Origin of the sequence: Burkholderia sp. MS455 (genome assembly GCF_016899445.1) — a bacterium.
GTDB classification, from domain to species: Bacteria; Pseudomonadota; Gammaproteobacteria; order Burkholderiales; family Burkholderiaceae; genus Burkholderia; species Burkholderia pyrrocinia_C.
Map to the genome: position 1 here is coordinate 1,640,776 of NZ_CP041779.1, position 54,583 is coordinate 1,695,358.

The 54,583-nt window shown below is 65.9% G+C and carries 56 protein-coding genes and 5 tRNA genes (2 of these 61 running past the window's edge); 32 read left to right on the plus strand and 29 right to left on the minus strand.

Annotated elements, in window-relative coordinates; translation table 11 throughout:
* The 4 genes from FPJ27_RS26695 to FPJ27_RS26710 all read right to left on the minus strand — a co-directional run.
* A protein-coding gene (locus FPJ27_RS26695; RefSeq protein ID WP_072441644.1) for a DUF1571 domain-containing protein crosses the window boundary here: on the minus strand, nt 1-733 show its 5' portion. Its footprint begins 185 nt before the window's first position; only the first 733 of its 918 coding nucleotides appear in the window; it begins with the start codon at nt 731-733; its stop codon lies off the left edge, out of view.
* A 29-nt stretch (nt 734-762) separates the two neighbouring features.
* The gene (locus tag FPJ27_RS26700) at nt 763-2,517 is read right to left on the minus strand and encodes an AMP-binding protein (protein ID WP_204426272.1); all 1,755 of its coding nucleotides are present in this window, start codon (nt 2,515-2,517) and stop codon (nt 763-765) included.
* 157 nt (nt 2,518-2,674) lie between these two features.
* Nucleotides 2,675-3,493: a TetR/AcrR family transcriptional regulator gene (locus FPJ27_RS26705; RefSeq protein ID WP_072441638.1), complete on the minus strand. Its 819-nt coding sequence runs from the start codon at nt 3,491-3,493 to the stop codon at nt 2,675-2,677.
* A 214-nt stretch (nt 3,494-3,707) separates the two neighbouring features.
* Nucleotides 3,708-4,928 carry an MFS transporter gene (locus tag FPJ27_RS26710; RefSeq protein ID WP_072441768.1) on the minus strand — a complete coding sequence of 407 codons (1,221 nt, stop codon included), beginning with the start codon at nt 4,926-4,928 and terminating at the stop codon, nt 3,708-3,710.
* 281 nt (nt 4,929-5,209) lie between these two features.
* On the opposite strand from FPJ27_RS26710, the gene FPJ27_RS26715 reads away from it, so the two are divergent.
* The 3 genes from FPJ27_RS26715 to FPJ27_RS26725 all read left to right on the plus strand — a co-directional run bounded on the left by FPJ27_RS26715 (nt 5,210) and on the right by FPJ27_RS26725 (nt 8,264).
* Nucleotides 5,210-5,752 carry a GNAT family N-acetyltransferase gene (locus FPJ27_RS26715; protein WP_204426273.1) on the plus strand — a complete coding sequence of 181 codons (543 nt, stop codon included), beginning with the start codon at nt 5,210-5,212 and terminating at the stop codon, nt 5,750-5,752.
* Nucleotides 5,753-5,882: 130 nt separating this feature from the next.
* On the plus strand, nt 5,883-6,509 hold the full coding sequence (locus tag FPJ27_RS26720; protein ID WP_072441635.1) for a ParB-like protein: 627 nt from the start codon (nt 5,883-5,885) through the stop codon (nt 6,507-6,509).
* A 24-nt stretch (nt 6,510-6,533) separates the two neighbouring features.
* Nucleotides 6,534-8,264 (plus strand): SulP family inorganic anion transporter, encoded by a 1,731-nt coding sequence (locus FPJ27_RS26725; RefSeq protein WP_204426274.1) that lies wholly within the window; start codon nt 6,534-6,536, stop codon nt 8,262-8,264.
* 22 nt (nt 8,265-8,286) lie between these two features.
* Here FPJ27_RS26725 and FPJ27_RS26730 read toward each other — a convergent pair whose 3' ends face one another.
* The 6 genes from FPJ27_RS26730 to FPJ27_RS26755 all read right to left on the minus strand — a co-directional run bounded on the left by FPJ27_RS26730 (nt 8,287) and on the right by FPJ27_RS26755 (nt 14,791).
* Nucleotides 8,287-9,222 carry a carbohydrate kinase gene (locus tag FPJ27_RS26730; RefSeq protein WP_204426275.1) on the minus strand — a complete coding sequence of 312 codons (936 nt, stop codon included), beginning with the start codon at nt 9,220-9,222 and terminating at the stop codon, nt 8,287-8,289.
* Nucleotides 9,223-9,342: 120 nt separating this feature from the next.
* The gene (locus FPJ27_RS26735) at nt 9,343-10,287 is read right to left on the minus strand and encodes an ABC transporter substrate-binding protein (RefSeq protein ID WP_204426276.1); all 945 of its coding nucleotides are present in this window, start codon (nt 10,285-10,287) and stop codon (nt 9,343-9,345) included.
* A gap of 84 nt (nt 10,288-10,371) precedes the next feature.
* The gene (locus FPJ27_RS26740; RefSeq protein WP_034184063.1) at nt 10,372-11,409 is read right to left on the minus strand and encodes a ribose ABC transporter permease; all 1,038 of its coding nucleotides are present in this window, start codon (nt 11,407-11,409) and stop codon (nt 10,372-10,374) included.
* Between the two features lie 42 nt (nt 11,410-11,451).
* On the minus strand, nt 11,452-13,005 hold the full coding sequence (locus FPJ27_RS26745; protein WP_204426277.1) for a sugar ABC transporter ATP-binding protein: 1,554 nt from the start codon (nt 13,003-13,005) through the stop codon (nt 11,452-11,454).
* A complete protein-coding gene (locus FPJ27_RS26750) occupies nt 12,992-14,239 on the minus strand; it encodes an ROK family protein (protein ID WP_072441765.1) in 1,248 nt (415 codons plus the stop codon). The genes FPJ27_RS26745 and FPJ27_RS26750 overlap by 14 nt, the downstream gene beginning before the upstream one ends.
* A 465-nt stretch (nt 14,240-14,704) precedes the next feature.
* Nucleotides 14,705-14,791: transfer RNA gene (locus FPJ27_RS26755), tRNA-Leu, on the minus strand.
* Between the two features lie 432 nt (nt 14,792-15,223).
* Here FPJ27_RS26755 and FPJ27_RS26760 point away from each other — a divergent pair.
* Nucleotides 15,224-15,787 (plus strand): flavodoxin family protein, encoded by a 564-nt coding sequence (locus FPJ27_RS26760; protein WP_072441621.1) that lies wholly within the window; start codon nt 15,224-15,226, stop codon nt 15,785-15,787.
* A 418-nt stretch (nt 15,788-16,205) separates the two neighbouring features.
* On the opposite strand, the gene FPJ27_RS26765 is transcribed toward FPJ27_RS26760, so the two are convergent.
* From FPJ27_RS26765 to FPJ27_RS26775, 3 genes are all read right to left on the minus strand, one after another.
* Nucleotides 16,206-16,292 (minus strand) — tRNA-Leu (locus tag FPJ27_RS26765).
* 110 nt (nt 16,293-16,402) lie between these two features.
* Entirely contained in the window at nt 16,403-17,392 is a 990-nt protein-coding gene (locus FPJ27_RS26770; protein ID WP_204426278.1) for an aliphatic sulfonate ABC transporter substrate-binding protein, read from the minus strand.
* A 314-nt stretch (nt 17,393-17,706) separates the two neighbouring features.
* Nucleotides 17,707-17,793: transfer RNA gene (locus tag FPJ27_RS26775), tRNA-Leu, on the minus strand.
* Nucleotides 17,794-18,042: 249 nt separating this feature from the next.
* Here FPJ27_RS26775 and rnr point away from each other — a divergent pair.
* The 6 genes from rnr to FPJ27_RS26805 all read left to right on the plus strand — a co-directional run bounded on the left by rnr (nt 18,043) and on the right by FPJ27_RS26805 (nt 25,253).
* Entirely contained in the window at nt 18,043-20,520 is a 2,478-nt protein-coding gene (gene rnr, locus FPJ27_RS26780) for a ribonuclease R (protein ID WP_072441615.1), read from the plus strand.
* A 148-nt stretch (nt 20,521-20,668) separates the two neighbouring features.
* Nucleotides 20,669-21,412 (plus strand): 23S rRNA (guanosine(2251)-2'-O)-methyltransferase RlmB, encoded by a 744-nt coding sequence (gene rlmB / locus FPJ27_RS26785; RefSeq protein ID WP_034184068.1) that lies wholly within the window; start codon nt 20,669-20,671, stop codon nt 21,410-21,412.
* Nucleotides 21,413-21,509: 97 nt separating this feature from the next.
* On the plus strand, nt 21,510-22,382 hold the full coding sequence (locus tag FPJ27_RS26790) for an N-acetylmuramoyl-L-alanine amidase (RefSeq protein ID WP_204426279.1): 873 nt from the start codon (nt 21,510-21,512) through the stop codon (nt 22,380-22,382).
* A 91-nt stretch (nt 22,383-22,473) separates the two neighbouring features.
* Nucleotides 22,474-23,175, plus strand: a complete 702-nt coding sequence (gene rpiA / locus FPJ27_RS26795; protein ID WP_072441611.1) for a ribose-5-phosphate isomerase RpiA — start codon at nt 22,474-22,476, stop codon at nt 23,173-23,175.
* A gap of 273 nt (nt 23,176-23,448) precedes the next feature.
* On the plus strand, nt 23,449-24,165 hold the full coding sequence (locus FPJ27_RS26800) for an FCD domain-containing protein (RefSeq protein WP_034184071.1): 717 nt from the start codon (nt 23,449-23,451) through the stop codon (nt 24,163-24,165).
* Between the two features lie 101 nt (nt 24,166-24,266).
* Entirely contained in the window at nt 24,267-25,253 is a 987-nt protein-coding gene (locus FPJ27_RS26805) for a Gfo/Idh/MocA family oxidoreductase (protein ID WP_204426280.1), read from the plus strand.
* 52 nt (nt 25,254-25,305) lie between these two features.
* On the opposite strand, the gene FPJ27_RS26810 is transcribed toward FPJ27_RS26805, so the two are convergent.
* From FPJ27_RS26810 to FPJ27_RS26840, 7 genes are all read right to left on the minus strand, one after another.
* Entirely contained in the window at nt 25,306-25,998 is a 693-nt protein-coding gene (locus tag FPJ27_RS26810; protein ID WP_204426281.1) for an amino acid ABC transporter permease, read from the minus strand.
* A 122-nt stretch (nt 25,999-26,120) separates the two neighbouring features.
* Nucleotides 26,121-26,915 (minus strand): cystine ABC transporter substrate-binding protein, encoded by a 795-nt coding sequence (locus tag FPJ27_RS26815; RefSeq protein WP_204426282.1) that lies wholly within the window; start codon nt 26,913-26,915, stop codon nt 26,121-26,123.
* A gap of 105 nt (nt 26,916-27,020) precedes the next feature.
* Nucleotides 27,021-28,058 carry a quinone-dependent dihydroorotate dehydrogenase gene (locus tag FPJ27_RS26820; RefSeq protein WP_072441599.1) on the minus strand — a complete coding sequence of 346 codons (1,038 nt, stop codon included), beginning with the start codon at nt 28,056-28,058 and terminating at the stop codon, nt 27,021-27,023.
* A 97-nt stretch (nt 28,059-28,155) separates the two neighbouring features.
* Nucleotides 28,156-28,986, minus strand: coding sequence for an arginyltransferase (locus FPJ27_RS26825; protein WP_072441596.1), 831 nt, complete (start codon nt 28,984-28,986; stop codon nt 28,156-28,158).
* A 33-nt stretch (nt 28,987-29,019) separates the two neighbouring features.
* Nucleotides 29,020-29,784 carry a leucyl/phenylalanyl-tRNA--protein transferase gene (aat, locus tag FPJ27_RS26830; RefSeq protein WP_034184077.1) on the minus strand — a complete coding sequence of 255 codons (765 nt, stop codon included), beginning with the start codon at nt 29,782-29,784 and terminating at the stop codon, nt 29,020-29,022.
* Between the two features lie 10 nt (nt 29,785-29,794).
* Nucleotides 29,795-30,340, minus strand: coding sequence for an NUDIX hydrolase (locus tag FPJ27_RS26835; RefSeq protein ID WP_072441591.1), 546 nt, complete (start codon nt 30,338-30,340; stop codon nt 29,795-29,797).
* A 181-nt stretch (nt 30,341-30,521) separates the two neighbouring features.
* Nucleotides 30,522-30,598, minus strand: a tRNA-Met gene (locus FPJ27_RS26840).
* Between the two features lie 197 nt (nt 30,599-30,795).
* Between FPJ27_RS26840 and FPJ27_RS26845 the strand changes: the two genes are divergently transcribed.
* The 3 genes from FPJ27_RS26845 to FPJ27_RS26855 are packed head-to-tail and all read left to right on the plus strand — an operon-like array spanning nt 30,796 to nt 32,821.
* Entirely contained in the window at nt 30,796-31,293 is a 498-nt protein-coding gene (locus tag FPJ27_RS26845; protein ID WP_072441588.1) for a heme-degrading domain-containing protein, read from the plus strand.
* 3 nt (nt 31,294-31,296) lie between these two features.
* Nucleotides 31,297-31,635 carry a multidrug efflux SMR transporter gene (locus FPJ27_RS26850; protein WP_011656759.1) on the plus strand — a complete coding sequence of 113 codons (339 nt, stop codon included), beginning with the start codon at nt 31,297-31,299 and terminating at the stop codon, nt 31,633-31,635.
* A gap of 31 nt (nt 31,636-31,666) precedes the next feature.
* Complete coding sequence (locus tag FPJ27_RS26855; RefSeq protein WP_204426283.1) at nt 31,667-32,821, plus strand: enoyl-CoA hydratase/isomerase family protein; 1,155 nt, start codon at nt 31,667-31,669, stop codon at nt 32,819-32,821.
* 108 nt (nt 32,822-32,929) lie between these two features.
* On the opposite strand, the gene FPJ27_RS26860 is transcribed toward FPJ27_RS26855, so the two are convergent.
* Nucleotides 32,930-33,358: a hypothetical protein gene (locus FPJ27_RS26860; protein ID WP_034184081.1), complete on the minus strand. Its 429-nt coding sequence runs from the start codon at nt 33,356-33,358 to the stop codon at nt 32,930-32,932.
* 340 nt (nt 33,359-33,698) lie between these two features.
* Between FPJ27_RS26860 and ssuD the strand changes: the two genes are divergently transcribed.
* The 8 genes from ssuD (at nt 33,699) to FPJ27_RS26900 (ending at nt 38,808) form a co-directional block, all read left to right on the plus strand.
* Complete coding sequence (ssuD, locus tag FPJ27_RS26865; RefSeq protein ID WP_072441762.1) at nt 33,699-34,856, plus strand: FMNH2-dependent alkanesulfonate monooxygenase; 1,158 nt, start codon at nt 33,699-33,701, stop codon at nt 34,854-34,856.
* A 17-nt stretch (nt 34,857-34,873) separates the two neighbouring features.
* Nucleotides 34,874-35,686, plus strand: coding sequence for an aliphatic sulfonate ABC transporter permease SsuC (gene ssuC, locus FPJ27_RS26870; protein ID WP_034184083.1), 813 nt, complete (start codon nt 34,874-34,876; stop codon nt 35,684-35,686).
* Nucleotides 35,683-36,642 (plus strand): ATP-binding cassette domain-containing protein, encoded by a 960-nt coding sequence (locus tag FPJ27_RS26875; RefSeq protein WP_204426284.1) that lies wholly within the window; start codon nt 35,683-35,685, stop codon nt 36,640-36,642. The genes ssuC and FPJ27_RS26875 overlap by 4 nt, the downstream gene beginning before the upstream one ends.
* A 56-nt stretch (nt 36,643-36,698) precedes the next feature.
* Complete coding sequence (locus FPJ27_RS26880; protein WP_006400187.1) at nt 36,699-36,914, plus strand: molybdopterin-binding protein; 216 nt, start codon at nt 36,699-36,701, stop codon at nt 36,912-36,914.
* 143 nt (nt 36,915-37,057) lie between these two features.
* On the plus strand, nt 37,058-37,255 hold the full coding sequence (locus FPJ27_RS26885) for a hypothetical protein (protein ID WP_011351863.1): 198 nt from the start codon (nt 37,058-37,060) through the stop codon (nt 37,253-37,255).
* Nucleotides 37,256-37,310: 55 nt separating this feature from the next.
* On the plus strand, nt 37,311-37,559 hold the full coding sequence (locus FPJ27_RS26890) for a hypothetical protein (protein WP_072441576.1): 249 nt from the start codon (nt 37,311-37,313) through the stop codon (nt 37,557-37,559).
* A 130-nt stretch (nt 37,560-37,689) separates the two neighbouring features.
* Entirely contained in the window at nt 37,690-38,676 is a 987-nt protein-coding gene (gene dusA, locus FPJ27_RS26895) for a tRNA dihydrouridine(20/20a) synthase DusA (protein ID WP_239483395.1), read from the plus strand.
* Between the two features lie 56 nt (nt 38,677-38,732).
* A tRNA-His gene (locus FPJ27_RS26900) sits at nt 38,733-38,808 on the plus strand.
* Between the two features lie 1,006 nt (nt 38,809-39,814).
* Here the strand turns inward: FPJ27_RS26900 and FPJ27_RS36840 are convergent.
* Nucleotides 39,815-39,946: a hypothetical protein gene (locus tag FPJ27_RS36840; protein ID WP_275557407.1), complete on the minus strand. Its 132-nt coding sequence runs from the start codon at nt 39,944-39,946 to the stop codon at nt 39,815-39,817.
* A 555-nt stretch (nt 39,947-40,501) separates the two neighbouring features.
* Between FPJ27_RS36840 and FPJ27_RS26910 the strand changes: the two genes are divergently transcribed.
* Nucleotides 40,502-41,017 (plus strand): GNAT family N-acetyltransferase, encoded by a 516-nt coding sequence (locus tag FPJ27_RS26910; RefSeq protein ID WP_204426287.1) that lies wholly within the window; start codon nt 40,502-40,504, stop codon nt 41,015-41,017.
* A 75-nt stretch (nt 41,018-41,092) separates the two neighbouring features.
* On the opposite strand, the gene FPJ27_RS26915 is transcribed toward FPJ27_RS26910, so the two are convergent.
* Nucleotides 41,093-41,557 (minus strand): hypothetical protein, encoded by a 465-nt coding sequence (locus FPJ27_RS26915; RefSeq protein WP_072441565.1) that lies wholly within the window; start codon nt 41,555-41,557, stop codon nt 41,093-41,095.
* 313 nt (nt 41,558-41,870) lie between these two features.
* Between FPJ27_RS26915 and FPJ27_RS26920 the strand changes: the two genes are divergently transcribed.
* Nucleotides 41,871-42,266 (plus strand): hypothetical protein, encoded by a 396-nt coding sequence (locus FPJ27_RS26920; RefSeq protein WP_204426288.1) that lies wholly within the window; start codon nt 41,871-41,873, stop codon nt 42,264-42,266.
* 699 nt (nt 42,267-42,965) lie between these two features.
* Here FPJ27_RS26920 and FPJ27_RS26925 read toward each other — a convergent pair.
* A complete protein-coding gene (locus FPJ27_RS26925) occupies nt 42,966-43,709 on the minus strand; it encodes a DUF695 domain-containing protein (RefSeq protein WP_204426289.1) in 744 nt (247 codons plus the stop codon).
* Between the two features lie 198 nt (nt 43,710-43,907).
* Between FPJ27_RS26925 and FPJ27_RS26930 the strand changes: the two genes are divergently transcribed.
* From FPJ27_RS26930 to FPJ27_RS26940, 4 genes are all read left to right on the plus strand, one after another.
* On the plus strand, nt 43,908-44,216 hold the full coding sequence (locus FPJ27_RS26930; protein WP_072441557.1) for a phosphatidylserine/phosphatidylglycerophosphate/cardiolipin synthase: 309 nt from the start codon (nt 43,908-43,910) through the stop codon (nt 44,214-44,216).
* 204 nt (nt 44,217-44,420) lie between these two features.
* Nucleotides 44,421-44,654, plus strand: a complete 234-nt coding sequence (locus tag FPJ27_RS36940) for a hypothetical protein (protein WP_072441760.1) — start codon at nt 44,421-44,423, stop codon at nt 44,652-44,654.
* A 183-nt stretch (nt 44,655-44,837) separates the two neighbouring features.
* A complete protein-coding gene (locus FPJ27_RS26935) occupies nt 44,838-45,377 on the plus strand; it encodes an aspartyl-tRNA synthetase (RefSeq protein WP_204426290.1) in 540 nt (179 codons plus the stop codon).
* A 165-nt stretch (nt 45,378-45,542) separates the two neighbouring features.
* Nucleotides 45,543-46,016 carry a VOC family protein gene (locus tag FPJ27_RS26940; RefSeq protein WP_175961508.1) on the plus strand — a complete coding sequence of 158 codons (474 nt, stop codon included), beginning with the start codon at nt 45,543-45,545 and terminating at the stop codon, nt 46,014-46,016.
* A gap of 64 nt (nt 46,017-46,080) precedes the next feature.
* Here the strand turns inward: FPJ27_RS26940 and FPJ27_RS26945 are convergent, their stop codons facing one another.
* On the minus strand, nt 46,081-46,332 hold the full coding sequence (locus tag FPJ27_RS26945; RefSeq protein ID WP_239483385.1) for a hypothetical protein: 252 nt from the start codon (nt 46,330-46,332) through the stop codon (nt 46,081-46,083).
* A gap of 214 nt (nt 46,333-46,546) precedes the next feature.
* Between FPJ27_RS26945 and FPJ27_RS26950 the strand changes: the two genes are divergently transcribed.
* Nucleotides 46,547-46,774 carry a hypothetical protein gene (locus FPJ27_RS26950; RefSeq protein ID WP_034184098.1) on the plus strand — a complete coding sequence of 76 codons (228 nt, stop codon included), beginning with the start codon at nt 46,547-46,549 and terminating at the stop codon, nt 46,772-46,774.
* 156 nt (nt 46,775-46,930) lie between these two features.
* Here the strand turns inward: FPJ27_RS26950 and FPJ27_RS26955 are convergent, their stop codons facing one another.
* Entirely contained in the window at nt 46,931-47,554 is a 624-nt protein-coding gene (locus FPJ27_RS26955; RefSeq protein ID WP_072441550.1) for a phospholipase D family protein, read from the minus strand.
* 330 nt (nt 47,555-47,884) lie between these two features.
* Nucleotides 47,885-48,373: a helix-turn-helix domain-containing protein gene (locus tag FPJ27_RS26960; protein WP_072441546.1), complete on the minus strand. Its 489-nt coding sequence runs from the start codon at nt 48,371-48,373 to the stop codon at nt 47,885-47,887.
* A 176-nt stretch (nt 48,374-48,549) separates the two neighbouring features.
* Here FPJ27_RS26960 and FPJ27_RS26965 point away from each other — a divergent pair, with 176 nt between their 5' ends.
* A complete protein-coding gene (locus tag FPJ27_RS26965) occupies nt 48,550-48,987 on the plus strand; it encodes a PaaI family thioesterase (RefSeq protein WP_204426291.1) in 438 nt (145 codons plus the stop codon).
* 184 nt (nt 48,988-49,171) lie between these two features.
* Entirely contained in the window at nt 49,172-50,224 is a 1,053-nt protein-coding gene (locus tag FPJ27_RS26970; protein WP_204426292.1) for an NADP(H)-dependent aldo-keto reductase, read from the plus strand.
* A 67-nt stretch (nt 50,225-50,291) separates the two neighbouring features.
* Here the strand turns inward: FPJ27_RS26970 and FPJ27_RS26975 are convergent, their stop codons facing one another.
* Nucleotides 50,292-51,578, minus strand: a complete 1,287-nt coding sequence (locus FPJ27_RS26975) for an MFS transporter (protein WP_072441537.1) — start codon at nt 51,576-51,578, stop codon at nt 50,292-50,294.
* 35 nt (nt 51,579-51,613) lie between these two features.
* Complete coding sequence (locus tag FPJ27_RS26980; protein ID WP_204426293.1) at nt 51,614-53,035, minus strand: M20 family metallopeptidase; 1,422 nt, start codon at nt 53,033-53,035, stop codon at nt 51,614-51,616.
* Nucleotides 53,036-53,200: 165 nt separating this feature from the next.
* Here FPJ27_RS26980 and FPJ27_RS26985 point away from each other — a divergent pair, with 165 nt between their 5' ends.
* Nucleotides 53,201-54,154, plus strand: coding sequence for a LysR family transcriptional regulator (locus FPJ27_RS26985; protein ID WP_175961501.1), 954 nt, complete (start codon nt 53,201-53,203; stop codon nt 54,152-54,154).
* A 64-nt stretch (nt 54,155-54,218) separates the two neighbouring features.
* On the plus strand, nt 54,219-54,583 hold the start of the coding sequence (gene mnmH, locus FPJ27_RS26990; protein WP_204426294.1) for a tRNA 2-selenouridine(34) synthase MnmH. It continues 763 nt past the right edge of the window; only the first 365 of its 1,128 coding nucleotides appear in the window; the start codon lies at nt 54,219-54,221; its stop codon lies off the right edge, out of view.

Below are 54,583 nucleotides of genomic sequence, written 5' to 3' on the forward strand. Positions count from 1 at the left end.
CGGTCGGCGTTTCGTAGGTGAGCGCGACGACGCGCACGCCGCCGATCGTTTTTGCCTCCACCCGGGTCGGCCGCTGCACGCCGGCTTCCTGGTATTTCTTCCCTTCGGTCAGGTACAGGTTCGTGATGAACTCGGTGCCGAGATCCTTCACCTGGTGATTCGACTGGGCGCGCGCGAGCGCGCCGTCGAGCGCCGTCCACAACGGAATCTTGCCGAGCAGGCCGCCGAGATGGCCGTACATCTCGTCCTTGCGCTGCGTCGTGTCGTAGATCGTCTCCTGGCCGGCATGCGCGCCTCCCGGCAGCCATTTCGCATATACCCGCAGCGGCTCGCGGGTGGTTTTCACGAGCATGCGGTCGGGCGTGTCGGACCATTTCCCGCTGATGCGCTCCTGACGCACCATCGTGAACTGGTACGACGGATAGCCGTTAGGGCCATTCCGGATATAGAGCGGCACGGCGAGCGGGTCGAGCGCCTTGAAGAGCGTCGTGAGCGTCGCGTCGTCCAGCTGCGCGAGCGTGCCGCGCTGCGCGGCCGTGCGCAGCCAGCGCGCCTGTTGCGCGACCGGGTCGCGCGTGATTTTCGCCAGGTCCGCCGGCAGCGCGACCTCCTGTGCCGCGCTCGCGGCATCGGCCGCTTCCTGCGCATGCAGGCCCGGCGGAACGAGCGACAGCATGCACGCGACTGCCGCGGCGGCTGCATGCCGCGCGCTGCGCTTCTTTCCTGCGTTCATCGACAGCCTCTCCCGGAGCGATGGATCGTTCAGTCTTGCTTCGCGGTCTTGATCCTGGCGAGCTCCTCGTCGCGCAGCGCGCGGCGCAGGATCTTGCCGACGTTCGTCTGCGGCAGCGCGTCGCGGAACTCGACGAATTTCGGCATCTTGTAGCCGGTCAGGTTCTTGCGGCAGTGCGCGAGCACGTCGTCGACGGTGAGCGACGGGTCGCGGCGCACGACGAACACCTTGATTCGTTCGCCCTGCACCTCGTCGGGAATGCCGATCGCGGCGGCCTCGCTGATGCCCGGATGCATCACGAGCACTTCCTCGATCTCGTTCGGATACACGTTGAAGCCCGACACGAGGATCATGTCCTTCTTGCGGTCGATGAGGCGGATGAAGCCGCGTTCGTCCATCACGCCGATGTCGCCGGTGCCGAGCCAGCCGTCGGCGTCGATCGCCTTGGCCGTCTCGTCGGGGCGCTGCCAGTAGCCGCGCATCACCTGCGGACCGTGTACGCACAGCTCGCCCGGCTCGCCGATCGCGGCCCAGGTACCGTCCTCACGGCGAAAGCGCACGACGGTGGACGGGGCGGGCAGGCCGATCGAACCGCTGAACGAGGCCATGTCGTTCAGGTTCACGGGGTTCATCGTGACGATCGGCGAGCATTCGGTAAGGCCGTAGCCTTCGACCACCGGCCGGCCCGTCACCTGCTGGAAGCGCTCCGCGACCGCACGCTGCATCGCCATCCCGCCCGCCATCGCGAGCTTGAGCTTCGAGAAGTCGCGCTTGCGGAATTCCTCGTTGTCGAGGAACGCGTTGTACAGCGTGTTGATGCCGGTGATTCCCGTGAACGTTTCGTTGCGGATGATCTTCATCACCATCTTCATGTCGCGCGGGTTCGCGATCAGGATGTTGCGCCCGCCGAGCCCCATGAAGATGAACGCATTCACCGTCAGCGAATAGATGTGATAGAGCGGCAGCGGTGTGAGCACGGTTTCGACGTCGCCCGAGACCTGGTCGGCGATCCATGCCTTCGCCTGCAGCAGGTTCGCGATCAGGTTGCCGTGCGTGAGCATCGCGCCTTTCGCGACGCCGGTCGTGCCGCCCGTGTATTGCAGGAACGCGAGGTCGTCGCGCGTTATCTGCACCGGCTGCGGTTTGCCGCGCGCGCCGAGCGCAAGTGCGGAGCGCAGCCGGATCGCCTGCGGCAGGTGGTAGGCCGGCACCAGCTTCTTCACGTGCTTCAGCACGAAATTGATCAGGCGTCCTTTCGCATTGAAGCCGTCGGCGAGCAGGTCGCCGAGCGCGGTGACGACGATGTTCTTCACCTGCGTTTCCGGCAGCGCCTCCTGCAGCGTGCTCGCGAAGTTCTCGAACACGACGATCGTCTGCGCGCCGCTGTCCTTCAGCTGGTGCGCGAGTTCGCGCGCGGTGTAGAGCGGATTCACGTTGACGACGATTGCGCCGGCCTTCAGCGTGCCGAACAGCGCGACCGGATACTGGAACGTATTCGGCAGCATGATCGCGACGCGGTCGCCGGGTTTCACGCCGAGGCTTTGCAGATACGACGCGAATGCGTCGACTTTCTGCGCGAGCGTGCGATAGGTCATCGATGCGCCTGCGCTCACGTAGGCGACGCGCTCGGCGAAGCGTGTCGTGCATTCGTCGAAGAACTGCACGAGCGATGCGTATTGAGTGACGTCGATTTCGTGCGGTACGCCGGGCGGGTATGACGCGTACCAGATACCGTCGGTGTTCGGCGGAACCTGGGCCGCTGCGGTTGCTGCGGAAGATGACATGACGTGTCTCCGGTCTTTGCTTTTGGCGCGGGCAGGCGCTTCGATGCCTGCCCGTGCCCCATGCTTCACGGGCGATCAACACGGGCGCCTCGACGCACCGCATGACCCCTCGTATCGATCAAATCGTGAACAGGAAGTCGCGTGTGGCCCCGCGCACTCAGTTCGCGGAATGCAGCGTCGCCGTCTCGGCTGCTGCCGCACTCGACGGCAGCCCGAACGCTTCGCTCGCTCCCGCGTCGTCGAGCACCGCCGCGAAAATCGACAGTTGAGCGCTGTCGGGCATCGGCGCCTTCAGCGCGGCGACGATCAGCGATGACAGCCGCGCGATCATCTGCACGTCGTTCATTGTGCGGCCTTGCGAGAACTCGTCGATCAGGCTTTCCGTCTCGGCACCCGCGAGCGCGCCGGACAGCGCGCCGATCGCGAAGTGCAGCCGCCAGCCGAGCTCCGTGCGCGGCAGGTGCGGCAACGCGCGCTGGAACGCGTCGAAGAAGCGGCCCGCGACGCTCGCGTAGTGCGCGGTCAGGAAGTTGCGCACGAACGGCGACGGATCGGTGTACGCGCGGCCGATCAGCCGGAGGAACCCGGGCCCGCCGCGTTCCGGGTTGCGCGACGCCTTCAGCGCGGGAATGAACATCGCGCCGAGCACGTGCTCGCAGGTGATGTGCGAGCCGAGCTGCGCATCGAAGCGGTCGAGGATGCCGAGGCGTTCCTGGTTGAGCTGATCGAGCCGGCGCGACAGCATCGCATGGATCAACGCTTCCTTGCTGCCGAAGTGGTAGTTGACCGCCGCGAGGTTGACCGCCGCGCGCGACGTGATCTGCCGCATCGACATCGCCTCGAAGCCATGCTCGATGAACAGGTCCTCGGCCGCATCGAGGATGCGCGCCTTCGTCCCGCCGGTCTGCCGAGGGCCGGATGATCGCGCCCCGGACGGCCGTCCCGCGGATGGCCGCCCCTCCTGACTTACTGCCATGTTCCGCCTCCCATGCCGGTCGCCCGGCCGCGAACAGGTGATTTGATTGTCTGATTCAAACAGTCGTTTTTATTAAGATAAAAAAACGCGGGCGGAGCGGGCAAGCGGGGAATCTGGACAAATTCCTCTAGTTCGATGTGCAATTGCGGCAAGCGTGGCGCGCGACCCCGAGGGGCGGGGCGCGCGCGATGGTGCGATGCGTCAATGTGCGGATTCAGCCGACCGTGCTACGCGTATTGACCGATTGCGTCATGTCGATGCCGCGCCGCTCGCGGCTGAACAGGATCAGCACGGCGATCGCGACGGCGACGATGCCGGCCACGAGCGCGAGCGCGAAGCTGTAGTTGTTGTCGTGCGAAACGGCGAGCGATGCCTGCATCGTCGCGTTGCCGGACGCGAGCAGGTTGCCGAGCTGGTAGACGACGCCGGGGAAGGTCGCGCGGATTTCGTCGGGCGAAATCTCGTTCAGGTGGACCGGAATCACGCCCCACGCGCCCTGTACCGAGATCTGCATCAGGAACGCGCCCGCGGCGAGGGCAATCGGGCCGCTCGAGAACGCCCACAGCGGCAGCACGGGCAGTGCGATCAGCGCGGCGATGAAGATCGTGCGGCGCCGGCCGATCCGTTCCGAGATCGCACCGAACGACAGTCCGCCGACGATTGCGCCGATGTTCAGCACGATCGTGATCCACGACACGGTATGCGGATCGAAGTGATGCTGTTCGCGCAGGAACGTCGGATAGAGATCCTGCGTGCCGTGCGAGAAGAAGTTGAACGCGGTCATCAGCACGATCGCGTAGATCGTGAGCTTCCAGTTCTGCTTCAGCGTGGTTCCGAGGCTCGGGCGCGGGCGTTTCTCCATCAGTTTCCACGCCGGCGATTCGGGCACGTGCGTGCGCACGTACAGCACGAGCAGCGCGGGCAGCACGCCGACCATGAACATGCCGCGCCAGCCGATGTACTGGTAGAAGAGGCCGAACACGACGGACGCGAGCAGATAGCCGCTCGGATAGCCGGCCTGCAGCAGTCCCGACACGAAACCGCGTGCATGGGTCGGCACGGTTTCCATCGTCAGCGCGGAGCCGACGCCCCATTCGCCGCCCATCGCGATGCCGAACAGCGCGCGCAGCACCAGCAGCGCGGTCAGGCTCGGCGCGAAACCCGACGCGAGTTCGAGCAGCGAATAACACGCGATGTTGACCATCAGCGTCGGGCGGCGGCCGAAGCGGTCGGCGAGCCGGCCGAAGATCAGTGCGCCGAGCGGGCGCATCGCGAGCGTCAGCGTGAGCGCGAACGCAACGGCGGGGATCGTCGACGCGAATTCGGCGGCGATGTCCTTCAGCACGAAAACCATCAGGAAAAAATCGAACGCGTCGAGCGTCCAGCCCAGGTAGGCGGCGATCGTGACGTTGCGTTGTTCGCGGGTCCAGCTCATGTCCGAGGTCTCCTCGTTGGCTTGCGCGCTCAGGATGTGCATGCGGATGCCGGCCCGGCTTGCGCGCGGTGCGCGGGCACTGATCGAGTGTAGGCCGCGGCGCCATGCGATGTGGGGCGCGATAACGCCGAATCGGGAATAATCCCTACGAAATGAACTGTTTCGGAAACGGAAACGAAGCCGTGCCGGACCGGCGACAGGCATCTGTATCATTCCGGAAGGCGTTTTGTATTTGTTCTGTAATGCGCTCGATGCGCATCGTCACCGAATCAGGAGTCCCGATGAACGAACGTTCCGCTGCCGCGCTGCCCGTGCTCGAAACCGCCCGGCTGTGGCTGCGCCCGCGCGTGCTGGCCGATCTCGACGCGTGCATCGCGATGGATCGCGATCCCGAGGTCACGCGGCATATCGCGGGCCCGTGGCACGATCCCGTCGAGCATCGCCGCTTCGTCACGCACCGGATCACGCGCGACTATCCGCCGGGACTCGGCTACTGGTCGATCTTCGAGAAGGCCGCACCCGATACGTTCATTGGCTGGATCCTGCTGATTCCCGACTATGCGGACGGTGCGCGCGATGTCGAGATCGGCTGGCGGCTCGTGCGCACGACCTGGGGGCGCGGCATCGCGAGCGAGGCCGCGGCCGCCGTCGTGCGGCATGCGTTCGATACCGTGCGCCTGCCGCGCGTGATCGCCGATATCGCCGAGGCCAACAGCGGTTCGCTGAACGTCGCGCGCAAGCTCGGGATGCGTCGCGTGAGCGTCGTGCACGACGGCATTCCTTACATTCGCCATCGTCTCGAGCGCAACGATCTGTGCGCGTAGCGCGGCATCGTGTGCACGCGTGTGCGGTTGTCGGAGATCGTCAATCGCCGGCGTATCGAGATCATGACGTATTAACGGCTCGCGCGATCAGGAGTATCGTTGCCGGAATTTCGCAACATGGGGTACGACCATGACACTCGGCCGCGACGTTCATCTCATTCCAGTCAGGCTCGACGCGCTGCGTCCGACGCAGATGACGGTTGGTTATCGCGAAGTCAAGGCGAAGCGCAAGCACTGGAAGGCGCTCGACAAGCGCGCGCGCAAGGCCGCGATCGAATCGCACTGGTTCCCGGCCGTCCTCGGCCCGGACGGGCTGCACTACATCACCGATCATCACCATCTCGGCCTCGCGCTGATCGAGGAGGGCGAGTCGCGCGTGAACGCGATGCTGCTGAAGGATCTGTCGTGGCTCGACGACACGATTTTCTGGCGGATGATGGAGCACAACCAGTGGGTGCATCCGTTCGGCGCGGACGGGTCGCGTCGCGACTACGTGCATTTGCCGAAGGCGCTGACGGGGCTCGTGGACGATCCGTACCGCAGCCTTGCAGGCGAACTGCGCACGGCGGGCGGCTATGCGAAGGACGCGACGCCGTTCAGCGAATTCCTGTGGGCCGATTACCTGCGCCAGCGCGTGTCGCTCGACCAGATCCGCAAGAACTTTGCAAAGGCGCTCGACCTCGCGCTGCACCGCGCGCACGACCAGGATGCGCGCTATCTGCCCGGCTGGTCGGGCGTCATCGCCGTCAAACCCTGACCGGCGCACGGCGCCGACCGCCTCATGACGATCGCCCCGATCCGCCCCGATGCCGGCCCGCAGCATGCCGACCATTTCTCCGCGCTCGACGCGGCCTCGCCGCCGCCCGCGCGGCGCATCGGCCTCGATGCACTGGCGGGCCTGTCGATCGCGGGCCTGCTGATTCCCGAGGCGGTCGCGTATGCGGGGCTGGCCAACCTGCCGCCGCAGGCCGGCCTCATCGCGCTGCTGGCGGGGCTCGTCGTCTATGCGCTCACGGGCAGCAGCCGCTTCGCGATCGTGTCGTCGACGTCGTCGTCGGCTGCCGTGCTCGCGGCGACCGTGCTCGCGGAATCGGGGATGGCGCTTGCCGAACAGCTCGCGCTGGCGGCGGCGCTGGTCGCGATGACGGGCGTACTGTTCATGCTGGCGGGCGCCGCGCGGCTCGGCGGCATGTCGGACTTCGTCGCGCGGCCCGTGCTGCGCGGTTTCACGTTCGGGCTCGCACTGACGATCGTCATCAAGCAGTTGCCGAAGATTCTCGCGATTTCCGTGCAGCACAGCGATGCGCCGCATGTCACGCTCGACCTGATCGCCGGCGCCCCGCATGCAAACCTCGCGAGTGTCGTGCTCGGCGCGACCGCGCTGGCGCTGCTGTTCGTGCTCGGGCGCCGCTCGCGCGTGCCCGCTACGCTCGTCGTGATCGTGCTGTCGATCGCTGTCGGCTATGCGATCGACTGGCAGCGATACGGGATCGCGATCGTCGGCAACATCGATTTCCGGCACATCGAATTCGGCCTGCCGCAGCTCGACCGCAACGCGTGGATGCAGACGGTCGAGCTCGCGTTCGCGCTGATGCTGATCCTGTACGCGGAGTCGTACGGATCGATCCGCAACTTCGCGCTGAAGCATGGCGACAGCGTGTCGCCGAACCGCGACCTCGTCGCGCTCGGCTGCGCGAACCTCGTGTCGGGCCTGCTGCACGGGATGCCGGTCGGCGCCGGCTATTCGGCAACGTCTGCGAACGAGGCGGCCGGCGCGCAGTCGCGCTTCGCCGGCCTGTGGGCGGCCGGCGTGGTCGCGCTGATCGTCTGGCTGCTGCTGCCGCAGCTTGCGCGCACGCCGGAGCCCGTGCTCGCGGCGATCGTGATCTTCGCGGTCAGCCACTCGCTGCATCCGTCCGTATTCAAGCCGTACTGGGACTGGCATCGCGACCGGCTCGTCGTGATCGCCGCACTGCTCGCGGTGCTCGTGCTCGGCGTGCTGCACGGGCTGCTCGCGGCCATCGGCGTAAGCCTGCTGCTGACGCTGCGCAAGCTGTCCGAGCCGAACGTCAGCGTGCTCGGCCGGCTGCGCGACAGCCATGACTTCGTCGACGTCGCGAGCCATGCGGACGCGAAGCCGGTGCCGGGCGTGCTGATCGTGCGGCCCGAGGCGCAGCTGTTCTTCGCGAACGCGGACCGGATGCTGAATCGCGTGCGTGCGCTGATGAAGGCCGCGCCGGACACGCATGCCGTGATGCTGAGCCTCGAGGAAACGCCGGATATCGACGGCACGACGATCGAATCGTTGCGCACGTTCGCGGCCGAATGCACGGCACGCGGGCTGCGGCTCGCGATCGTGAGGCTCAAGGTGCACGCGCTGCATGCGTTGCGCCGTGCGGCGGACGATACGCTGCATGAGGACGCGATGTCCGAACTGAGCGTCGATGAAAGTCTGCAACTGTTGCAGGCTGGTATGCAGCCGGACGGCAGCGCCGGAACGACCGCCGTGTAACGAGGCGGCGCGTCAGTGCGATCTATTGCGAAAGCACGGCGTCGGCAGCGCGATCGATCATATCGGCCACTTCCGCGGCCGTCGGCGCATAGGCGCCTGCGTGAGCACAGGCGACCGCCGCGCACGCGGCCGCGTAACGCAGATGCTCGGCGGGCGATGCATCGGGCCGCGCAAGCTGGCTCGCGAGCCAGCCGCCGATGCTGGCGTCGCCGCAGCCGACCGTGTCGACGACCTCGGTCGGGAACGCGGGCTGGAACAGCACGGTGTCGCGATGCAGGAGCTGCATGCCGGATGCGCCGCGCGTGACGAGCATCGTCGCATCGGGCGCCCACGCGCGCAGTTGCGCGAGTGCGGCCGTTTCGTCGAGTTCGGGAAACAGCCCGTGAAGGTCCTCGTCGGACACCTTGATCCAGTCGGCGAGCGCGACCAGCCGGCGCAGCGTGTCGCGATACGACGGCGCGGCCATCGGCGCACGGTAGTTCGGATCGAACGAGATCCGCTTGCCGGCCGCGCGCGCGGCCTGCGCCACCTCGATCAGGCGCGACGCGAGCGGCTCGCGCACGACGCCGAGCGAGCCGATGTGCACGATCTCGGCCGCGTCAAGTGCGCCGGCGGGCAGGTCCGCCGGATCGAACGCGAGATCGGCGCTGTTCTCGCCGATGAAGAAATAGTGGGGCGGCTGCTTCGACACGACCATCGCGAGCAGCGGCGCGCGGTCGACCTGCCGGATGAAACGCATGTCGAGCCCCGCGTCGGCGCTCTTGCGCATCAGTTCGTCGCCGAAGATGTCGCGGCTGACCGTGCCGGCGAAGGCCGTCGGCGCGCCGAGTCGCGCGCCGACGCGCGCAACGTTCCAGCATGAGCCGCCGGCGACGCTGTGCCAGCGCTGCGCGTCGTCGCGGATGAAATCGGTCAGCGCTTCGCCGAATACGATCAGGCGGGGGAGCGTCGTCGTCATGTTGAAACCTTGTGGCGCGGCCGTGCAGTGGTTGATGTGAGCGGGCGGGGCGGGCGGCGCCGGCCGTCGCGCGCGGCGACGCGGCCCGGCACCGCCCGGTTCAGTGGACGGGCGGCGCGATCAGCGCGGGGCGCTCCAGCCCTTGTAGGTCTTCACGTTGTCGCGCGTGATGAGCGTTGGCTCGATCAGGATCATCGGATTGGCCGGCTTCTGGCCGTTCATGATCCCGTAGCCGACGTTGACGGCCTGCTGCGCCATCGCCCACGGGTCCTGGCTCGACGACGCCTGCACGAGCGTGTTGGACTTGAGCGCGACCTCGATGTCGGGCGCACCGTCGACCGACGTGATCACGATGCCCGGACGGTTCAGCTGTTTCGCGGCGAGATCGCTGCCGATCGCCTGCGGATCGTTGATCGTAAATACCGCATCGAGCTTCGGAAAGCGCGTCAGGTAGCCCTGCATCGCGTTCATCCCGCCTTCGCGCGAGCCCTTGCCGTCCTGGTCGCTCGACAGCAGCTTGATGCCCGCGTTTTTCGCGAGCACGGTCTTGCAGCCGGTGACGCGATCGATCACAGCCGACACCTGCGGCCCGTTCTCGATGATCACGTTGCCCTTGCCGTTGAGTTTCTTCGCGATGTAGTCGCACGCGAGTTCGCCGGCCTTAACGTTGTTGGTCTGCACGGTCGCATTCGCGCCGGCTGCCGCGACGTCGACCGCGACGACCGTGATGCCGGCCGCCTGCGCCTTCTTCACTGCCGGCTCGATCGCCTTCGGGTCGGTCGCGTTGAGCAGGATCATGTCGACGTGCGCGGAGATGAAGTTGTCGATCTGCGTGAACTGCTTGTTCAGGTCGTAGTCGGCCGACACGGCCGTGACCTTCGCGTTCGGGTTGATTTGCTTCGCGCGCGCTTCGGCGCCCTTGACGATCGTGACGAAGTACGGGTTGCCGAGCGACCCGACCGTGACGCCGATCGATTTGAGCGGCTTGTCGGCTGCGTGCACGACGGCAGCGCCGAATGAGAGTGCGCAGGCGACGGCGGTCAGGGCGGCTTTGTGCTTGAACATGTCGTTGTGTCTCCGTGAGGTTGGTTGGTAGACGGGCGCAGGCGTACCTGCCTGCGCCGCAAGGTTGAATGGACGGGAACGGTGTCAGGTGCGCGCCGAATCGCGCTGGCGGTAGCGATCGAGCGCGACGGCGCCGATGATCACGAGCCCCTTGATGATGTACTGCCAGATGTCGGACACGCCGAGCAGCACGAGTCCGTTCGTCAGTACCGCGATGATCAACGCGCCGATCAGCGTGCCGACGATCGAGCCGACGCCGCCGACGAAGCTCGTGCCGCCGAGGATCACCGCGGCGATCGCGTCGAGTTCGTAGGACTGGCCGAGCTGCAGGCCGTTGGCCGCATAGAGCCGCGCGGCGGACATCACCGCGCCGAGGCCCGCGAGCAGCCCCGACGCCGCATACACGAACATCTGGATCGCCCGCACGTTGATGCCCGACAGGCGTGCGGCTTCCGGATTGCCGCCGACGGAATAGATCCGCATCCCGAGCACGGTACGGCGCAGGATGAACCATGAGATCGCGATCACCGCGCACGCGATCACGACGAGCCACGGCACACCGAGGATCGTGCCGTTGCCGATGAACGCGAACGGCAACTGCGGATTGAACACGGTCGTGTCGTTGCCGATCAGGCGCGCGACGCCGCGCACGGCCGTCATCGCACCGAGCGTGACGATGAACGGCGGCAGGCGCAGGAATGAGATCAGGCCGCCGTTGATCGCGCCGAACACGAGGCCGACGACGAGCGCGAAGGGCACGCCGAGCCAGCCCCAGCCGGGAATGGTCGACGCGATCAGCGCGGCGACGGCCGCGGCGGCGAGCACCGAGCCGACCGACAGGTCGATGCCGCCCGTCAGGATCACGAAGGTCATGCCGGCGGCGAGCACGATGTTGATCGACGCCTGCTGCGTGACGATCGACAGGTTCTGCAGCGTGAAGAAGCCGTCGGTCAGGAAGCCGAAGCCGACGCACAGGACCAGCAGCACCGGCAGCATGCCGGCGGTGCGTATCAGCGACTGCATGCGTGCTCGATGATCGGCGGTGCGCAACTGGGGAGTACGATCGCCCACCGGATGGGCCGTCGCGGAAGCGAGGTTCCGCTGCTTGGTCGGGTTGATCATTTCGGTAACCTGAATTGTAAGAGTCAAATGAAAGAGCGCGGCTCAGTGCGCGTCGGCGAGTTCGGCCTGCGAGCCGGTCGCGAGCGCGATGATGGCTTCCTGCGTGATGGGCGTGTGCGTGTGGCCGCCGAGTTCGCCCGCGATCTCGCCTTCGCGCATCACGAGCACGCGGTCCGCGACGCCGATGATCTCGGGCAGCTCGCTCGAGATCACGATCACGCCCACGCCGGCACGGGCCAGTTCGTTGATGATCCGGTAGATCTCGGATTTCGCGCCGATGTCGACGCCGCGCGTCGGTTCGTCGAGGATCAGTACGCGCGGTTTCGTCTCCAGCAGGCGCGACAGCAGCACCTTCTGCTGGTTACCGCCCGACAGCGCGCCGACGTTGACGTTCGCGTGAGGTACACGGATCGACAGCGAGGAAATCGCATCGCGCGCGCGTTCGGCGCCGCGCGCGAGGTCGAGCGCGCCGAGCCGTGCATCGCGGTTGCAGACGGAAATGTTGATGTTGTCGCGCACGCTCATGTCGAGGAACAGGCCCTGGCGCTTGCGGTCTTCGGTCAGGTAGACGAGGCCCGCGTCGATCGCGTCGCGCGGCGAGTGTCCGCCGAACGTGCGGCCGGCCAGTTTCACGTCGCCGCGCACGCGCGGTTCGGCGCCGAAGATCAGCCGCGCGAGTTCGGTGCGGCCCGCGCCGACGAGCCCGGCGATGCCGAGCACCTCGCCGGCATGCAGGTCGAGGCTGCAGCCGCGCACGCGCGCGCCGTCGGCGATGTCGCGTACCGACAGCAACAGGTGGCCGGGGTCGTACGGCGCGTGTTCCTTCTTGTAGAAGCCGGAGATGTCGCGGCCGACCATCATCGCGACGAGACGCTCGGCCGACAGCGATTCGCGTTCGAGCGTGCCGACGTATGCGCCGTCGCGCAGCACCGACACTCGGTCGGACAGTTCGTAGATCTCCGCCATCCGGTGGCTGATGTAGATGATCGCGAGACCTTCCGCGCGCAACTGGCGGATCAGGCGGAACAGATGCTCGGTTTCGCGCGACGACAGCGGCGTCGTCGGCTCGTCCATCACGAGGATGCGGGCGCGGGTGTGCACGGCGCGCGCGATCTCGACGAGCTGCTGTTCGGCGATCGACAGCGTGTCGACGAGCGTTTCGGGGCCGAACGATGCGCCGAGGCGCGCGAGCACGTCCTGGCAGCCGCGCGCCATCGCCGCGCGGTCGATCGTGCCCCAGCGCCGGTTGCCGCGCCGCAGTTCGCGGCCGACGTAGATGTTTTCCGCGACGGTCAGGTTCGGCGACAGGCACAGCTCCTGGTAGATCACCGCGACGCCCGCATCGCGCGCGGCGAGCGGCCCGTCGATGTCGATGCGTTCGCCGTCGATCAGGATCTCGCCGCCGGCGTCGGCGCGGTATGCGCCCGACAGGATCTTCATCAGCGTCGATTTACCGGCGCCGTTCTCGCCCATCAGCGAGTGGATCTCGCCCGGATAGACGGTCAGGCTGACATTGTCGAGCGCGCGCACGGCCGGGAACGTCTTGCTGATCCGGCGCATTTCGAGCAGCGGGCGGGGCGACTCAGACCGCGACATGGTTGACCTCCTGCGAGTCGGTGCGGGCGCCCTTGAGGATGCCGGCCCGCGGGGAAAAGTTGAAGAACATCGGCAGCGTGGCCGCGCCGATCGCGCCGGCGTCGGCGCCGAACGTGCCGCGCACGAGCGTCGGCGTGCCGCGCGCTTCGGGCGCGGTGGCAACCAGTGCCGAGCGCAGGCGCGTCGTGACCGCGTCGAGCAGGCCCGCATCGGTATCGGCGTCGATCACGACTACCGGAGCATCGACCACGCACAGCACCGCGCGCAACGCCGGCGCGAGCGCGTCGACGCAGTCGTCGATCCATTCGTCGACGGCCGGCAGGCCGCGGGCAATGCAGGCTTCGAGATCGGCGCGGTTCTCGACCGTCTCGCCGTGATGGCGCAGATGGCGTACGAGCGCGTGCAGCGAGGCGCGCGCGAGCAGGATGTCCCACGGGCCGCGCGGCGGCGGCGCGGATGCCAGCCGGCTCGGCGGCACGGGAATCACGGCGATGTCGCCTGCATTGCCGGTCACGCCGCGCAGGCAGTCGCCGTCGATCGCGATGCCGCCGCCGATCGCCGGTCCGATGAAGAGGTAGACGAAGTCGTCGCACTGCCGGCCATATCCGTAGAACAGCTCGGCGATCGCGGCCGCGTTGCCGTCGTTTTCGCCGAACACGGGCAGCGACAGCGCGCGACCGAGGTCGCTCGCGAAATCGACGTCTTCCCATGCGCGGAACGTGTCGGGCGCGAGGCCGAGTTCGCGCATCCACGCGCCGAGGTTGTAAGGCTGCGCGACGCCGATGCCGGTCAGGCGGGCGCGTTCGTGGTCGGGGAGCAGGGCCTGCATCGCGTCGATGTCGTGACGCACGATCTCGAGCACGTCGGCGGGAGGGGGCAGCAGCGTGTCGTGCGAGCGGCGGCCGAGCACGTCGCCCGCGAAGTTGACGAGCGCGGTTTCGATGCGCATGCGGTCGAGATGGACGCCGATGCCGAATGCGCCGCGCGGGTCGAGGCGGATCAACGATGCCGGCTGGCCGCGCTGGCCTTCGGTGCGGCCAGCGAATTCGATCAGCTTCGCATCGGCGAGCGATGCGATGATGCTGCCAACCGCCGTGCCCGTCATGCTCGCGAGACGCGCAAGGTCGGCCTTCGACGCGCTGCCTGCGCGGCGCAGCGTCTTCAGCAGCAGGCGCTCGTTGTAACGGCGCACGTTGGCCGAATTACTTCCCTGGCCGATGTGCGGGCTTCTCATGGCGTCTCCTTCCATGTTGCGCTGTGCGGTAGCGCATTAAATAAATCACGTTGATTTATTTAACCGCGTGAGCGCCGACATGTCAGCCTAGGGAAATCCCGGTGCTCGGGAAATGGGGATGGGTCGCGGAACCGGGGCGAAAACTTTGGAATTCGCGTGGCGGGCGCGTGTTCGCCGCGGACGTGACGACGTTCGTCCGGTAGGTGGCAAGGGAAGGGGGGAGCACACCGTGCGGATCAACGGCGCGGTGTGAATGATGCAGGATGGGAAATGAAAAAAGGCCGGCTAGAAGCCGACCTTTTTATAAAACAAGTGGTGCCCAGGAGAGGACTCGGTCACACGAGCGCGACCCCGGCTGCGCTTGCAAGCGCAGCCTTTCGAGTCCTCTCGCAAAGCGCGCAGGCGCTTTGCTTCCTGGGCCTGAAAAAGAAAAAGGCCGGCTAGAAGCCGACCTTTTTAAATAAGTGGTGCCCAGGAGAGGACTCGAACCTCCACGGTGTTGCCACCGCTAGGACCTGAACCTAGTGCGTCTACCAATTCCGCCACCTGGGCACGTTTCGCTTGCTGCGATGCGAAAGACCGCAATTATAGCGTGCCCGAACGGCTTGTCAACAGATTTTGCACGGTCGTTGAGGGGGCGAGAAAAGGGCGCATGCCGGATTTGTCGTGTTCGAGTATCGCCGCCGGGGCGATCCAAATGCGAACGATTGCTGCCGGAGAAGAGCGAGCGAATTTCCTGAGCGCAGGTTCAAGTCCGTCGCGGGAGAAGTTATTGTCGGTGCGTACCTGTCGTACCGCGCCGACTCGCGAATGCAGGCGGTGGGCGCCGCGCGGTTGTCCGCTCGCTTGGCGACACCATGCACATCGCGTAGTCGTCTGCCGCTGTAGAGCGCGCGGTACATGCAAGCGAACGCATTTGCATCGCGATCATTTCTGTTACTATTGCGGTAACGTTTTTATGGAATAACCAAAAAGGAGTTTCCGATGTCTGAAATCGCAGTGGTTTTTCATAGCGGCTACGGCCATGCGGCCGTCATTGCGGACGCAGTCGCCCGTGGTATCGAGAAGGTCGACGGTGCGTCGGTCAAGCTGATCCCTGTCGACGCGATCGACGAACACTGGGAGTACCTGGAGCGCGATGCCAAGGCGATCGTCTTTGGTTCGCCGACCTACATGGGCAGCGCGTCCGCGCAGTTCAAGGGCTTCATGGACGCATCGTCGAAGCATTGGGGCAAGTGGCGAGACAAGCTGGCGGCCGGCTTTACGGTGTCGGCGTCGCAAAGCGGCGACAAACTGGCGACGCTGCAGCAGCTTGCTGTCTTCGCTGCCCAGCATCAGATGCTGTGGGTCAGCCTCGGTCTGATGCCCGGCAACAACAGCAGTACGGGTTCGGTCAACGATCTGAATCGACTCGGGTCGTTCCTCGGTGCGATGGCGCAGGCGAATGCGGACGAGGGCGGCGATGCGATTCTCGAGAGCGATCGAAAGACGGCCGAATTGCTGGGCGAGCGCGTCGCGATTGCCGCGAAACGCTGGAACGGTGCCTGAAGCCGATGGCCGGTCGGCGCTGTCTCGATGGTCGTCCGGCTGACGGATGGGTGGCGCCGATGCGGGACCGGAAATGAAAAAAGGCCGGCTAGAAGCCGACCTTTTTAAATATGAGTGGTGCCCAGGAGAGGACTCGGTCACACGAGCGCGACCCGGCTGCGCTTGCAAGCGCAGCCTTTCGAGTCCTCCCGCAAAGCGCGCAGGCGCTTTGCTTCCTGGGCCTGAAAAAGAAAAAGGCCGGCTAGAAGCCGACCTTTTTAAATAAGTGGTGCCCAGGAGAGGACTCGGTCACACGAGCGCGACCCCGGCTGCGCTTGCAAGCGCAGCCTTTCGAGTCCTCCCGCAAAGCGCGCAGGCGCTTTGCTTCCTGGGCCTGAAAAAGAAAAAGGCCGGCTAGAAGCCGACCTTTTTAAATAAGTGGTGCCCAGGAGAGGACTCGAACCTCCACGATGTTGCCACCGCTAGGACCTGAACCTAGTGCGTCTACCAATTCCGCCACCTGGGCACGTTTCGCTTGCTGCGATGCGAAGACCGCTATTCTAGCGTGTCTTCGAAGTCTGTCAACACAATTTCATCCGAAGCGATAAAAATATCGCATCCTTGTGCGACGGAGTCTCACGCGCCGACCGGATTCGCGCGTTTTGCCGCGAAATTCCAGCGCTGCGCCTGGCCCGTATCGACCCGTGCCGGCAGCAGTCCGGCGGCGAGGAACGTGTCGGCGATCTTCTGCTGTTCGCCGAAATTTTGCGCGACCACTGCGCGAACGAGGTAGCTGCGGCGCGCGTTCGCGCGCGCGATAGTCGCCGCGTCGAGCCCCCAGATCGGCGCAAGCGTATTCGCGGCCTCCTGCGGATGGTTGCGCAGCCACGCGCCGGCCTGCGACAACTGGTCGAACAGGATCTGGACAACGTCGGGCCGCGCGGCGGCGAAACTGCTCGATGCGAGGTAGTAGCGCTGGTACGACGCGAGTCCGTTGCCGTCGGCCAGAATCCGCACGTCGGGATTCCGGTCGACCGACGCGACATACGGATCCCACGTGATCCATGCGTCCACGCTGCCGCGCTCGAACGCTGCGCGGCCATCTGCGGGCGTCAGGTAGTGGATCGCCGCGTCGGCGGGCGTGAGCTTTGCGCGTGCGAGTGCGGCGAGCAGCAGGTAGTGGCTGCCGGCCGCCTTCGTGACCGCGATGCGCTTGCCCTTGAGATCGGCGAGCGTTCGAAGTGTGTTGTCCTGCTTGACGACGATCGCCTGTGCCTTCGGCGACGGCGCTTCCTGCGCGACGTACACGAAACGCGCATGCGCGGCCTGCGCGAAGACCGGGACCGTGTCGGCGACGTCGGCGCTGAAATCGACGGCGCCGACGTTGAGCGCTTCGGTCAGCGGCAGCCCGCTCGCGAATTCATGCCACGACACGCGCAGGCCGAGCGGCGCAAGCGTCTGCTCGAGTGCGCCGCGCGTCTTGAGCAGTGTGATGAGCGTCGAAGACTTCTGGTAGCCAATGCGCAATGCGGCGGGCGTGGTCTCGGCGTGCGTTCGGACGCCCGCCGCAGTAAGGCCTGCGGCCAGCATCGCGCGCGCGAACGCGCGACGGTTCATCGACGTCATGAATCGTGCTCCTCGTTGGGTTCGTTGCAATGAAGCGGGCCGGCTAACGTACCAACGGGGAGGGCGGGCGATAACCGATAAATTCTGCTATCGATCCGACTGGCGGGCATAAGGGTGGGCGGGGAGACGGTCGCCGCGCAGAGTCCGGGGATCGCGCCGAAGGCGCTCAATCCGCGCGCCTGCGGAAATTCATGAAGGCCGAGTTCGACGAGCCGTGCCGGTTGCTGCGCAGGTTCATCGGTGAGTAAGTCGCTCTTTTTCCCGAGTCGGAAATGAAAAAGGCCGGCTAGAAGCCGACCTTTTTATAAAACAAGTGGTGCCCAGGAGAGGACTCGAACCTCCACGGTGTTGCCACCGCTAGGACCTGAACCTAGTGCGTCTACCAATTCCGCCACCTGGGCACGTTTTGCAGTAGCTGCTTGCTGCAAAGAAGCGAAATTATAGCGCCCCAATTATTCGTGTCAACACTTTTTTGCGATGCATCGCAAACCGGCTGCCGTCGCGCCCGCCCGCGGCATTCCCGTCATTTGGCGACACAGGCGGGTGATAGAATGACCCGCCGCCGTCAATATAGAACTGTCTGACGGACACCTCTATGTTGATGCCGTGCACCATCAGTCAACGCAACGAGAACAATCATCGACAAACCCTTGAGCAAATATCCGTACCCCATTCCGAGCCGTGAAGAAATTCTCGGCGTGCTGCGTACGAGCGATGCGCCGCTGGCTGCCAACGACATCGCCGAAGCACTGTCGATCAAGCGTCAGGAGCGCGAAGGGTTCTTCCGGCGTGTCGCCGCGATGGAGCGCGACGGCCAGATCCGCCTCGACAAGCGCGGCCACTACCAGTTGACCCATCCGTCGAATTTCGTCGCAGGGCGCGTGCAGGGGCATCGCGACGGCTACGGGTTCGTGATCCGCGACGACGGTCAGGACGACCTGTTTTTGCCGAACGGCGAAATGCAGAAGGTGATGCACAACGACCGCGTGCTCGCGCGGATCGTCGGCTACGATCGCCGCGGCCGGCCGGAAGGGCATGTCGTCGAAGTCACCGAGCGCGCGAACAAGCGCGTGATCGGCCGCCTGCTCAACGAGAACGGCGCGCTGATCGTCGCGCCGGAAGACAAGCGCATCGGCCACGACATCCTGATCACGCAGAACGTGAAGAAGGCGAGGGTCGGGCAGGTCGTCGTCGTCGATCTGACCGATTTCCCGAGCCGTCATTCGCAGCCGCTCGGCCGTGTCGCCGAAGTCCTCGGCGACATCGACGATCCGGGCATGGAAATCGAAATCGCGGTGCGCAAGTACGGCGTGCCGCATGAATTCAGCCAGTCGGCGCTCGACGAAGCCGCCGCGCTGCCCGACAAGGTGCGGCCGGCCGACCTGCGCTTCCGCGTCGACCTGCGCGACGTGCCGCTCGTGACGATCGACGGCGAGGACGCACGCGACTTCGACGACGCCGTTTACTGCGAGCCGGTCAAGGTCGGTCGCGGCGACGGCTTCCGGCTGATCGTCGCGATCGCCGACGTGTCGTACTACGTACAGCCGGGCAACGGGCTCGATGCCGACGCGCTCGAGCGCAGCACGTCGGTCTATTTCCCGCGCCGCGTGATCCCGATGCTGCCGGAGAAGCTGTCGAACGGCTTGTGCTCGCTGAACCCGCAAGTCGACCGCTGCGTGCTCGCGTGCGACATGGTGATCACCGCGCGCGGCGAGATCAAGGCGTACCAGTTCTATCCGGCCGTGATCCATTCGGCTGCGCGCCTTACGTACACTGAAGTGGCGGCCGTGCTGTCGAACACGAAGGGGCCGGAGGCCGCGCGCCGCGCGGAGCTGCTACCGCACCTGCAGAACCTGTACGGCGTCTACAAGTCGCTGTTCGCCGCACGGCAGAAGCGCGGCGCGATCGACTTCGATACGACCGAGACCTACATCGTCTGCAACTCGCAGGGCAAGATCGAGCAGATCGTGCCGCGCCAGCGCAACGATGCGCACAAGCTGATCGAGGAGTGCATGCTGGCCGCGAACGTCTGCGCGGCCGACTTCCTGAAGCGCAACAAGCATCCGGGCCTGTACCGCGTGCACGCGGGGCCGACGCCGGAGAAGCTCGAGAACCTGCGTGCGTTCCTGCGCGGCATGGGCCTGTCGCTCGGCGGCGGCGACAAGCCGCATGCAAGCGACTACGCGGCGCTGATGGCGCAGATCCGCGACCGGCCCGACGCGCAGATGCTGCAGCCGATGCTGCTGCGTTCGATGCAGCAGGCCGTCTACAGCCCGGACAACATCGGCCACTTCGGTCTCGCGTACGAGGCGTACGCGCACTTCACGAGCCCGATCCGTCGTTATCCCGACCTGCTCACGCACCGCGCGATCTATTCGATCCTGTCCGGCAAGAAGTACGTGCCGAAGGCGCCGGAGGGCTTCGAGCTGAACACCGCGCTGTCTCCGCGCGCCCGCGCGATGCAGCAGGCCGACGACGAAGCGCGCAACCGCTCGCGCTCGAACACGGCGATCTGGGAAGAGCTCGGCCTGCACTGCTCGGCGAACGAGCGGCGTGCGGACGAAGCGTCGCGTGACGTCGAGGCATGGCTCAAGTGCTACTTCATGCGCGACAAGCTCGGCGAGGAATACGGCGGGATGGTGAACGGCGTCACGTCGTTCGGCATCTTCGTGCAGCTCGACACGCTGTTCATCGAAGGGCTCGTGCACGTCACGGAACTCGGCTCGGACTACTTCCAGTACGACGAGATCAAGAATGAGCTGCGCGGCGAACGGACGGGCATCCGCTATCGTCTGTCGGACCGGGTGCGCGTGCAGGTGAGCCGCGTCGATCTCGACGCGCGCAAGATCGATTTCCGCCTCGTGCGCGATACGCCGGTGAAGGCGCCGCGCCCGTCGCCCGCGCCGGCTGCTGCAGGCGCAGGTGCCGGCGCCGATCGCAACGGCCCGCGCGTGCGTGCGCTGCCGCAGGCGGAAGAGCTCGCGCCGCGCCGCAAGAAGGCCGCAAGCGCACCGAGCGTCGCGGTGAAGGAAGCACGTGCCGCACGCAAGAAGGGCGGCAGCGGTGGCAGTGGCGGTGCGGCGGCGAAGCCGACCGCGAAGAAGGCACGCGCCCGCAAGAAGTATTGAGCGTTCGGGGCGGCGCAAGCGCACGCCCTGCAGTATCGAGAGACGCCGCGTCACCGGTCATCGGCCGGCAACGCGGCGCTTTCCTTTTCCATGGATCGCGGCCGCGCGCGTCGCGCGGCCGCACGTTTGATCGAAGGTTGTTCCAGTCATGTCACGTCTGAAGGTTCTTTACGGTTTTCATGCGGTGACCGCACGTTTGCGGCACGATGCATCGACGGTTGCGGAGGTGCTGTACGACCAGACGCGCCGCGACCGCCGCATGCAGGACTTCCTGCACACCGCGAAGGAAGCGGGCGTGCGGCTGATCGCGGCCGACGAAACGCGCCTGTGGGGCCTTGCCCATACCGAGCGCCACCAGGGCGTCGTCGCGCGTGTCGAGGACGTTCCGCTCGCGCAGAACCTGTCCGAGCTGCTCGACGGCATCCAGGGCCCCGCGCTGCTGCTCGTGCTCGATGGCGTCACCGATCCGCACAACCTCGGCGCGTGCCTGCGCGTTGCCGATTCGGCCGGCGCGCACGCGGTGATCGCGCCGCGCGACCGTGCGGTCGGCCTGAACGCGACTGCGGCCAAGGTGGCGAGCGGCGCGGCCGATACGGTGCCGTACATCACGGTGACGAACCTCGCGCGCGCGCTGCGCGAGCTGAAGGAAGCCGGCGTGTGGATCATCGGCACGTCGGACGAGGCGTCGGCGACGCTCTACGATACGAAGCTCGACGGCCCCGTCGCGCTCGTGATGGGCGCGGAAGGCGAAGGCATGCGCCGGCTCACGCGCGACACCTGCGACGAGGTGATGAGCATCCCGATGGCCGGCAGCGTGGAAAGCCTGAACGTGTCGGTCGCAAGCGGCGTGTGCCTGTACGAAGCCGTGCGCCAGCGGCGCGTGAAGGGCTGACACATCCTGTCTCGCGCAATATGCGCGTGCCTGGCATGACCCGAACGACGCGTGCCGCGATGCGATGCGGCACGCGGTTCTCCGGAACTTGCGACCGATGACCCTGTTTCGCCTCGGCGCATCATGCGCCGTGCTATGCCTGCTGGCTGCCTGCACGTCGCCGTCGCTCGTCGAACGCGGCACCTACTACGCCGACACGAGCCTGTACGCGCGCGGTGCCGATTCGCGGATCCGCTTTCTCGTGATGCATTACACCGAAAGCGACGAAGCGAAGTCGCTGCGCACGCTGACGGGCGATTCGGTCAGCGTGCATTACGTCGTGCCGCCGCAGCCGCGCATCGAACACGGGATGCCCGTCGTCTACCAGCTCGTTCCGGAATCGATGCGCGCATGGCACGCGGGCGTCAGCGAGTGGCAGGGCGCGACCGAATTGAACGCCGCGTCGATCGGCATCGAAAACGTGAACCGCGGGCCGCTCGATCCGCAGAATCGCACCTGGCAGCCGTACTCGCCCGAACAGATCGATGCGTTGACCCGCCTGTCGAAGGACATCGTCGTACGCTACGCGATCCCGCCGACGCGCGTGGTCGGGCACAGCGACATCGCGCCGCAACGCAAGATCGATCCGGGTCCGCTGTTCCCGTGGCATGCGCTCGCACTGGCCGGCGTCGGCGCATGGCCGGACGATGCGACCGTGGCCGCCCGGCTCGGCGGCCGCGATCCGCACGCGTTGGTCGATGTGCGCGAACTGCAGCTCAAGCTCGCGCGCTACGGCTACGACGTGCCGACCGACGGCGTGCTCGACGCGCGCACGCGGCGCGTATTCGCGGCGTTCCAGATGCATTTCCGTCCGTCCGACTATGCGGGCAATCCGGACGCCGAAAGCGACGCGATCGCACAGGCGTTGCTCGACAAATACTTCCCCGGCACTCAGCCGACGGACAACGCGCCAGCGGCGGTCGCACCCTGAACGCACGGCGCACCGCGCGCCGAAAAACGCGGGCCGTCATCCGAGTCCGGTAAACTGGCGGTTTTCCGCAATCCCACAGCATTACCACGCCATGACTCAAGACGAACTCAAACGCCTCGTCGGCCAGGCCGCCGCCGATTACGTGATCCAGAACGTGCCGGAAGGCGCCGTGATCGGCGTCGGCACCGGCTCGACCGCCAACTGCTTCATCGACGCACTCGCCGTCGTCAAGTCGCGCTATCGCGGCGCCGTGTCGAGTTCCGTCGCCACGACCGAACGCCTGAAATCGCACGGCATCAAGGTGTTCGACCTGAACGAGGTCGACTCGCTGCAGGTGTACGTCGACGGCGCCGACGAGATCGACGCGAGCGGCGCGATGATCAAGGGCGGTGGCGGCGCGCTCACGCGCGAGAAGATCGTCGCGTCGGTGGCCGACACGTTCGTCTGCATCGCCGACGCCAGCAAGCGCGTGCCGGTGCTCGGCGCGTTCCCGCTGCCGATCGAGGTCGTGCCGATGGCGCGCACGGCGATCGGCCGGCGCGTGACCGCGCTCGGCGGCGTGCCCGTGCTGCGCGTGACGAAGGACGGCGCACCGTACATCACCGACAACGGCAACGAGATCATCGACGTGAAGGGGCTGCAGATCGCCGATCCGCGCGGCTTTGAAGCGCAGGTGAACGCATGGCCGGGTGTCGTGACGGTCGGGTTGTTTGCCGAGCGCGGCGCGAATCTGTGCTTGCTCGGCACGGAAAACGGCGTTGAAACGATCGTTTATTCGGCCGAAGCGAGCTGAATGAGAAGCAGTCCGTAACGGTATCAGGAACCCGTAACGGACTGCATGTTTAAATCTTGTGGAAATCACGGCCCGGCAGGCGCAGCGCGCTTCCCGGGCCTTTTTTGTAGCCTTATAAATCACCCCGTCAAAAAGAGGGATAACCCTGTCAGGTGTTTACCAGATAGCGAAATATCCTCGAACTCATCAACTTATAGATCATAAGAACAGTAGTAACCAGGGCCGGCGGAACTGCGGAGCAGATGTTCGCAAATCGACGCACGGGGAGGTGTCATGGAGCAGGGCAAAGACCGGTCACTGGTCGCCAAAGTGATGGATGGGCTTGTCTCGGGTATCGTCGAAGACAAGTACGGCGGCATCTTGCCGCCACAGGACGTGCTGTCGAAAGAGTTCGACGTGAGTCGCACGGTGATGCGGGAAGCGTTGTCGATGTTGCTTGCGCGCGACATGCTGGACGTGCGGCCGAAAGTCGGCACGCGCGTGCGGCCGATGCGCGACTGGCGAATGATCGACGAAGACGTCGTGAGCTGGCGATTTCGGGCAAAACCCGATCCGCAGTTCATGCGCGACGTCATCGAATTTCGAATGCTGATCGAACCGCGCGCGACCGCGCAGGCGGCGGTGCGTGCGACCGCGGCCGACATCGCGGGGATCCGTGAAGCGTTCGATGCGTTCAAGGTGCTGCAGCCCGGCGATCCCGGCTACGACACGGCGGACGAGTTGCTGCACACGCGGATCGTGCAGGCGAGCGGCAACCAGTTCTTCCAGCAGATGGCGGCGATCGTGCGCGGTGCGGTGCGTCTCGTGAATCCGCGCGTCGTGCAGAAGGAAGGCGCGCACGAGATCGCGGTGAAGGCGCATGCGCGTGTCGTCGATGCGATCGAACGGCGCGATCCGCGCGAAGCCGAAGCGGCCTCGCTCGCGCTGATCGATTTCAGCGCCGACGAGATCTCGCGCGATTTCTCCGTCGACGTGCCCATGCGCGCCTGAACCTGCTCGCGTCGCTCATCCGTGTGCCGGCGAGCCGTTTATCATGACGGCCGGTCGGCAGCGTGCCGGCCACCGTCATACGACCGACACGGAAGATCAGGATGAACGACAACGACCACCGCCCGGTGCGCTTCGGCATCGTCGGCGCAGGCAGCATCGCGCGCCGCTTCGCGCAAAGCCTCGCGCACGTGCCGGGCGCCACGCTCGCCGGTGCCTGGGCCCGCCGCGCCGACGCAGCGGCAGCCTTTTGCGAGATATGCGGCGGCACGCCTGCCGCGAGCCTCGAGGCGCTCCTCGCGAGCGACATCGACGCGGTCTACATCGCGACGCTCCATGACAGTCACGCGCAGTACACGCTGGCCGCACTTGCCGCCGGCAAGGCCGTGCTGTGCGAAAAGCCCGCAACGCTGAACGCGGCGCAACTCGAAACCGTGCTGCGTGCGGCACGCGACGCCGGTCGGCTCTTCATGGAAGCGATGAAGCCGCCGTTCTTTCCGCTGTACCGCCAGCTGCGTGCGCACCTGCATGACGATCCGATCGGCGAGATCCGGCTCGTGCGCGCGGGGTGCGCATCGTCGTCGGTACCCGATGACCATTCCGTCTATCGCCTCGATCGCGCGGGCGGCGCGCTGCTCGATATCGGGATCTACGAGGCGTTTCTCGCGGTCGACTGGCTCGGCGCGGCGCTCGACGTGCAGACGCTCGGCCGCGTCGGCGCGACGGGCGTCGACATGTTCGCGAGCCTGAACAGCCTGCACGCGAACGGCGGGATCGCGCAGCTCTTTTGCGGGCTCGACGTGATGGGCCGCGGCGATGCGCTGATCGCCGCGGCCGGCGGGCACGTGACGATTCACGAGAAATGGTGGAACCCCGCGCGCGCGACGATCCGCTATGCGGACGGGCGCGCCGTCGAACTCGACGCACCGGCCGAAGGCGGCGGGCTGAACTACGAGACCGCGCATTTCTGCGACCTGCTGCGCGCGGGCGAAACCGAAAGCCCGATCATGACGCACGACCATTCGCGGCAGATGATCGCGATGACCGATGCCGCGCGTGCCGCGCTCGGCGTGCGCTATTCGGGCGAGTAGGCGGGAACGAAAGTGCCGGGCCCGTGTGCGCGGCCCGGCGGATGGCGTGCGCTCAGTGCCGCGACGGCAGCGACAGGCGCTTTTCGTACCAGCGCTGCGCCCATTCGAGGATCTGGCACAGGATCCAGTACACGGCCGCGGCGGTGAGATAGAGCGGCAGCGGCTGGTAGGTCGCCGCGATCACCTCCTGCGCGCTGCGCAGCAGTTCGGTCACGGTGATCACGGACACGAGCGACGTGTCCTTGATCAGGCTGATCAGGCTGTTCGACAGGCTCGGCACCGCGATGCGCAGCGCCTGCGGGCCGATCACGTAGCGCAGCGTCTGCCCCCACGACAGCCCGAGGCTGTACGACGCGAGCCACTGGCCGCGGTGGATGCCGTTGATCGCGCCGCGCATGCTTTCGGACATGTAAGCCGCGACGTTCGCGGACAGCGCGATGACGCCGGCCGGCGTCGGTTCGAGCGAGATGCCGAGGCTCGGCAGCCCGTAGTAGATGACGAAGATCTGCACCAGCAGCGGCGTGCCGCGCATCAGGCTCACGTATGCGCGCGCGAGCCACGCAAGCGCATTGACCCAGATGCGTTCGAAGCCGTCGAGCGGCTCACTCTGCCGGATGCCCATCATCGCGAGCACGACAGCGCCGAGCAGGCCGAACACCATCGACAGCACGGCGAACTTGACGGTCAGTACGGCGCCCTGGGCGAGCACCGGCAGCGATTGGACGAGCAGGGACGTTGTCGACATGGAATACGAATCGGATGCGTGCGCGAAAGCGCAATCATAAACCGGACGAATAAAGCAAAGGGCGGCATCGTTGCGGATGCCGCCCTGTCCGGCCCGCCGTCAGGCGGGAAATGCAGGCGTGCTTACTTGATCGGCTTCGTCACGTCGATGCCGAACCACTTGTCCGAGATCTTCGTGAACGTGCCGTCGGCCGCGAGCTGGGCCATCGCGTCGTCGATCGCCTTCTGGAACTTCGGGTTGCCCTTCTTGAACGGGATACCCGACGGGTTCGCCGAGCCGACGTTCGCGCCCGGGCGCAGCGGCAACTGCGAATTCTTCGTCAGGTACGCGAGCATCAGGCGGTCGTTGAGCGCTGCGTCGAGGCGGCCGGCCGCGAGATCGCGCAGGTACTCGGGCGCGCCCGGGTACGTCTTCACGTCGATGCCGGGCACCGACTTCGCCATGTCCATGTAGTTCGTGCCGAGTGCGACGCCGAGCTTCTTGCCCTTCAGGTCTTCCAGCGACTTGAAGTCACGCGAGTCGTCCTTGCGCTGGATCAGTTGCGCGGACGAGTACGTGTACGCTGGCGAGAAGTCGAGCGTCTCCTTGCGCTTGTCGGTGATGCCGACCTGGTTGGCGATCACGTCGAACTTGCCGGCCTGCAGGCCCGCGATGATGCCGCTCCATTCGGTCGTCACGAACTCGGCCTTCACGCCGAGCTTCGCGGCGACGGCCTTCGCGACGTCGACGTCGAAGCCGACCAGTTCGCCTTGCGGGTTCTTCGAGTTGAACGGCGGGAACGTGCCCTCGAGGCCGATCCGCAGCGTGCCCCGTTGTTTCACCTGGTCGAGGAGATCGGCCGCATGCGCGGTGGCGGCGGCGAACGACGAGCCGATCAGGCCCGCAACCAGCAGCTTCTTCAGCAGCGAAAATTTCATCGTGTTAGCTTCCTTGCCCCAGCTGGGGCTCTGTTCCGATAGTGCGACCGATGATAGCAAAAATGCAATCAGTCGATAAATATCGTTTGTTTATGCCTATATTACTTACGCGGTGCGCTCGCGGGCGATCGCCTTCACGCATTCCGAGACGAGCGCGGGGCCGCGGTAGATGAAGCCCGTATAAAGCTGGACCAGCGACGCGCCGGCCGCGAGCTTCGCCCGGGCGTCCTCGCCCGAGAAAATGCCGCCGACGCCGATGATCGGCACTTCGCTGCCGACTTCGGCATGCAGCTTGCGGATCACTTCGTTCGACGCGTCGAACACCGGGCGGCCCGACAGGCCGCCGGCTTCGTCCGCGTGCGGCAGGCCCTGGACGGCCGCGCGCGACAGCGTCGTGTTGGTGGCGATCACCGCTTCGATCTTGTGGCGCAACAGCGTGTCGGCGATTTCCTTGACCTGTTCGTCGTCGAGATCGGGCGCGATTTTCAGCGCGAGCGGCACGAGCTTGCCGTGCAGGTCGGCGAGGCGCTGCTGCTTGTCCTTGAGCGCCGCGAGCAGCGCGTCGAGCTCGCCCGCGCCCTGCAGCTGGCGCAGGTTCTTCGTGTTCGGCGACGAGATGTTGATCGTCACGTAGCTCGCGAACGGGTATACGCGTTCGAGGCAGTACAGGTAGTCCTCGGCCGCGCGTTCGATCGGCGTATCGGCGTTCTTGCCGATGTTCAGGCCGAGGATGCCGCGATAGCGGGCGGCCTGGACGTTCTTCACGAACTGGTCGACGCCGTGGTTGTTGAAGCCCATCCGGTTGATCAGCGCTTCGGCTTGCGGCAGGCGGAACATCCGCGGGCGCGGGTTGCCGGGCTGCGGACGCGGCGTGACCGTGCCGACCTCGATGAAGCCGAAGCCGAGCGCCGCGAGGCCGTCGATGGCCGCGCCGTCCTTGTCGAGGCCGGCCGCGAGGCCGACCGGGTTGCGGAACGTGAGCCCCATCACGGTGCGCGGCGCGTCGGGCACGCGGGCCGACAGCGCGCAGGCGAGGCCCGTGCGGCCGGCCGCGCCGAGCGCGCGCAGCGTGAGGTGGTGAGCGTCTTCCGCATCCATCTTGAACAGGGATGCGCGGACCAGCGGATAGAGGGAACTGAACACGGGAATTGGGCGGGCAGCCGGAATGAATGACAACCCGCTATTTTACCGGGAGTTGCGCGGCAGGGGCGTGCTTCGCTTCGTAGCCCCGCGGTGCGCGTCAGCCCGAGCCGGAATGCCCGCCCGGCAACGGCGCGCGGGCCAGTGCCGCATCGACGGGCGGCAGGTCGACCCGTTCCGGATCGAGTATCTTCCAGCGGCCGTCGATCAGCCCTTCGAGCGGGTGGAAGTTCGCCTTGTACGCCATCTTCGGGCTCTCGCGGATCCAGTAGCCGAGGTACACGTACGGCAGCCCGAGACTCTTCGCCTGCTCGATCTGCCACAGGATGTTGTAGGTGCCGTAGCTCGTGTGCCGGTCGTCGGGCTCGAAGAACGTGTAGACGGAAGACAGTCCGTCGCCGAGGATGTCGATCATGCTGACCATGCGCAGCTTGCCGCGCTCGCCGCCCGGGGCGTCGAGGTCGCGGAATTCGACGAGGCGCGAGTTGATCCGGCTCTGCAGCAGGAACTGCTCGTACTGGTCGCGGCTGTCGCGATCCATTCCGCCGCCCGCGTGACGCGCGGACTGGTAGCGCATGTAGAGCGCGTAGTGTTCTTCGTCGTAGTGCAGAGGCGAGACCGTCGCGACGAGCGCGCGGTGCCGCTTCCACATCCTGCGCTGTGTGCGCGACGGCACGAACGCGTCGATGGGCACGCGCACCGGTACGCAGGCGCGGCAGCCGTCGCAGTACGGGCGATACGTGAAGACGCCCGAGCGCCGGAAGCCGGCCTTCACGAGTTCGGTGTAGATGTCCGAGTTGATCAGGTGGCTCGGCGTCGCGACTTGCGAGCGCGCGATACGGCCGTCCAGATAGCTGCACGGATAGGGCGCCGTTGCATAGAATTGCAGCGCCGAAAGCGGTGAAAGCGGCAGCTCAGTCGGGTGAGTCATGGGCAGCTCTCGATGCAGGGAAGGAGTGCCGCGCTAGCGCTCGATCCCGGAGGGCGCCGCCGTTTCGGCGGGGCCCGTCAGCGCGGCGAGCACGCGCTTGTCGAACTGCCACGGAATCGGCGGTTCGGCTACCGCGCGGCGCACGTGAGCGACAAAGGCCTTGCGTGCGATCTCGCGGCCGCCGAGCGACGCTAGATGCGACGTATTCTGCTGGCAGTCTATCATCTCCAGCCCCTGGTCGCGAAGGTGGGCGACGAGCGCGGCCAGCGCGATTTTCGATGCGTCGGTGGCATCCGCATACATCGATTCGCCAAAAAACATCCGCCCGAACGACACGCCGTACAGGCCGCCGACGCGGCGCCCGTCGTGCCATGTCTCGATGCTGTGCGCGTTGCCGGAGCGGTAGAGCGACGTATAGGCGTCGATGATCTCCGCCGTGATCCACGTGCCGCGCTGCCCGCGGCGCGGCGCCTGCGCGCAGGCGCGCATCACGCCCGGAAAGTCGTGATCGACGCGCACTTCCCATGCGGGCTCGCGCAGCACGCGCTTCAGCGTCTTGCGCAGCGACGGCGACACCTTGAATTCGGCCGGCACGAGGATCATGCGCGGGTCGGGGCTCCACCACAGCACCGGCTGGCCGTCCGAGTACCACGGGAAGATGCCGCGCAGGTACGCGTCGATGAGGCGCGACGGCAGCAGGTCGGCGCTCGCGGCGAGCAGCCCGGGCGCGCCGGTCGCGGGACCGAGCGCGCGTTCGATGGGCGGAAACGGATCGTCCGGGCCGAGCCAGGGGACCATGGGGGCGAGCTCAGCCGTTGCGCAGCGAGCGGAAGATATCGCCGGTGTGCACGCCGTAGTCGCCGGCGGCGCGATCGGCGAAGAAGAATCGCAGGGTCTGGCTGACGGTCGGGAACGCGATTTCGTCCCACGGGATGTCGGCTTCGTCGAACAGCTTCACTTCGAGGCTTTCCTCGCCGGCTTCGAAACCCGGATCGGTGAGCCGCGCGAGGTAGAACAGGTGGACCTGGTGCACGTGCGGCACGTTGAGCAGCGTGAACAGGTTCTGTATCTCGACGCGCGCGCCGGCTTCCTCGAGCGTTTCGCGCGCGGCGGCTTCGGCCGTCGTCTCGCCCATTTCCATGAAGCCCGCGGGCAGCGTCCAGAATCCGTAGCGCGGTTCGATCGCGCGGCGGCACAGCAGGATCTGGTCGCCCCAGACCGGGACCGTGCCGACGACGTTGCGCGGATTCTGGTAATGGATCGTGCCGCAGTGATCGCAGACGAAGCGCTCGCGGTTGTCGCCCGGAGGAATGCGCGCGATGACTTCGTGACCGCAGACGGAGCAGAATTTCATGTCGAGTGGAAGGGACGAGGTGATGCGAGTGTATCACCGGGGCGCGGCATTCTCGAACGCCTGCACATGCGGACGGCGCGCCGTGCGAAGCGGCATTCGTGCGCGAAGAGGGGGCGGGGATCGGGTACGGAAAAACAAAAAGCCCGGCGCTGGGCCGGGCTTTTTGCATGAATCTGGACGTTGGTTGCGGGGGTAGGATTTGAACCTACGACCTTCGGGTTATGAGCCCGACGAGCTGCCAGACTGCTCCACCCCGCGTCCGTCGAAGAAATGAATTATAAGGAGTTGCCCGAGCGCGCGCAAGCACTTTCTGACAATCGCGTGTCGCGTCTTGCGGGGACGGTACGGTGGTCGCGTGCGCTAGAATCGAGCGGTTTGTTTCGCCTCTTCGGTAGCGGCGCCGTGCGCGATCGCATCGGCACCGCTGCGGCTCACCTTATTGCATCGACGGATTCATGGACATCGCTCACGATCTTCAATCGATCGGCGCGCAGGAACAGGCGCTCGTGTTTCCCCATTTCGACGCGGCCCGCGCGTGGGCGCTCGGCAACCGGATGCATGCGCTAGCAACGTCGCGCGGCCATGCCATCGCGATCGACATCGTCACGTTCGGCCAGCCGCTGTTCTACGCGGCGCTCGCCGGTGCGACCCCCGACAATGCCGACTGGGTGCGCCGCAAGCGCAACGTCGTCGCGCATTTCCGGCGCAGCTCGTATGCGATCGGCCTGCGCATGCAGCAGGCCGGCGCCACGCTGGCGGACAAGCACGGGTTGCCGATCGCCGAATATTCGCCGCACGGCGGTTCGTTTCCGCTGACCGTCGCGGGCGCCGGCGTGATCGGCTCGATCACCGCGTCGGGGCTGCCGCAGCGCGCGGACCACGAATTCGTCGTCGAGGCGCTGTGTGCCGAGCTCGGCCAGGACTACGCCGTGCTGGCCCTCGCAAGGAGCTGAGCGATGCAGCTTCCCGGATACGCATGGCTCGCGATCGCGATCGTCGCGGAAGTGGTCGGCACGTCCGCGCTGCGCGCGGCGGACGGCTTCACGCGCTTCTGGCCGTCGGCGCTCGTCGTCGCCGGTTACGGCATCGCGTTCTACTGCCTGTCGCTGACGCTGCGCACGATGCCCGTCGGCATCATCTATGCAGTCTGGTCGGGCGCCGGCATCGTGCTGATCACGCTCGTCGCGATGCTGCTCTATCGTCAGGTGCCGGACGTGCCGGCGGTGATCGGCCTCGGGCTGATCGTCGCGGGCGTCGTGGTGCTGAACCTGTTCTCGAAGATGCAGGCGCACTGAACGTGCGACTGCTGTTTGCCGGATGGCCCTCATGACCGATTCCACTTCCGCTGCCGTTTCCGCCGAGTCCGCCCAGCCTGACGTGCGCGCCTATGTCGCGAACCGCATCGGTTTTCTCGAACTGAACCGGCCGAAGGCATTGAACGCATTGTCGGGCGGCATGATCCTGCTGATGCAGCAGGCGCTCGACGCGTGGCGCGACGATCCGGAGGTGGTTGCGGTCGTCGTGCACAGTCCGCATCCGCGCGCGTTCTGCGCGGGCGGCGACGTGCGCTTTTTCCACGACGCGTGGCACCGCGGCGACCGCGATGCGATCGACGCGTTCTTCATCGACGAATACACGCTGAACCATACGATCTTCACCTATCCGAAGCCTTATATCGCGCTGATGCACGGCGTCGTGATGGGCGGCGGCATGGGTATTTCGCAGGCGGCGCGGCATACGGGCGGCCTGCGCGTCGTGACCGATTCGACGAAGATGGCGATGCCCGAAACGCGCATCGGCCTGTTCCCGGACGTCGGGATGAGCTGGTTTCTCGCGCGCACGCCCGGTGCGATCGGTCGTTATCTCGCCGTGACGGGCGCGACGCTCGACGCGGCCGGTGCACTATACGCGCAGCTCGCCGACGTCTATCTGCCCGATGCCGCGCTGCCGGCGCTGCTCGACACGCTGCGCAGCGCGCGCATCGACAGCGGTGCGCAGGCCGTCGCCTGCGTGGCCGACGCGGCTGCCGCGCACAAGGTCGTGCCGACGCCGGACACGTCGGCGCTGGCCGATGCGCGCGCCGGGATCGACCGCCATTTCGCTCAGCCCGACATCAACGCGATCCTCGCGTCGCTCGATGCCGAACCGGATTGCGCGGCCGTCGACGGGTGGGTCGAGAAGCCGACTCACGCGATGCGCGGCCAACTGTCGCCGCTGTCGATGGCCGTGTCGCTCGAAGTCGTCGAGCGCGCACGCGGCGCGACGATGGCCGATTGCCTGCGGAGAGATCTCGATCTCACGCGCTCGACGTTCGCGCGCGGCGACGTGATCGAAGGCGTGCGCGCACTGATCGTCGACAAGGATCAACAGCCGGCCTGGCGCTTCAAGTCGGCCGCCGACATCGATCGGGCCGAGGTGCTCGCGATGTTCGACAGCCCGTGGACGCCCGACACGCATCCGTTGCGGAACCTGAACGACTGACCCGCGTGCGAAACAGAAACGAAAAGGCCGCCTGCACATGCAGGCGGCCTTTTCGTTTATTGACCGTCGATCGCTCTGCGGTCGAAGGGCGCGGAGCCCGGGCCCGCGTTACTCGTTGCCCGCGTCGTCCGACATGAACGCGCGCATGAACACGAGCGCGCCGAAGCCCCACACCGCGTTCGCCGCGAAGCCGGCCGCGAGCACGGGCATCATGTTGCCCGACGGCCAGATGCCGCGCAGCGGATCGATCGCGAACACGCGGGCTGCGGTCAGCACGATGCCGCCGAACATGAGTGAGCCGATCCACGATGCTTCGCGTTCCGGCGACACGCGCAACAGCCACGCCATCGGGATCGCGCAGCACGCGCTGATCAGCGCGTTCGCGACAAATTCAGGAATGCCGAGCGGCGCGAACGGCTGCGTGGAGAAGCCGGCCGCGGCGATCAGGTCCGCTGTGTGAAGGAGGGCGAGCGTGGCCTCGCGGAAGAACAGGGCGGCAAGGAAGCCGGACAGGAACGGCAGGATGACTTTCTGCATCGATGAGTGCACCGCAGGCGCGCCCGGCCGGGGCCGTGCGCGCGGAGTTATTCGGATAGGTACGCCATTATAGGGCCCGGTCGCCGCGATATTCGCTCCAGCGTCGTGCTAATCACGAAAGCGGAAAACCTAAGCTCAAAAAAATCGTTCCAAAGCCCTGCACCGATCCCTAGACTGATTTCCCAGAAACAGCCGTGCAATCGCGTATCCGCTCGCCGCACGGCCTGACCGGCGAACCATCCCGATTCGAACGCACACCATGCATGCGTCGCTCGTCCGCGACGCGAGCAGGGCGACGTTTTTTCAAATTTCGGCAAGAACAGTCAAGCAGGAGCAGCAGATGAATGTGTTCTGGTTTATCCCCACGCATGGCGACAGCCGCTACCTCGGCACGGCCGAAGGCGCGCGCGCCGCGGATTACGATTATTTCAAGCAGGTCGCCGTCGCGGCGGACACGCTTGGGTACGAAGGCGTGCTGCTGCCGACCGGTCGTTCCTGCGAGGATGCGTGGGTCGTTGCGTCGAGCCTCATTCCGGCGACGCAGCGCCTGAAGTTCCTGGTTGCAATCCGTCCCGGCATCGCGTCGCCGGGGCTGTCGGCGCGCATGGCCGCGACGTTCGACCGCCTGTCGGGCGGCCGCCTGCTGATCAACGTCGTGACGGGCGGCGATGCGGCCGAACTCGAAGGAGATGGCCTGTTCGCCGATCACGATACGCGCTACGAGATCACCGACGACTTCCTGAACATCTGGCGCGGGTTGCTTGCCGCGTCGCACGACAACGGCGGCTTCGACTACATCGGCAAGCACTTGCAGTCGAAGGGCGGCAAGGCGCTTTATCCGCCCGTGCAGCGTCCGCATCCGCCGCTGTGGTTCGGCGGCTCGTCGCCGGCCGCGCACGCGATTGCCGCCGATCATATCGATACCTATCTGACCTGGGGCGAGCCGCCCGAGGCGGTCGCGAAGAAGATCGCCGACATCCGTGCCCGCGCGGAGGCGCGCGGCCGCAAGATCAAGTTCGGCATTCGCCTGCACGTGATCGTGCGCGAGACCGAGGACGAAGCATGGCGTGATGCCGAGCGCCTGATCAGCCGCCTCGACGACGACACGATCGCGCGTGCGCAGAAGGCGTTCGCGAACATGGACTCGGAAGGTCAGCGCCGGATGGCCGCGCTGCACGGCGGCAAGCGCGGCGGTCGCGAGGCGCTCGAGGTGTATCCGAACCTGTGGGCCGGCGTCGGTCTCGTGCGCGGCGGCGCGGGCACCGCGCTCGTCGGCAATCCCGAACAGGTCGCCGAGCGCATGCGCGAATACGCGGACCTCGGCATCGAGACGTTCATCCTGTCCGGCTACCCGCACCTCGAGGAGTCGTATCGCTTTGCCGAACTCGTGTTCCCGCTGATCAAGGGCAAGGGCGCGCAGCGGCCGGCCGGCCCGCTGTCGGGGCCGTTCGGCGAGATCGTCGGCAACAACTATCTGCCGAAGGCAAGCCAGAGCTGAGCGAGGAGAGGCCTGCGATGACAACGAAAACGTCGACGACGGGTGCCGCCGTGGCCGCCCGCGCATGGCGCGGCGTCGCGCCGTGGCTCGTGCCCCTCGCGCTGCTGGTTGTGTGGGAAGTCGGTGCGCGCACCGGCTGGCTGTCGACCCGCGTGCTGCCTGAACCGGTGGCGGTCGTGCGTGCGGCATGGTCGCTCGTGACGTCGGGCGAAATGTGGGCGAACGTGAAGGTCAGCACGTGGCGCGCGCTGTTCGGTTTTGCGATCGGCGGCGGTGTCGGTCTCGCGCTGGGGCTCGCAACCGGCCTGTCGAAGGCCGCCGAGGTCGCGCTCGATTCGACGATCCAGATGATCCGCAACATCCCGGCGCTCGCGATGATTCCGCTCGTGATCCTGTGGTTCGGCATCGACGAGAAGGCGAAGCTGTTCCTCGTGGCGCTCGGCGTGTTCTTCCCGGTCTACATCAACACGTATCACGGGATCCGCTCGGTCGACGCGAACCTGATCGAAATGGCGAAGAGTTACGGCGTGCGCGGTTTCGCGCTGTACCGCGACGTGATCCTGCCCGGTGCGTTGCCGTCGATCCTCGTCGGCGTGCGTTTCGCGCTCGGGCTGATGTGGGTGATGCTGATCGTCGCGGAAACCATCTCCGCGCAGTCGGGCATCGGCTACATGACGATGAATGCGCGTGAATTCCTGCAAACCGATGTGGTGGTGGTCGGCATCCTGCTGTACGCGGTGCTCGGCAAGCTGGCCGATGTGCTGGCGAAATGGCTCGAGCGCGTGACGCTGCGCTGGCACCCCGCTTACCAATCAGGAGCAAAGGCATGAATGCGACGACTTCGGCGGCCGCCTACGGCCCGCTCGCCGGCGCAGACCTCGAGGCCGAGCTCGCGCAGGCACGCGTCGCGGACGGCGATGCGCGCGACGCGGCGATTCTCGATCGTGACGGCAGCGCATCCGTCGTTCCGCTTGCGCGGCGGCGCGCGGGAAGTCCGGCACCCGACGACGCGGTGACGCTGTCGGGCGTCAGCAAGCGCTTCGGCGCGCGCACCGTGCTCGACAACGTCGAACTCGGCATTGCGCGCGGCAGCTTCGTCGCGATCGTCGGCCGCAGCGGCTGCGGCAAGTCGACGCTGCTGCGTCTCGTCGCGGGACTCGAGCAGCCGAGCAGCGGCGCGCTCGTGACGCGCGGCGACGGCGGCGGCGTGCTCGATACGCGGATCATGTATCAGGATGCGCGCCTGCTGCCGTGGAAGACCGTGCTGCAGAACGTGATGCTCGGCCTCGGGCGCGGCGCGCGCGACGACGCGCGTGCGGTGCTCGATGAAGTCGGCCTGCTGGAGCGGGCGAACGACTGGCCCGCACAACTGTCGGGCGGCCAACGGCAGCGTGTGGCACTGGCGCGCGCACTCGTGCACCGGCCGCAACTGCTGCTGCTCGACGAGCCGCTCGGCGCACTCGACGCGCTGACCCGCATCGAGATGCATGCGCTGATCGAGCGCTTGTGGCGCGAGCATCGGTTCACCGCGCTGCTCGTCACGCACGACGTGCAGGAGGCTGTCGCGCTCGGCGACCGCATCCTGCTCATCGAGCAGGGGCGTGTGGCGCTCGACCAGCCCGTACCGCTCGACCGGCCGCGTGCTCGCGCATCGGCGGCGTTTGCGGCGCTGGAAGACCGCGTGCTGAAGCGCGTGCTCGCCGGCGGGCCAGGCGCGGCCGAACCGGGCGCGGTGCATGAAGCAGACAACGTTCGACCGGTCGGGCAGATCCGCTGGGCCGTTTAAATCCGGGCGGCTCCGGCCGCCCGTCCTGAGACTTTTTCTTCGGAGCGATCAACCCGATGAGCATCACTGCAATCAACGTGCGTAACCAGTTCAAAGGCAAGGTGAAGGAGATCATTCGCGGGCCGGTGGTGTCCGAGGTCGACGTCGAGACGCCGTTCGGCATCGTCACGTCGGTGATCACGACCCGCTCGGTCGACGAGCTCGAACTGAAGGTCGGCGCGGAAGTCGTCGCACTCGTGAAGTCGACCGAAGTATCGATCGCGCGTCTCTGAGCGCGCGCTTCCTGCGCCGGTGCGGCGCCGGCGGGCTGCCTGCCCGTTGGCGTCGTCCGGCATTCCCGCAGCGCGTTTCCCTCGGTATTCTGCGTCCGGACGAAGTGTTAGGATGGAACGACACCGATGCCGGAGGGCAACGCATGACCCCCATCCTTTCCCCCGAAGCCATCGAGGCGCTGAAGTGGATCGACCAGTTCGGCGAAAGCCGGCCGGTTCCTGCCGCGTTTGGCGACGTCGTCTATGCGTTGCTGAACGAGGGGCTGATCTATCAGGCGGCGGCCGACCGCGTCGACCTGACGGCCGACGGCAAATCCTTTTTGTCCGACGAATACGACTGAGCGCACGGCGCCGGCTGCATGGGCGGCCTGGCGCCGCGTCGCCACGGAGCGTGCGATGGAACCGAGAGGCAGCGACCTCGGCGATTTCAGCGAGCCGTACCGCGGCTTCGAGATCGAGGTGAAGACCGAGCAGGTCTGGGACGGCGAGCATGCGCACTACCGCGTGCTGCAGGGCGACGCCGTGCGGATCGACTGGCGGCTCGTCAAGGTCGACGGGTTGCTGCTGACCGAACGGCGCGTGATCGAGCGCGTGCTCGACGAGGCGCGAAGGGCGGTCGATGCGGAACTGGGCGAGGGAGACTAGCGCGGGCGCCGGGCAGGTGCCGCCCATGTTGCGGTAAAATGCTCGGTTGTTTCCGCGCCGCCTGGCTTGTTGCCCGAATTCCATGTCCGTACCGTCCTCGCTTCCTCCCCGTCGCGTATCCGTCGCGCCGATGCTCGACTGGACCGATCGCCATTGCCGGTCGTTCCACCGTACGCTGACGCGCGATACGTGGCTGTATACGGAGATGATCACGACGGGGGCGCTGCTGTTCGGCGATGCCCAGCGGCATCTCGCGTTCACGCCGAACGAATCGCCGGTCGCGCTGCAGCTTGGCGGCAGCGAACGCGACGATCTCGCGCGCGCCGCGAAGCTCGGCGAGCAGTGGGGCTACGACGAAATCAACCTGAATTGCGGATGTCCATCCGAGCGCGTGCAGCGCGGCGCGTTCGGCGCATGCCTGATGAACGAGCCGCAGCTCGTCGCCGACTGCGTGAAGGCAATGAGCGATGCGGTGTCGGTGCCGGTTACGGTCAAGCACCGGATCGGTGTGGACGCGGTCGAGGATTACGCGTTCGTGCGCGACTTCGTCGGCACGGTCGCCGAGGCCGGCTGCGAAACGTTCGTCGTGCATGCGCGCAACGCGATCCTGAAGGGGCTGTCGCCGAAGGAGAATCGCGAGATTCCTCCGCTCAAGTACGACTATGCGTATCAGTTGAAGCGCGATTTTCCGTCGCTGGAGATCGTCATCAACGGTGGCATCAAGACGCTGGACGAAGTCGCGCAGCATCTCGAGCATGTCGATGGCGTGATGCTCGGCCGCGAGGCGTATCACAACCCGTATGTGCTCGCGGAGGTCGATGCGCGGTTCTACGGATCGACGGGCGCGGTGCCGACGCGCGAAGAAGCGGAAGCGCAACTGATCGAATACTGCGCGGCCGAGCTGAAGCGCGGGACCTATCTCGGCGCGATCGTGCGGCATGCGCTCGGGCTGTATCGCGGTGTGCCCGGCGCACGCGGCTGGCGTCGCGTGCTGTCCGACAACAAGAAGCTCGCGCGCGGCGATCTGGCCGTGTTCGACGAGGCGCGCGCGCATCTGAACGAAGCCGAAGAATTTTTTGAAAAAAAGGCTTTGCAAGATTCAAAAGACTTCGTATAATCTTGCTTCTTCGCTGCTGAAACAAAAACAGCGAAGAGCAGAAAGCAGTATCAGTGGTGGCTGTAGCTCAGTTGGTAGAGTCCAGGATTGTGATTCCTGTCGTCGTGGGTTCGAGTCCCATCAGCCACCCCAAAATTCTCAAACAAAACAGGCGCTTAGGCGCCTGTTTTGCTTTGCGCGGGACAGATCGGGGAACAGCATCGATTCGAGTCTCGCCATCGCCAGAGCGTTCTGCTCGCCATTCATCCGTTTCGCGTAAGTCGTCAGGAACATCTCGATGTCGAGTCCGAGCTGTTTCGCGCAAAAGGCATGGGGTCATGCCGGCCAGCAGCATTGCTGTCGCGTAGCGATGTCGCAGGTTGTACGGGCTGCGATAGCGAATTCCGAGTCGTTTCAGGATTGTTGTCCAGAAGCATTCGCCGGAATGCTTGTTCGTCTTCCCATCCAGTTCCGTACCGCGGGTCGTGGAAAATTGCGGCGGCAGATATCTGCGTGAATGAGCGTTGCAGTGCCAACGCGCTAAGCGCTCGACTGTTTAGACGGACGGCGCGCGCGACTGCCGTCTTCGTTCGATTCTTGTGCTCTCCGCAGCACCGAGATTTGCGCGGCTTGGGGGATTGGTGTTGCGATGAGGCACGGAGGTGGTTCGGCTGCTCGACGCCGAGACTCGGTGAGAGACTGCGCGAGACCAGTCGGCTACGCGTGAATCCGATTCAGGATCCAGGTAGTGCGATATTTCGACCTGAATGGTCTTGCCGGCAGCGCAAAGTAAGCGCCACCGATAGCGTTGCACGTGCCTTCGTCGATCGGAGCGAATCGAAATTCAATAGTGTTTTTTGAGTGAATCCTTCACGAGCAGGCAATTTTTGTAGCGTCCAAGCATTCTGCGAAACATTTTTGCGTCCATGACTTTTGCTGCAGGTTCCCAAGGGTCATTGTAAAAGACGTTTGTATCCTGAACCCCAGTGACAACAATGACATGAGCGAGGCGATGGAAAGAGCCGCTGGCCCAGATGGGGCCATACAATTTCAAATTAGCTTCCAACCATTCTGCAATATCTTCGTCTTCTTCTGGCCGCGTGACGGGGATGAGACCTTCGGCTGTGCGAGGTCACTAATCGAAGTTAAAGGGAGTCCCTTATCCTTGAGCCATATCTCCATGTGGTTGCAGGCCTTCGCTTCCCTTTTTCAGCATCAGCCACGTTCCATCGGAATTTTTTCGTTGACCGACGAGCGGCACATCCAATATCCGGTAGTTCGGCCGGTTCATTTGCAGTCTCCGAAGTGATGCTATCCGCTGAAGAATAGGAAGATTTGTAATGGGAGGCAATGGCGGCGACTTGGTGAGCGATGCAGGGTATTCAGCGATCTGGGCATCTCTCAGGTAGCGACGTTACGTGCAGCAGCCCGTTTCGACCGCGATCCGTTCGTGGGGCTAAGGTTTGCACGCGCCGTGCCGTTATCTTCCCAGGACAGCCCTCGTGCCTCGGATGCTGATCCGTTTTCTTGCCTGCTCGCGCTTCGCGTGAGCAGGCTTTTTTCGTTTACGGCGACGGAAACCGGAAATTTGGCGGAATAGCGCAGGGATTTGGCACGAACCGACAAAGCGCAACAGTCTTGCATGCGTGTAGTGTGTCGTCTTCCTCGTGCCCTCATGCCTTGCAGGGCCGTTCGATCCCGGCGACCAGTGAAGGTGTCGGGATTTTTTTTGCCTGCACGCAGATGTCCCAGCGGCGAACCGTCACGGCATGCATGTTTCAAAGAACGGTATATTTTGCGACGGGACATTCCGATCAAGAGAACAAGCTGAAGGAGTTGCCAACCGATGCCGGACACCCGGACCACGCTTCGCGCCGCGACAGCGCACGACGCGCCCCTCATCGCTCGCCTGCACACCCTGAGTTGGCAAACCGCATACAGCCATATCCTTCCGGCGGCCTATCTGTCCGACGAGGTGCCGACGGAACACGCGGTCCGGTGGCGGAAATATTTCGATCGCAATGAAAAGGAGTGGGGCCTCGTGCTGGTTGCGGAGTCGGATGGCGAGCCTGTCGGCTTCGTCAGTGCCGAACGCCCGGTCGATCCGGCGCGCGGAGTGCTGCTCGACTGCCTGCACGTCCATCCTTCGCATCACGGCAACGGTACGGGCAAACGCATGATCGAAGCCGTTCGCGCGTGGGCCCGGACGATCGGCGTGGACAAGGTCCATCTGTCGGTGCTGGAAGGCAACGTGCGCGCGATCGGCTTCTATGAGCACAACGGCTGGCAATTGGCGGGTATCGAAACGAGCCGGATCGGGCAGACGGAGGTCACCGATCGGATCTACGCGATACAGGCCTAGCGGCTTGCCGCGATCCGAACGAACGGCCGCACGATATGCAGCCATTCCCGGGCGAAAGCCGAACTTGCTCGTTTGTTACTCGCCGCAATATCGCACGAGCAAATCGGCCTCCGTCTCGTGCACCTCGACGGGCAGGGTCGTCGCGCCGGCATAGGCAAGATAGCGTGCGCGATGCTGGCCGTTGCGGAATGACGCGACGCCGACTTTCGACAGGCCGGGGATGCCGAGCAGCGTTCGCGTTCTTGTTTCGCGAAACGTGATGAGCGGCATGTCCGGAATCTTGTCCTGGTCCGGGTCGAGGAATTCGCGAATACCGGCGGCTTTTCCGGGAGCCCAGTACTGAACCGACGGCAGCACATAGTCGGTGGTGTCGCGGTCGGCGCATGTCAGCAGTTTCGTCAGGTCGATCGTCACGACCCGATGTCGCGAGTCGTCGGACGGGAATACCCGCTTGAGGTGCGTATAGGCATAGGGGGCGTGCCCGGGAAGCTGGATAATCCAGACATCCACGCCATTCAGTTGTGCGCGGGCGAGCGTCATTATTTCCTCTGGTGGCGCAAGCGGCCTTCGTGGCCGGAGTTTAGCAGCGCGATTACGACAGCGGTGCAGGTCGATACCCGGAATAGGAAAACGGAACGATTCGCAGCGGAACCGGATGTGCGGAAGGCGCGATTGGCAAAGCGGATGCGGTCATGCGTCGGCGGTCGAAATCGACAGGTCGTGGGAATATCACGATACTGCCAGCGGAAAGGACACGCCGCGCGAAATTCACGCATGCTTCATACGGCGTCGCGAAGCCGGACAGGCGCGGATCGTCAAGAGAACAGAGAGGGCAGATTGACCGGAGAAAACCATGTCGCCGAAACTCGAAATCGAATATCTCGATTACTGTTTCACGGCAACGCTCGAAATCAGGGAGTCCGGTCGGACGGGCGTTGTCGACCGGAAACTGGAATCCGATTCGCGAAGCAAGACGCTCGCGTGGATCGTGTTCGACCGCTTTCTCGAGCGGAATGACTTCGCCGATGAAGAGGATGCACGTGCAAATATCGTCGACTGGCTGGAGCGTCTTGCCGACCCGAGGTCCGGCGCGTCGGCCGAAATTGCGAAGGCAAACGCGGTTGCCGCCGGGGCGGCGTCAACAGGTTCATCGACTGCCGAAATCGTCGGCGAAACGGTCATTGAATTCGTCAGCGATGTCGACTGGATCGATATGGTCGCCGACTGGTTTTCCAGCAACTCGCCGTAATGACGAAACCGGGTTTTCCTGCCGCTGGTTATGGCGCTCGTGAAACATGGTTTCACGAAAATCGGTGCGAGAAAATGAAGCCGAAATCACGGCTCTCGAAAAAATAGAATAATCCTGCTTTGACATCACCCGCGACTTACCGGAAACTGGGCCGCTTCTGAAAAACGTCCGCTTGAACTAAAACAGAATAGAACTCCAAACATGAAATGAAGAACGCTGCCGACGGCTGGCGCGATCGTTGCCGCTGCCGGTCGCAGGTCTTGCGCCCGGACCGCGACGCCACGCGGCATGCGGACCAGCCCGACGCCGCTACCTTGTCGACAAGGGTGAGTTGCCGCACAGACCGTCGCGCGGCCCGCGATCACAATTTGGCCGGTTGACCGTTCTTCCCCGGCCCGGTCAACTGTTTCCCCGCTCGCTCGCGCAGGAGCGGGGGCTTTTTGCCCGCCCGACGCCGGAGAGCTGCGTCGGCGGAACCGGACAGGCGTTCGGCAGGCTGCGCAATCGAACCAGGCGCACCCCGATATCCGTTCGCCTGATCCGCACGAATCGCTTTCCTCGTGCCTGAGCGAACCCTCAGGCCCATCGCCGGTTTCGGCCGGCGACGCCTTGATCCCGGCAGCGCGCAGCAACGCTGCCGGGAATTTTTTGCACCTGACGCGTAGCGTCACGTCGTACGCAGCGGGTATGTCGACCCGCTCAACCAGCCTGTTCGACGCTGGTTTCCCATCCGTCGTATTCCCCTCCGAGCGAACGCACCTCGCGATTGATCGCGATCGTATGGCGCGTGATGTCGGCAAGCGCCATCGTGCCTTCGTGCGAAAACCGCACGGCCGACTTGCCGTCTTCCGTCGGCGCGACCGATTCGACCGGATAGCCTTTCGCTTCGGCCCAGTCCGCGAACTGGTGTGCGTCGCTCGGGTCCGGGAAGTACGCCCAGTGCATCACGCGCCGGCTCACGTCGCTGGCGTCGCCTTTCTGCCGCAGCGCATCCAGCACGCGCATGTCGCGCATGATCTGCCAGTCGTCGTCGGTCGGGTAAAGGGTCTGCCAGTACGCTTCCTTGTCCGGATCGTCCTGGTGTGCGTACTGCAGTGCGTAGGTTGTCTGTTCGGCCAGCGAGTCGACGAGTTCCGCCGCCGCCTCTTCGTCGAACGGCACGTAGAAAAGGAAATCCCGGTTACCGTCGACGGTGATGCGGCCGACCTGCACGCCGCCTTTCGCGGTGATCGTGGCGTCCAGCAGATCCTCGATCTTCGTGAGGTCGGCGAACTCGTCGCCGGTCGGCAGGCCTTCGGGCGTCGGGTGCGCGAAGGGGACGCGCACGCTGAGCAGCGACGTGCGCGGATCGCCTTCCGCGATTTCCGCAAAGCTGTGGTTGAAGCTGATGAAAGCCTGATGGTCGCCCATTCTGGCAGGGAAGGTTCCCCAGGCGTCGGTCATGTGTTTCTCCCGTACACGATTGTCTGTTGACGGTTGCAAAGCGTCCCAATGTATCATCGAAAATCGCGTTCGCCGGAGAGGTGCGCGTGATGGCAGCCCCGCGGGTAACGTATGCGAGATCCGGGGCTGCCCGTGATCCTGCGCATTTGCGTGACGGGCCGCAAAAGCGGACCGCAAAAAAATTCGAAGGAGATTCCGATGTCGATGTTTGCGGTGAATGGTGTCCGAATCGATCCGCTCAGCGCGCGCGTGACGCACGTGCGCTGGGCGGCCGTGAATCCGGCCGACCGGTCGTGGGCGGCGACGCCGAGCGAGGCGCCGGTGGCGGAAGTGGCGCGCGCACTCGCGTCCGGCAACGATGTCCGCGCGATCTTCTCGGCATCGGATGCCACCGCGATCGGGCCCAGGCTGAAACGCGTGCTGTATCGCGATGCGTCTGAAGGCATCGAACTCGACATCGATGCGACGAGCGAGTCGCGCACGTTGCGGGATCTTCCGCAGATCTGACCGGAACGACGCGTGCCGGCGGTAGCGGGCGCCGCCGCATTGGTTGCGGCACCCGGCCGAAAGGCCGCCCACACAACGTCGAACGCGAGGAGTAGTATCGAACAACCGTCGTACTGCATTGCCGATCGTGCCGAACGGTTTGACGGGCCGTGCGATGTGCGGCGGGCCGGCACCAAAGCGAATAGTGCAAACGCGCACGAAACCATGTCCAGACCTGTCATCGCCCCGTTGGCATCCGCGCTTTGTCTGGCGCTCGCTGCCTGCCAGACCGCGTCCAGGCCGACGCCTGTGCAGCCGTCGCCCGAGACCGCAGCCGTTCCGGCGGCGTCGCCGGGAGCGCCGATTCGCGGCATCGGCCTGGTGCCTCAGCTGGCAGGGCAAAGTCACTGGGCTGTCGGTCAATGCACGACCAACGGCACCGTCAAGGTATGCAATTGACCGGTGCCGACTGAACGGCGCCCGTTCCCTGCGAACGAAAGATTGTTGGTGCGCGGAAACGCACGACGTTCTCAACTGCAACGATTTCCCATCGCCAATCCCTGTTTTCCGGTTCGTTCGCAGAGCCTTGATATGGCGCCCGATCTCGATGTGCCGATTGCCGTCGATGCGAGTAATTGAACGATGAACGATGAACGCGAAACGAACGATTCCGACCTGCACGCCGATCCCGTCGCGGGAACGGTCATCGGCCAGTTGCCGGTAACGCTGGCGGTCGACGGCCGGAGCCTGAAAAGAAGGGCAATCGCGTGCGCGGTGCTGGCCGCGGCGAGCCTATGCGGTTATGCGGCCGCCCCGACGCTCTGGCCGGTCGCGGCGCTGGCCGTGCTGATGGCGCTGGCGGGTGTCGCCTTCTTCGTCTCGTCGCGACGCAAGATGGCACTGCATGTCGACGAAACGGGTTTCAGGCTGATCGGCTCCGCACGCGAAAAACCCGTCACGCAATGGCGCGACGTCACCGAGTTCCGGATCATCCGCGTCGCCGGAAATCGTTACATCGGCTACCAGTTCTCGGCGCATTCGTCGCGCACCAAGGTGCCGGGCGGCGTGATGCTGCCGATCGCCCGGTTTGCCGATTTTCCGCTCGACGCGGTGGCCGGGTTGCTGGAAGCGTGTCGCCGGCAGTTTGGCGGGCAGGACGACCGGGCCGACCGAGCGGGCTGATTGCGCCCGATGAGCGTGACCTGAATGACCCGGCACTCAAGAAAACAAAAAATGTCGGGCGCCGTGTCGATTTCCGTCGGGTTCGTCCGTCGTGGTATCGGAGGCGTGCGCATTGCGCGTCCGTCCCGTTTCCCGATACGACAACCGACTGAAGGAGCGACACCCATGTCCACGTCCGTCAAACCGATCCCGGAAGGGATGCGCACGCTGACGCCGCACCTGATCTGCGCCGGCGCAGCCGCAGCCATCGACTTCTACAAGCGCGCATTCGATGCGAGCGAGCAGTTTCGCCTGCCGATGCCTGACGGCAGGCTCGCGCACGCGTGCCTCGCGATTGGCGATTCGACACTGATGCTGGTGGATGAAATGCCCGAGCACGGCGCGCTCGGGCCGAAGGCGCTGAAAGGCACTGCCGTCTGCCTGCATCTGTACGTGCCGGATACCGATGCGGCGATCGCGAAGGCTGTCGCGGCCGGCGCGACGGTGACGATTCCGGCCGCCGACATGTTCTGGGGCGATCGCTATGGACAGGTCGAGGATCCGTTCGGGCATCGCTGGTCGCTCGCGACGCATCAGCGCGACCTGACGCCCGAGCAGATCGCGGAGGCGATGGCCAGCGCACCGCCGTGCGGAAGCTGACGCGGCCAAATAACCTCGGTTGAACGGCGGGGCGGCGGCATGCGCCTGTCCGGTTCGCTCGCGGTCAGGCGCTGGCCGTCTTGCCGCGCAGCTTGTGCTCGTACATCCGGTGGTCGGCCGATGCGAGCAGGTCGGCCACCGCGCGATGGCGCGCGGAATCGCAGGCGGCTTGGCCGACGCTGAGCCGGATCGCGTAGCCGCGCGCGTCGGCCATGTTGCGCAACGCAAGCGCTTCCGCCACGCGTTCGACCGGCTCGGCGACGTCGGCCGGTTTCGGTGCGATTTGCGTGGGCTTGTCCTTTGCCCTGCCGGTCATCGAATCGTATGCGCATGATTCGGCGCGTCGCCAGGCCGCAGGTCCCGCGACGGGCGTTTTCGGCTCCGCACGGATCGATGAAGATGCGGCGAGAAGCGGGCGGCATGGGCCAGCGTTGTGTCCCGATGAGGAATCGGCTGCGCGATGCCTCAAGGTGCTCGTCGCGGTGCCGTAAACAGGACGAGTCCAATCGTTCATCGCATCCCATCGCACCATGGTTCGAATCCTGTACGCGGGGTATCTCGCGTTTGCGCTGTATCTCCTTTACCCGATGGTTCAGAACACGCTGACATTCAGCACGGATTGCGTGCGCAACGCGCTGCCCGGCGGCGCCCACGGTTTGTCGACGTCGGCGGCAAGCGGCGTGGACGGGCACGCGAACCGCTGTGTGCCGACCACGCAGGTTGGTGCCGCGACCGCGCGGTTGCCTGAAATCCATTGAGCGCGGCGGACCGTCGCGCGTATCGTTCGATGCGCGATGCGCGATGCGGCGTGCTGGCCATTCGGCCGAATTGATACCCGCGCCGCGCTCGACGATCATCGGTAACACGGCGGATCGAATGCGACGTGTCGAGGGCCGTGCGAAAGCGCGGCGTGGTCAGTAGCTGGAGCGGTACGGCGTGCCCTGGTCGAAGCGGCTTTGCCAGTGCGTGAGGTAGCGTGACGCGAGTTGCGGATTGTTCCACACCACGACGACGTTCTCGGAATTGCGGCTGGACGCCGACGCACTGTAGTTGAACGAACCGGTCTCGACGTGCTCGGCGTCGATCACGAGGTACTTGTCGTGATGGATCGCATAGGCGTCGATCGTGCGCGTCGGGATGCCTGCGTTGACGAGCAGGTTCAGTGCCTGCTTGCTGCTCTTCGCGCGATTGCCCTTGTCGTCGACGACCACGGCGACATTGACGCCGCGTCGCTTTGCAGCGAGCAGCGCGCGCGTGACGGGCGGCGACGTGAACGAATACGCGGCGACGCGAATCGAGCTGCGCGCGGCGCCGATCGCTTTCAGCACGAGTGCCTCGGCGCCGCCGTCGGGCGAGAACGCCGATTCGACAACCTGTGTCGCGGGTGCTTCGTGGGTAGGCGCCGGCAGCCATCGCGACACAAGGTCGATCGCCTGCTGAAGCAGCGATTCACTTTGCGTCCTGCCGAAGGCGGCGAACGGTGTGGCGAGCAGGGAAGCGGCGAGGCAGGCAGCGGCGAGGCGATTGCGCGACAACATCTTGGACAGCGAACAATTTCGAGACAGCGGGCCGTGAGTGTAACGCAGACGCGGCGGCGCGGTCACGCGCGGATGCGAATGGATTGCCCGCGCGGTGATCGCTGGCGGCGGAGGCGATGACGCAAAGTTGCGTTGCGTGGCATCTGCGCGCGCGATCAGGTCGATCGATGGATGTCGCTGACGACGGCGTGCGATTGCGCGTGCCGTTGCGGGACATCGGCGTGCAGGCAAGGCACGCGTGCAGGCGAGCGGACTCGGTGCGGCCCGTGACGGAAGCACGCGTGTAAAACGCGGCTCGTGTGCATCAGGCAGGCATGCGCATGCCGCGCGTCATTCCTCGACTGCCGGCGCCCCGGCTTCGTCGGGCGCGATCCATCCGGGCCCGGGCTCCGGCTGCACGTCGCGTGCGTCGAGCGGTTCGCCGCAGGCCGAGCACACGGTAACCGCATGCATCAACTGGCCGCAGGTACGGTGACGCAACTGCACCGGCGGCCCCTGGCCGTCGTCCTTCCAGCGGTCGCCCCACGCCATCAGCGCGAGCAGGGCCGGGTACAGGTCGAGGCCTTTTTCCGTCAGCCGGTATTCGAAGCGCGGCGGGCGCTCCTGATACGCGCGCTTGACCAGCACACCTTCGTCGACGAGCCGTGCGAGGCGTTCGGCCAGTACATGGCGCGTGAGGCCAAGCTGTGCCTGGAACGCGTCGAAACGGCGGCAGCCGAGGAACGCGTTGCGAAGGATCAGCATGGTCCAGCGGTCGCCGAGTACGGCGAGCGTGCGCGCGACCGAGCAGTTCAGCGTGCCGATGTCATCCCATTTCATCGTCGAGTCTCTTGCGTCTTGCGGCGGTTCAGCGAAATAGCGGGTTCGATTATAGAACCCGCCTTCGGTTGCAACGGGCGCGGCTGCGTTGACAACGGCCGGCATCGTTGACAATAATGAGTTCCTATTTAGAACTTACTCGCGCGGAGACGCGCTTTCAACCCGGAGACAACCCGATGAATCCGCTTTCCCTGTCTGGTCTCGATCTGCTGCGTGCCGCTGTGGTGGGCGATGTGCCGCTTGCGTCGATTTCGGAGACGATCCCGATGCGTCCGCTGAACGTCGAACTCGGCTATGTGAAATTTTCGGCGCGGGCGGATGGTCGGCACCTGAATCCGCTGGGCGGCGTGCACGGCGGGTTCGCCGCGACGGTGCTCGATTCGGTCACGGGTTGCGCGGTGCATTCGATGCTCGACGCGGGTATCGGCTACGGCACGGTCGATCTGCATGTGAAGATGCTGCGGCCCGTGCCGCGCGACGTAGACCTGATCGCGGAAGGGCGCGTGATTCACCTGTCGCGTTCGCTAGGCGTCGCGGAGGGCACGCTGAAGACGCCGGACGACAAGATCGTCGCGCATGCGTCGGCGACCTGCTTCATTCAGCGGCCTCAGTAACGAACGGCGGCAGGCGGAGCCGGCTGCGGGAGGATGCCGCGGACGTGCGACGCAGGTTGCAAGGCGGTTGCCCGTGCATTCATGGCAGAGCCGAAGGCCGCCTGTAAGCGCACGCGGCGCACGTCTGAAGCGATCGCTTCAATGTGATAGCGTTTCTGCTTTCCACCGACGCGACAGGAACAGCATGGAATACCGAACACTCGGCGATTCGGGCATCGAGGTCAGCCTGGTCGGTCTCGGCACGATGACGTGGGGCGAACAGAATTCGGAGCGCGACGCGCACGAGCAGATCGACTACGCGATCGCGCAGGGCGTGACGCTGATCGATGCCGCGGAGATGTATCCGGTGCCGCCGAAGCCCGACACGCAAGGGCGCACCGAGCAGTACATCGGCACCTGGCTCGCGCAGCATCGCGCGCAGCGCGACCGGATCGTGCTTGCGACGAAGATCGCGGGCCCGGCACGGCAGCCGCACAACCCGCGCCATATTCGTGGCGAAGGCAACCAGTTCGACCGCAAGAACCTGACCGAGGCGCTCGACGGCAGCCTCAAGCGGCTGCAGACCGACTATGTCGATCTCTACCAGCTGCACTGGCCCGATCGCAGCACGACGACGTTCGGCCGTCCCGCGTATCCGTGGGTCGACGACGCGTACACGGTGCCGATCGAGGAAACCCTCGGCGTACTCGCGGAATTCGTGAAAGCCGGCAAGGTGCGCGCGATCGGCGTGTCGAATGAAACGCCGTGGGGCGTCGCGCAGTTCCTGCGCGCGGCCGAGAAGCTCGGGCTGCCGCGCATCGCGAGCATCCAGAATCCGTACAGCCTGCTGAACCGCACGTTCGAGAACGGGCTGTCGGAATTCACGCATCGCGATGGCGTCGGCCTGCTCGCGTATTCGCCGCTCGCATTCGGCTGGCTGTCCGGCAAGTATGAGAACGGCGCGCGCCCGGCCGGCGCGCGCATCACGCTGTTCGAGCGCTTCCAGCGCTACAGCAAGCCGCAGGCTGTCGAGGCGACGTCGCGCTACGTCGCGCTCGCGAAGCGCCACGGGCTGTCGCCCGCGCAGTTTGCGCTCGCGTTCGTCAACAGCCGGCCATTCGTGCGCAGCAACCTGGTCGGTGCAACATCGCTCGAGCAGTTGAAGGAGAACATCGGCAGCATCGCCGTGAAGCTGCCCGACGAGATCCTCGCCGAGATCGACGCGCTGCACGAACTGCAGCCGAACCCGGCGCCGTAAACGGCGTGCGGCCCGCGCGGCAGCGATGCCGCGACGGGGCCGCAGCGGCGCGCCGTCGCCGGTTGCGTTACCGCATCTTGAGCCGCGTGCGCGCGACGAACAGCGCGGCAAGGCTCAGCAGTGCGCAGCCCATCAGGTAGAACGCCGGCGACAGCCGGTTGCCGGTCGTGCTGATCAGCCAGGTGATGACGAACGGCGCGAAGCCGCCGAACAGCGTGACGCCCGTGTTGTAGCTGACCGCGAGGCCCGTCGCGCGCGTCTGCGACGGAAACAGCTCGGCCATCAGTGCCGGCAGCGCGCCGCAGTACATCGCTTTCATCGCACCGATCCAGACCAGTGCGGCGAGCATCGTCGCGAACGACGCGTGGCGCGTGAGCCACGCGAACGTCGGCCACACGGTGACGAGCATCAGGACGGCCGCGACCGCCATCATGCGGATCCGCCCGGTGCGATCGGACAGATGGCCGACGACCGGCGTGACGAGCGTCAGCACGAAGCCGGTCGCGAGCGTCGCCGCGAAGCCCGTCGACGCAGGCAGCCCGAGCTGCTTGATCGCGTAGGTCGGCATGTACAGCACCATGTAATTGATTGCGGTCGAGATCACCAGCGCACCGATCGACAACAGCAGCCGCAGCTTCTGGTCCGCGAACAGTTCGCGCACCGGCGCTTCGGAGCGTGCCTGCGTCTTGAACTCGACGCCTTCGTCGACGTAGCGGCGGATGTACAGCCCGACCGGTCCGATCGCGAGACCGAACAGGAACGGCACGCGCCAGCCCCAGCTTTCGAGTTGCGCGGTTGTCAGCGTGGACGTCAGCAGCGCGCCGAAGCCCGATGCGAGCAGCGTCGCGAGGCCCTGGCTCGCGAATTGCCAGCTCGACATGAAACCGCGCCGCTGCGGCGCATGTTCGACGAGGAATGCGGTCGAACTTGCGAATTCGCCGCCCGCGGAAAAACCCTGCATCAGCCGCGACAGCATGATCCCGAGCGGCGCGAGAATGCCGATCGATGCGTAGGTCGGCATCAGCGCGATCAGCAGCGTGCCGGCCATCATCATCGCGATCGACAGCAGCAGCGACGCCTTGCGGCCCGCACGGTCCGCGTACGCGCCGAGCACGAAGCCGCCGATCGGCCGGATCAGGTAGGACAGCCCGAACGTGCCGAGCGTCAGCATCAGCGAGGTCGCCTCGCTCGTCGCGGGGAAGAACAGCTTGGCGATCGTCACCGCGAAGAAGCCGTAGACGATCAGGTCGAACCATTCGAGCGCGTTGCCGATCGACGCCGCGAAGATGATGCGCCGGATCTTCGCGGCGCTGGGGCGGGCGGCTTCCTGCGAGGTCAGGGTGGTCGTATTCATCGTGTGTGCAGGTCCCGAGAAAGGGGCGAAGCGCGTTACAGGGTGGCGCCGGCCGCGGCGGGCGCCGCGCGGCGAACGGGCGGTGCATCGTCGCCGAGATCCCAGAAGAGGCCGGCCATCATCTGCAGCCCCTCGCTGACGACGCTCGCGAGCAGGTGCTCGTCGGGCGCATGCTGCGAGCACGCCGGGTACGAGTGCGGCACCCACAGCGTCGGCAGCCCGAGCGTGTCGGCGAACACTTCATTCGGCAGCGTGCCGCCGAGATTCGGCAGGATCGCGGGCTTCTTGCCGGTGGTCCGCGCCAGCGATGCGACGGCCCAGCGGACCCACGGATCGTCCGGCGGCACGCGCGTCGCCGGTGCGCCGCGTTCGATGTCGATCTCGATGTCGCCGAAACCGTGCGCATCGAGGTGCGCGCGCAGGTGCGCATGCAGCGCTTGCCAGTCGGTGCCGACGACGAAGCGCAACTGGCAGTGCGCATACGCGGTGGGCGGGATCGCATTGACGGGGTGCTCGGGGTTGCCGGCCTTGAACGCGAGGATCTCGAACGTGTTCCAGCCGAACACGCGCTCGGCCGCGGACAGGCCGGGCTCGCCCCAGTCGGCGTCGAGCGTCGGATCGCCGGGGCCGCCGCCGACGGAAAGATCGGCGAGCGCGTCGCGCACGGCGGCCGGGATCGGCGGCGGGCGCAGCCCCGCGACGCGAATCGCGCCGCGCGCGTCGACGAGGCTCGCGAGCGCATGCGCGAGCACGATCGCCGGATTGCGCAGCAGCCCGCCCCAGTTGCCGGAGTGGTGCGCGCCGTCGCGAGCGCGCAGGCTCAGCCTGAAGTTGACCGAGCCGCGCGAGCCGAGGAACACGGTCGGGCGCGCGGCGGCGATACGCGGGCCGTCGGACGCGATCAGCACGTCGGCCGCGAGCGCGTCGCGCTCCTGGCGGCACAGCGCGTCGAGGCCCGGCGAACCCGTTTCCTCGCCCATCTCGATCAGCAGCTTCGCATTGAAACCGAGCCGGCCGCCGCGCGCGTCGAGCACGCTCGCCAGCGCGGCCAGGTTGATCGTGTGCTGGCCCTTGTTGTCGGCGCTGCCGCGGCCGTACCAGCGGTCGCCGTCGGCCGTCAGCGTCCACGGCGACAGCGGCGCGCGCCACTGTGCGTCGTAGCCGCGCACGACGTCGCCGTGACCGTAGATCAGCACGGTCGGCAGCGCGTCGTCCTCGTGGCGCGATGCGAGCAGGAACGGGCCGCCGCCGTCGACGGGATTGTCGACGATCCGCGACGTGAAGCCGAGGCGGGCGGCTTCCGGCGCGATCTCGTCGGTGAGGTAGGCGCGCAGCGCGGCTTCGGTGCCGCTTTCCTGGCTTTCGGTGCGCATGCCGACGCGGCGGCTCAGGGTCGCGAAGAACGCACCGGATTCGAACTGGTTCAGCGCGTGCTGGATGGCGGCGGTACGGCTCAAATCGGGTCTCCTCGGTCGGGCTGGCGGCGTGCGCGGATCGCGCGTGCAGCGTGAAGTGCGATCGATTCTAGGAAGCCGTTTTTTTTGTCACAATGATCGAATTTCGAACCTTCCTTTGCCGAAAAGGCAAAGCAGCGCGGCCGGGAACGGCGCGGAGACAGAACGATGGCGGCTTTCCTGCATGGCCTGGCGCTGCGGTATTTCGTCGAGGTGGCGCGCACCGGCTCGATCAGCGACGCGTCCGCGCGGCTGCACGTGGCTGTATCGGCGATCAGCCGCCAGATCGCGAAGCTCGAAAGCGAGCTCGGCGCGCCGCTGTTCGAGCGCCGGCCGCGCGGGATGGCGTTGTCGGAGGCCGGCGAGCGGCTGCTGGCCTTCGCGCAGCGCAGCCTGCTGGAGGCCGAGCATGTGATGAAGGACATCGGCGGACTCGACGCGCTGCACGGCAGCCTGCTGAAGATCGCGTGCTCGGAAGGGTTCGCGATCGATTTCCTGCCTGGCGCGCTCGCGAGCTTCAAGGCGCGCCACCCGGGCGTCGATTTCTCCGTGTGGGTCGTGTCGCCGGCGGACGCGACGCGGCGTGTGCGCGACGGCGACGTGGACGTCGCGCTGACCTTCAGCCTCGCACCGGAGAAAGGCGTGCGTGTCGAGCACACCGAGCGAGCACCGATCTTCGCGCTGGTGCGGCGCGACCATCCGCTTGCGGCGCGCGCCGCGGTGTCGCTCGCCGATGTCGCGCGGCATCCGCACGTACTGCCCGAGGCGGGCACGACGGTGCGCCAGTTGATCGACATCGCGTGCGCGCTCGACGGGCTGCTGCTCGAGCCCGAACTGACGAGCAACAACACCGCGGCGATGTACGGCTATGCACGGCGCACGGGCGCGGTGATGTTCACGGGGCTGCTGTCGGTGCGCGACCGCTTCGATGCGGACGGCTTCGTCGTCGTGCCCGTGACGAACCCGCAGCTTCGTGAGCGCAGCATTCAGGTGCAGACGATGGCGGGGCGCGATCTGCCCGCGTCGGTACGGGCGTTCCGCGACCATCTGATCGACGCGATGCAGGTCGCATCGTCGCCGCCGGCCGCCGCGCGCGGCCCGAGACGCCGGCCCGTGAGATAATCGCCAATCCGCCTTCCGCGCCCATGCGGCTCATCGAGCCGCATCGCCCCTGTTCGACGCCAAATTGAAGAACCTGATTGTCACCCTCGATCGCGCCGGCGAGTTCGACGAGATCATCGACGTGCGCACGCCGCTCGAGTTCGCCGAGGACCACATTCCCGGCGCGCTGAACGCGCCCGTGCTCAGCAACGAAGAGCGCGTGCTCGTCGGCACGATGTACCGCCAGGTGTCGCCCTACGAGGCGACCCGCGTCGGCGCGGCGATGGTCGCGCGCAACATCGCACGCCATCTCGACACGACGTTCGCCGACCGTCCGCGCAACTGGCGGCCGCTGATCTATTGCTGGCGCGGCGGCAAGCGCTCCGGCTCGATGACGGCCTGGTTCAACCTGATCGGCTGGCAGGCGCGCCAGCTCGACGGCGGGTACAA

Excerpts from the sequence above, each read along its gene's own strand:
- FPJ27_RS26700 (WP_204426272.1), bottom strand. The coding sequence starts at position 2,517 with ATGTCATCTTCCGCAGCAACCGCAGCGGCCCAGGTTCCGCCGAACACC.
- FPJ27_RS26705 (WP_072441638.1), bottom strand. The coding sequence starts at position 3,493 with ATGGCAGTAAGTCAGGAGGGGCGGCCATCCGCGGGACGGCCGTCCGGG.
- FPJ27_RS26710 (WP_072441768.1), bottom strand. The coding sequence starts at position 4,928 with ATGAGCTGGACCCGCGAACAACGCAACGTCACGATCGCCGCCTACCTG.
- FPJ27_RS26715 (WP_204426273.1), top strand. The coding sequence starts at position 5,210 with ATGAACGAACGTTCCGCTGCCGCGCTGCCCGTGCTCGAAACCGCCCGG.
- FPJ27_RS26720 (WP_072441635.1), top strand. The coding sequence starts at position 5,883 with ATGACACTCGGCCGCGACGTTCATCTCATTCCAGTCAGGCTCGACGCG.
- FPJ27_RS26725 (WP_204426274.1), top strand. The coding sequence starts at position 6,534 with ATGACGATCGCCCCGATCCGCCCCGATGCCGGCCCGCAGCATGCCGAC.
- FPJ27_RS26730 (WP_204426275.1), bottom strand. The coding sequence starts at position 9,222 with ATGACGACGACGCTCCCCCGCCTGATCGTATTCGGCGAAGCGCTGACC.
- FPJ27_RS26735 (WP_204426276.1), bottom strand. The coding sequence starts at position 10,287 with ATGTTCAAGCACAAAGCCGCCCTGACCGCCGTCGCCTGCGCACTCTCA.
- FPJ27_RS26740 (WP_034184063.1), bottom strand. The coding sequence starts at position 11,409 with ATGATCAACCCGACCAAGCAGCGGAACCTCGCTTCCGCGACGGCCCAT.
- FPJ27_RS26745 (WP_204426277.1), bottom strand. The coding sequence starts at position 13,005 with ATGTCGCGGTCTGAGTCGCCCCGCCCGCTGCTCGAAATGCGCCGGATC.
- FPJ27_RS26750 (WP_072441765.1), bottom strand. The coding sequence starts at position 14,239 with ATGAGAAGCCCGCACATCGGCCAGGGAAGTAATTCGGCCAACGTGCGC.
- FPJ27_RS26760 (WP_072441621.1), top strand. The coding sequence starts at position 15,224 with ATGTCTGAAATCGCAGTGGTTTTTCATAGCGGCTACGGCCATGCGGCC.
- FPJ27_RS26770 (WP_204426278.1), bottom strand. The coding sequence starts at position 17,392 with ATGACGTCGATGAACCGTCGCGCGTTCGCGCGCGCGATGCTGGCCGCA.
- rlmB (WP_034184068.1), top strand. The coding sequence starts at position 20,669 with ATGTCACGTCTGAAGGTTCTTTACGGTTTTCATGCGGTGACCGCACGT.
- FPJ27_RS26790 (WP_204426279.1), top strand. The coding sequence starts at position 21,510 with ATGACCCTGTTTCGCCTCGGCGCATCATGCGCCGTGCTATGCCTGCTG.
- rpiA (WP_072441611.1), top strand. The coding sequence starts at position 22,474 with ATGACTCAAGACGAACTCAAACGCCTCGTCGGCCAGGCCGCCGCCGAT.
- FPJ27_RS26800 (WP_034184071.1), top strand. The coding sequence starts at position 23,449 with ATGGAGCAGGGCAAAGACCGGTCACTGGTCGCCAAAGTGATGGATGGG.
- FPJ27_RS26805 (WP_204426280.1), top strand. The coding sequence starts at position 24,267 with ATGAACGACAACGACCACCGCCCGGTGCGCTTCGGCATCGTCGGCGCA.
- FPJ27_RS26810 (WP_204426281.1), bottom strand. The coding sequence starts at position 25,998 with ATGTCGACAACGTCCCTGCTCGTCCAATCGCTGCCGGTGCTCGCCCAG.
- FPJ27_RS26815 (WP_204426282.1), bottom strand. The coding sequence starts at position 26,915 with ATGAAATTTTCGCTGCTGAAGAAGCTGCTGGTTGCGGGCCTGATCGGC.
- FPJ27_RS26825 (WP_072441596.1), bottom strand. The coding sequence starts at position 28,986 with ATGACTCACCCGACTGAGCTGCCGCTTTCACCGCTTTCGGCGCTGCAA.
- aat (WP_034184077.1), bottom strand. The coding sequence starts at position 29,784 with ATGGTCCCCTGGCTCGGCCCGGACGATCCGTTTCCGCCCATCGAACGC.
- FPJ27_RS26835 (WP_072441591.1), bottom strand. The coding sequence starts at position 30,340 with ATGAAATTCTGCTCCGTCTGCGGTCACGAAGTCATCGCGCGCATTCCT.
- FPJ27_RS26845 (WP_072441588.1), top strand. The coding sequence starts at position 30,796 with ATGGACATCGCTCACGATCTTCAATCGATCGGCGCGCAGGAACAGGCG.
- FPJ27_RS26850 (WP_011656759.1), top strand. The coding sequence starts at position 31,297 with ATGCAGCTTCCCGGATACGCATGGCTCGCGATCGCGATCGTCGCGGAA.
- FPJ27_RS26855 (WP_204426283.1), top strand. The coding sequence starts at position 31,667 with ATGACCGATTCCACTTCCGCTGCCGTTTCCGCCGAGTCCGCCCAGCCT.
- FPJ27_RS26860 (WP_034184081.1), bottom strand. The coding sequence starts at position 33,358 with ATGCAGAAAGTCATCCTGCCGTTCCTGTCCGGCTTCCTTGCCGCCCTG.
- ssuD (WP_072441762.1), top strand. The coding sequence starts at position 33,699 with ATGAATGTGTTCTGGTTTATCCCCACGCATGGCGACAGCCGCTACCTC.
- ssuC (WP_034184083.1), top strand. The coding sequence starts at position 34,874 with ATGACAACGAAAACGTCGACGACGGGTGCCGCCGTGGCCGCCCGCGCA.
- FPJ27_RS26875 (WP_204426284.1), top strand. The coding sequence starts at position 35,683 with ATGAATGCGACGACTTCGGCGGCCGCCTACGGCCCGCTCGCCGGCGCA.
- FPJ27_RS26880 (WP_006400187.1), top strand. The coding sequence starts at position 36,699 with ATGAGCATCACTGCAATCAACGTGCGTAACCAGTTCAAAGGCAAGGTG.
- FPJ27_RS26885 (WP_011351863.1), top strand. The coding sequence starts at position 37,058 with ATGACCCCCATCCTTTCCCCCGAAGCCATCGAGGCGCTGAAGTGGATC.
- FPJ27_RS26890 (WP_072441576.1), top strand. The coding sequence starts at position 37,311 with ATGGAACCGAGAGGCAGCGACCTCGGCGATTTCAGCGAGCCGTACCGC.
- dusA (WP_239483395.1), top strand. The coding sequence starts at position 37,690 with ATGCTCGACTGGACCGATCGCCATTGCCGGTCGTTCCACCGTACGCTG.
- FPJ27_RS36840 (WP_275557407.1), bottom strand. The coding sequence starts at position 39,946 with ATGAACCGGCCGAACTACCGGATATTGGATGTGCCGCTCGTCGGTCAA.
- FPJ27_RS26910 (WP_204426287.1), top strand. The coding sequence starts at position 40,502 with ATGCCGGACACCCGGACCACGCTTCGCGCCGCGACAGCGCACGACGCG.
- FPJ27_RS26915 (WP_072441565.1), bottom strand. The coding sequence starts at position 41,557 with ATGACGCTCGCCCGCGCACAACTGAATGGCGTGGATGTCTGGATTATC.
- FPJ27_RS26920 (WP_204426288.1), top strand. The coding sequence starts at position 41,871 with ATGTCGCCGAAACTCGAAATCGAATATCTCGATTACTGTTTCACGGCA.
- FPJ27_RS26925 (WP_204426289.1), bottom strand. The coding sequence starts at position 43,709 with ATGACCGACGCCTGGGGAACCTTCCCTGCCAGAATGGGCGACCATCAG.
- FPJ27_RS26930 (WP_072441557.1), top strand. The coding sequence starts at position 43,908 with ATGTCGATGTTTGCGGTGAATGGTGTCCGAATCGATCCGCTCAGCGCG.
- FPJ27_RS36940 (WP_072441760.1), top strand. The coding sequence starts at position 44,421 with ATGTCCAGACCTGTCATCGCCCCGTTGGCATCCGCGCTTTGTCTGGCG.
- FPJ27_RS26935 (WP_204426290.1), top strand. The coding sequence starts at position 44,838 with ATGAACGATGAACGCGAAACGAACGATTCCGACCTGCACGCCGATCCC.
- FPJ27_RS26940 (WP_175961508.1), top strand. The coding sequence starts at position 45,543 with ATGTCCACGTCCGTCAAACCGATCCCGGAAGGGATGCGCACGCTGACG.
- FPJ27_RS26945 (WP_239483385.1), bottom strand. The coding sequence starts at position 46,332 with ATGACCGGCAGGGCAAAGGACAAGCCCACGCAAATCGCACCGAAACCG.
- FPJ27_RS26950 (WP_034184098.1), top strand. The coding sequence starts at position 46,547 with ATGGTTCGAATCCTGTACGCGGGGTATCTCGCGTTTGCGCTGTATCTC.
- FPJ27_RS26955 (WP_072441550.1), bottom strand. The coding sequence starts at position 47,554 with ATGTTGTCGCGCAATCGCCTCGCCGCTGCCTGCCTCGCCGCTTCCCTG.
- FPJ27_RS26960 (WP_072441546.1), bottom strand. The coding sequence starts at position 48,373 with ATGAAATGGGATGACATCGGCACGCTGAACTGCTCGGTCGCGCGCACG.
- FPJ27_RS26965 (WP_204426291.1), top strand. The coding sequence starts at position 48,550 with ATGAATCCGCTTTCCCTGTCTGGTCTCGATCTGCTGCGTGCCGCTGTG.
- FPJ27_RS26970 (WP_204426292.1), top strand. The coding sequence starts at position 49,172 with ATGGAATACCGAACACTCGGCGATTCGGGCATCGAGGTCAGCCTGGTC.
- FPJ27_RS26975 (WP_072441537.1), bottom strand. The coding sequence starts at position 51,578 with ATGAATACGACCACCCTGACCTCGCAGGAAGCCGCCCGCCCCAGCGCC.
- FPJ27_RS26985 (WP_175961501.1), top strand. The coding sequence starts at position 53,201 with ATGGCGGCTTTCCTGCATGGCCTGGCGCTGCGGTATTTCGTCGAGGTG.